47 protein-coding genes (1 of these 47 running past the window's edge) are annotated in these 56,906 nt (G+C 68.2%); 23 read left to right on the forward strand and 24 right to left on the reverse strand.

What is annotated here, in order from left to right; genetic code table 11:
* Positions 1-422: 422 nt before the first annotated feature.
* Positions 423-1,610, forward strand: a complete 1,188-nt coding sequence (locus tag Q0P60_RS14335; RefSeq protein ID WP_294994680.1) for a benzoate/H(+) symporter BenE family transporter — start codon at positions 423-425, stop codon at positions 1,608-1,610.
* Between the two features lie 110 nt (positions 1,611-1,720).
* Here the strand turns inward: Q0P60_RS14335 and Q0P60_RS14340 are convergent, their stop codons facing one another.
* The 5 genes from Q0P60_RS14340 to egtB form a co-directional block, all read right to left on the reverse strand.
* Positions 1,721-2,491, reverse strand: a complete 771-nt coding sequence (locus Q0P60_RS14340) for a GYF domain-containing protein (RefSeq protein ID WP_294994683.1) — start codon at positions 2,489-2,491, stop codon at positions 1,721-1,723.
* Between the two features lie 48 nt (positions 2,492-2,539).
* A complete protein-coding gene (locus tag Q0P60_RS14345; RefSeq protein WP_294994686.1) occupies positions 2,540-3,406 on the reverse strand; it encodes a D-hexose-6-phosphate mutarotase in 867 nt (288 codons plus the stop codon).
* A 61-nt stretch (positions 3,407-3,467) separates the two neighbouring features.
* A complete protein-coding gene (locus Q0P60_RS14350; protein ID WP_294994689.1) occupies positions 3,468-4,715 on the reverse strand; it encodes a lytic murein transglycosylase in 1,248 nt (415 codons plus the stop codon).
* Positions 4,716-4,799: 84 nt separating this feature from the next.
* Positions 4,800-5,774: an L-histidine N(alpha)-methyltransferase gene (gene egtD, locus Q0P60_RS14355; RefSeq protein ID WP_294994693.1), complete on the reverse strand. Its 975-nt coding sequence runs from the start codon at positions 5,772-5,774 to the stop codon at positions 4,800-4,802.
* Positions 5,771-7,048 (reverse strand): ergothioneine biosynthesis protein EgtB, encoded by a 1,278-nt coding sequence (egtB, locus tag Q0P60_RS14360; protein WP_294994696.1) that lies wholly within the window; start codon positions 7,046-7,048, stop codon positions 5,771-5,773. The genes egtD and egtB overlap by 4 nt, the downstream gene beginning before the upstream one ends.
* 150 nt (positions 7,049-7,198) lie before the next feature.
* Between egtB and Q0P60_RS14365 the strand changes: the two genes are divergently transcribed.
* Complete coding sequence (locus Q0P60_RS14365) at positions 7,199-8,479, forward strand: GGDEF domain-containing protein (RefSeq protein WP_294994699.1); 1,281 nt, start codon at positions 7,199-7,201, stop codon at positions 8,477-8,479.
* A gap of 3 nt (positions 8,480-8,482) precedes the next feature.
* On the opposite strand, the gene Q0P60_RS14370 is transcribed toward Q0P60_RS14365, so the two are convergent.
* Entirely contained in the window at positions 8,483-8,875 is a 393-nt protein-coding gene (locus Q0P60_RS14370; protein WP_294994702.1) for a YchJ family protein, read from the reverse strand.
* Positions 8,876-8,977: 102 nt separating this feature from the next.
* On the opposite strand from Q0P60_RS14370, the gene Q0P60_RS14375 reads away from it, so the two are divergent.
* Positions 8,978-9,757: a TSUP family transporter gene (locus Q0P60_RS14375; protein WP_294994705.1), complete on the forward strand. Its 780-nt coding sequence runs from the start codon at positions 8,978-8,980 to the stop codon at positions 9,755-9,757.
* A gap of 103 nt (positions 9,758-9,860) precedes the next feature.
* Here the strand turns inward: Q0P60_RS14375 and Q0P60_RS14380 are convergent, their stop codons facing one another.
* The 4 genes from Q0P60_RS14380 to folE form a co-directional block, all read right to left on the reverse strand.
* Positions 9,861-13,241, reverse strand: coding sequence for an SbcC/MukB-like Walker B domain-containing protein (locus Q0P60_RS14380; protein ID WP_294994708.1), 3,381 nt, complete (start codon positions 13,239-13,241; stop codon positions 9,861-9,863).
* A gap of 16 nt (positions 13,242-13,257) precedes the next feature.
* Entirely contained in the window at positions 13,258-13,959 is a 702-nt protein-coding gene (locus Q0P60_RS14385) for a DUF4194 domain-containing protein (protein WP_294994711.1), read from the reverse strand.
* Positions 13,946-15,415: a DUF3375 domain-containing protein gene (locus Q0P60_RS14390; protein ID WP_294994714.1), complete on the reverse strand. Its 1,470-nt coding sequence runs from the start codon at positions 15,413-15,415 to the stop codon at positions 13,946-13,948. The genes Q0P60_RS14385 and Q0P60_RS14390 overlap by 14 nt, the downstream gene beginning before the upstream one ends.
* A 112-nt stretch (positions 15,416-15,527) precedes the next feature.
* Positions 15,528-16,139: a GTP cyclohydrolase I FolE gene (gene folE / locus Q0P60_RS14395; RefSeq protein ID WP_004141296.1), complete on the reverse strand. Its 612-nt coding sequence runs from the start codon at positions 16,137-16,139 to the stop codon at positions 15,528-15,530.
* A gap of 325 nt (positions 16,140-16,464) precedes the next feature.
* Here folE and Q0P60_RS14400 point away from each other — a divergent pair, with 325 nt between their 5' ends.
* The 6 genes from Q0P60_RS14400 to Q0P60_RS14425 all read left to right on the forward strand — a co-directional run bounded on the left by Q0P60_RS14400 (position 16,465) and on the right by Q0P60_RS14425 (position 22,109).
* On the forward strand, positions 16,465-16,920 hold the full coding sequence (locus Q0P60_RS14400) for a MarR family transcriptional regulator (RefSeq protein ID WP_294994719.1): 456 nt from the start codon (positions 16,465-16,467) through the stop codon (positions 16,918-16,920).
* Between the two features lie 108 nt (positions 16,921-17,028).
* On the forward strand, positions 17,029-17,238 hold the full coding sequence (locus Q0P60_RS14405; protein WP_010487502.1) for a DUF1656 domain-containing protein: 210 nt from the start codon (positions 17,029-17,031) through the stop codon (positions 17,236-17,238).
* A complete protein-coding gene (locus tag Q0P60_RS14410; protein WP_294994724.1) occupies positions 17,235-18,152 on the forward strand; it encodes an HlyD family secretion protein in 918 nt (305 codons plus the stop codon). Before Q0P60_RS14405 ends, Q0P60_RS14410 begins: the two co-directional genes overlap by 4 nt.
* Complete coding sequence (locus Q0P60_RS14415; protein ID WP_294994727.1) at positions 18,149-19,609, forward strand: efflux transporter outer membrane subunit; 1,461 nt, start codon at positions 18,149-18,151, stop codon at positions 19,607-19,609. The genes Q0P60_RS14410 and Q0P60_RS14415 overlap by 4 nt, the downstream gene beginning before the upstream one ends.
* A gap of 3 nt (positions 19,610-19,612) precedes the next feature.
* Positions 19,613-21,652: an FUSC family protein gene (locus tag Q0P60_RS14420; protein WP_294994730.1), complete on the forward strand. Its 2,040-nt coding sequence runs from the start codon at positions 19,613-19,615 to the stop codon at positions 21,650-21,652.
* Between the two features lie 61 nt (positions 21,653-21,713).
* A complete protein-coding gene (locus tag Q0P60_RS14425; protein WP_294994733.1) occupies positions 21,714-22,109 on the forward strand; it encodes a hypothetical protein in 396 nt (131 codons plus the stop codon).
* Positions 22,110-22,172: 63 nt separating this feature from the next.
* Here Q0P60_RS14425 and recD read toward each other — a convergent pair whose 3' ends face one another.
* Genes recD through recC form a run of 3 tightly spaced genes read right to left on the reverse strand, consistent with a single transcriptional unit; the run spans position 22,173 to position 31,071 of the window.
* Entirely contained in the window at positions 22,173-24,053 is a 1,881-nt protein-coding gene (gene recD, locus Q0P60_RS14430; protein WP_294994735.1) for an exodeoxyribonuclease V subunit alpha, read from the reverse strand.
* Complete coding sequence (gene recB / locus Q0P60_RS14435) at positions 24,050-27,727, reverse strand: exodeoxyribonuclease V subunit beta (RefSeq protein ID WP_294994738.1); 3,678 nt, start codon at positions 27,725-27,727, stop codon at positions 24,050-24,052. Before recB ends, recD begins: the two co-directional genes overlap by 4 nt.
* Positions 27,724-31,071 carry an exodeoxyribonuclease V subunit gamma gene (gene recC, locus Q0P60_RS14440; RefSeq protein WP_294994741.1) on the reverse strand — a complete coding sequence of 1,116 codons (3,348 nt, stop codon included), beginning with the start codon at positions 31,069-31,071 and terminating at the stop codon, positions 27,724-27,726. Before recC ends, recB begins: the two co-directional genes overlap by 4 nt.
* A gap of 189 nt (positions 31,072-31,260) precedes the next feature.
* Here recC and Q0P60_RS14445 point away from each other — a divergent pair, with 189 nt between their 5' ends.
* From Q0P60_RS14445 to Q0P60_RS14470, 6 genes are read left to right on the forward strand one after another with little or no spacing between them, the layout of a single operon-like run.
* Positions 31,261-32,049, forward strand: a complete 789-nt coding sequence (locus Q0P60_RS14445; protein ID WP_294994745.1) for an ATP-binding cassette domain-containing protein — start codon at positions 31,261-31,263, stop codon at positions 32,047-32,049.
* Positions 32,049-32,798 carry an MlaE family lipid ABC transporter permease subunit gene (locus tag Q0P60_RS14450; RefSeq protein WP_005414955.1) on the forward strand — a complete coding sequence of 250 codons (750 nt, stop codon included), beginning with the start codon at positions 32,049-32,051 and terminating at the stop codon, positions 32,796-32,798. Before Q0P60_RS14445 ends, Q0P60_RS14450 begins: the two co-directional genes overlap by 1 nt.
* A gap of 59 nt (positions 32,799-32,857) precedes the next feature.
* Complete coding sequence (gene mlaD / locus Q0P60_RS14455; RefSeq protein WP_294994748.1) at positions 32,858-33,382, forward strand: outer membrane lipid asymmetry maintenance protein MlaD; 525 nt, start codon at positions 32,858-32,860, stop codon at positions 33,380-33,382.
* Positions 33,379-34,041: an ABC transporter substrate-binding protein gene (locus Q0P60_RS14460; RefSeq protein ID WP_294994751.1), complete on the forward strand. Its 663-nt coding sequence runs from the start codon at positions 33,379-33,381 to the stop codon at positions 34,039-34,041. Before mlaD ends, Q0P60_RS14460 begins: the two co-directional genes overlap by 4 nt.
* Entirely contained in the window at positions 34,031-34,342 is a 312-nt protein-coding gene (locus Q0P60_RS14465; protein WP_294994753.1) for an STAS domain-containing protein, read from the forward strand. The genes Q0P60_RS14460 and Q0P60_RS14465 overlap by 11 nt, the downstream gene beginning before the upstream one ends.
* 1 nt (position 34,343) lies before the next feature.
* The gene (locus Q0P60_RS14470) at positions 34,344-35,360 is read left to right on the forward strand and encodes a VacJ family lipoprotein (protein WP_294994756.1); all 1,017 of its coding nucleotides are present in this window, start codon (positions 34,344-34,346) and stop codon (positions 35,358-35,360) included.
* 84 nt (positions 35,361-35,444) lie between these two features.
* Here Q0P60_RS14470 and Q0P60_RS14475 read toward each other — a convergent pair whose 3' ends face one another.
* The 3 genes from Q0P60_RS14475 to rmuC form a co-directional block, all read right to left on the reverse strand.
* Positions 35,445-35,990, reverse strand: coding sequence for a glutathione peroxidase (locus tag Q0P60_RS14475; RefSeq protein ID WP_294994759.1), 546 nt, complete (start codon positions 35,988-35,990; stop codon positions 35,445-35,447).
* A gap of 136 nt (positions 35,991-36,126) precedes the next feature.
* Positions 36,127-36,510, reverse strand: coding sequence for a hypothetical protein (locus Q0P60_RS14480; RefSeq protein ID WP_294994762.1), 384 nt, complete (start codon positions 36,508-36,510; stop codon positions 36,127-36,129).
* Between the two features lie 61 nt (positions 36,511-36,571).
* Positions 36,572-38,140, reverse strand: coding sequence for a DNA recombination protein RmuC (gene rmuC / locus Q0P60_RS14485; protein ID WP_294994767.1), 1,569 nt, complete (start codon positions 38,138-38,140; stop codon positions 36,572-36,574).
* Positions 38,141-38,195: 55 nt separating this feature from the next.
* Here rmuC and Q0P60_RS14490 point away from each other — a divergent pair, with 55 nt between their 5' ends.
* The gene (locus Q0P60_RS14490; RefSeq protein WP_294994770.1) at positions 38,196-38,801 is read left to right on the forward strand and encodes a glutathione S-transferase N-terminal domain-containing protein; all 606 of its coding nucleotides are present in this window, start codon (positions 38,196-38,198) and stop codon (positions 38,799-38,801) included.
* Positions 38,802-38,923: 122 nt separating this feature from the next.
* On the opposite strand, the gene Q0P60_RS14495 is transcribed toward Q0P60_RS14490, so the two are convergent.
* Positions 38,924-39,931 (reverse strand): zinc-binding alcohol dehydrogenase family protein, encoded by a 1,008-nt coding sequence (locus tag Q0P60_RS14495; protein WP_294994773.1) that lies wholly within the window; start codon positions 39,929-39,931, stop codon positions 38,924-38,926.
* A gap of 91 nt (positions 39,932-40,022) precedes the next feature.
* Here Q0P60_RS14495 and Q0P60_RS14500 point away from each other — a divergent pair, with 91 nt between their 5' ends.
* The gene (locus Q0P60_RS14500; RefSeq protein WP_294994776.1) at positions 40,023-40,994 is read left to right on the forward strand and encodes a LysR family transcriptional regulator; all 972 of its coding nucleotides are present in this window, start codon (positions 40,023-40,025) and stop codon (positions 40,992-40,994) included.
* Between the two features lie 15 nt (positions 40,995-41,009).
* The gene (gene leuE / locus Q0P60_RS14505; RefSeq protein ID WP_294994779.1) at positions 41,010-41,639 is read left to right on the forward strand and encodes a leucine efflux protein LeuE; all 630 of its coding nucleotides are present in this window, start codon (positions 41,010-41,012) and stop codon (positions 41,637-41,639) included.
* Between the two features lie 124 nt (positions 41,640-41,763).
* Here leuE and Q0P60_RS14510 read toward each other — a convergent pair whose 3' ends face one another.
* Positions 41,764-42,666, reverse strand: a complete 903-nt coding sequence (locus tag Q0P60_RS14510) for a LysR family transcriptional regulator (protein WP_294994782.1) — start codon at positions 42,664-42,666, stop codon at positions 41,764-41,766.
* A 113-nt stretch (positions 42,667-42,779) separates the two neighbouring features.
* Here Q0P60_RS14510 and Q0P60_RS14515 point away from each other — a divergent pair, with 113 nt between their 5' ends.
* From Q0P60_RS14515 to Q0P60_RS14525, 3 genes are all read left to right on the forward strand, one after another.
* The gene (locus tag Q0P60_RS14515) at positions 42,780-43,850 is read left to right on the forward strand and encodes an aldo/keto reductase (protein ID WP_294994785.1); all 1,071 of its coding nucleotides are present in this window, start codon (positions 42,780-42,782) and stop codon (positions 43,848-43,850) included.
* A 53-nt stretch (positions 43,851-43,903) separates the two neighbouring features.
* Positions 43,904-44,323, forward strand: coding sequence for a hypothetical protein (locus tag Q0P60_RS14520; protein WP_294994788.1), 420 nt, complete (start codon positions 43,904-43,906; stop codon positions 44,321-44,323).
* Between the two features lie 166 nt (positions 44,324-44,489).
* Positions 44,490-45,917 (forward strand): amino acid permease, encoded by a 1,428-nt coding sequence (locus Q0P60_RS14525; RefSeq protein ID WP_294994791.1) that lies wholly within the window; start codon positions 44,490-44,492, stop codon positions 45,915-45,917.
* 139 nt (positions 45,918-46,056) lie between these two features.
* On the opposite strand, the gene Q0P60_RS14530 is transcribed toward Q0P60_RS14525, so the two are convergent.
* Entirely contained in the window at positions 46,057-47,298 is a 1,242-nt protein-coding gene (locus Q0P60_RS14530) for a dipeptidase (RefSeq protein WP_294994794.1), read from the reverse strand.
* Between the two features lie 116 nt (positions 47,299-47,414).
* Entirely contained in the window at positions 47,415-48,584 is a 1,170-nt protein-coding gene (locus tag Q0P60_RS14535; protein WP_294994797.1) for a class I SAM-dependent rRNA methyltransferase, read from the reverse strand.
* A gap of 352 nt (positions 48,585-48,936) precedes the next feature.
* Between Q0P60_RS14535 and Q0P60_RS14540 the strand changes: the two genes are divergently transcribed.
* Positions 48,937-49,899 (forward strand): TerC family protein, encoded by a 963-nt coding sequence (locus Q0P60_RS14540; RefSeq protein WP_010487446.1) that lies wholly within the window; start codon positions 48,937-48,939, stop codon positions 49,897-49,899.
* 106 nt (positions 49,900-50,005) lie between these two features.
* A complete protein-coding gene (locus Q0P60_RS14545; protein ID WP_294994802.1) occupies positions 50,006-50,776 on the forward strand; it encodes a rhomboid family intramembrane serine protease in 771 nt (256 codons plus the stop codon).
* A 208-nt stretch (positions 50,777-50,984) separates the two neighbouring features.
* On the opposite strand, the gene Q0P60_RS14550 is transcribed toward Q0P60_RS14545, so the two are convergent.
* The 4 genes from Q0P60_RS14550 to Q0P60_RS14565 form a co-directional block, all read right to left on the reverse strand.
* The gene (locus Q0P60_RS14550; RefSeq protein WP_294994806.1) at positions 50,985-54,158 is read right to left on the reverse strand and encodes an XVIPCD domain-containing protein; all 3,174 of its coding nucleotides are present in this window, start codon (positions 54,156-54,158) and stop codon (positions 50,985-50,987) included.
* A gap of 37 nt (positions 54,159-54,195) precedes the next feature.
* Positions 54,196-54,837: a DUF1629 domain-containing protein gene (locus Q0P60_RS14555; RefSeq protein ID WP_294994809.1), complete on the reverse strand. Its 642-nt coding sequence runs from the start codon at positions 54,835-54,837 to the stop codon at positions 54,196-54,198.
* Between the two features lie 536 nt (positions 54,838-55,373).
* Positions 55,374-56,015 (reverse strand): DUF1629 domain-containing protein, encoded by a 642-nt coding sequence (locus Q0P60_RS14560; protein ID WP_294994812.1) that lies wholly within the window; start codon positions 56,013-56,015, stop codon positions 55,374-55,376.
* Positions 56,016-56,550: 535 nt separating this feature from the next.
* Positions 56,551-56,906, reverse strand: partial view of a DUF1629 domain-containing protein gene (locus Q0P60_RS14565; RefSeq protein WP_294994815.1) — the 3' portion only. The gene runs 286 nt beyond the window's last position; the window shows 356 of its 642 coding nt (coding positions 287-642); its start codon lies beyond the right edge, outside the window — the gene reads right to left on this strand; the stop codon is at positions 56,551-56,553.

Here is a 56,906-nt window from a genome sequence, read left to right on the forward strand (position 1 = left end):
AGCGAGCCGCCCATTATAGCCGGCTTTTTCGCTTCGTCAACACCTTTTTTCAAGGCCGTCTCACCGGGGTGGACGTTGTTGCCGATGCCGCTTCGCCGTTGGACCCGAGGGCCTTTCGTCGTTGCGAGCCGCCTATTATGCCGGACTTTTAGAGTCCGTCAACACCTTCGTTCGATCATCTCGTCCGGCGGTGGTGGCGTCGCTGTTCGCGTGCCGTTTCCGAAGAAGCGATGCGCTGCAGCAAGGGAGCGAATTCTAGAGATCCTGCAGATTTCGTCAAGCCTTTTCTTGCACGGTGATGACAGAACCAACGCTACATCACGCATGACGTACGCTCGAACATCGCTGCGGCGTTGACCGCGCGTTGCGCGGCCAACGCCGCAGGGGCTATCAATGCACGGTTGGGTAACGGAGAGACGGCAATGAGCGTGCAGGTGCGGCGGGCGTGGTGGCGCGATCTTTCGGTACCGGCGATCGTCGCCGGCTTCATTACAGTGCTGGTCGGTTTCGCCAGTTCCGCCGTGATCGTGTTCCAGGCCGCGCAGGCGGTGGGCGCCAACCAGGCACAGATCGCATCATGGATGTGGGCATTGGGCCTGGGCATGGGCGTGACCTGCATCGGGCTGTCGCTGCGCTATCGGGTGCCGGTGGTGACGGCATGGTCGACCCCTGGCGCGGCAATGCTGGTGGTCGGTGCGGGTGGCGCTTCGTTGTCCGAGGCCACCGGTGCCTTCCTGCTGGCTGCACTGCTGGGCCTGCTGGCCGGATTCTCCGGTGTGTTCGCGCGCTTGATGCAACGGGTGCCGATGGCACTGGCCGCCGGCATGCTGGCCGGCGTGCTGCTGCGCTTCGGCCTGGATGTGTTCGTGGCCATGAACACCCAGCTGGTACTGGCGCTGGCAATGTTCGCCACCTGGCTGGCTGGACGCCGCCTGTTCCCGCGCTATGCGGTCATTGCCACCCTGCTGGTCGGCATCGCGGTCGCGGCCAGCCGCGGCCTGCTGCATGCACAGCAGGTGCAGCTGCAACTGGCGGTCCCGCAATGGGTGACGCCGTCCTTGTCCTGGACCGCCGTGGCCGGCATCGCCCTGCCCCTGTTCGTGGTCACCATGGCTTCGCAGAACATTCCCGGCGTCGCGGTCATGCGTGCGTCCGGCTACGAGGCCCCGGTGTCACCCCTGATCGGCTGGATCGGCGTGGTCAACACGCTGTTGGCCCCGTTCGGTGCCTACGCCCTCAACCTGGCGGCCATCACCGCCGCGATCTGCATGGGCCGCGACGCGCATGAAGATCCGGCACGACGCTATACCGCCGCCATGGCCGCCGGCGCCTTCTATATTGTCATCGGGCTGTTTGGCGCCACGGTGGCCGCCTTGTTCGCCGCCTTCCCGAAGGAACTGGTGGCCTGCGTGGCCGGCATCGCGCTGTTCGGCACCATCGGCAACAGCCTGGCCAGCGCACTGGCCGTGGAACGTGACCGCGAAGCCGCGCTGGTCACCTTCCTGGTCACCGCATCCGGGGTGTCACTGGCCGGCATCGGCTCGGCATTCTGGGGACTGGTGGCCGGTGCGCTGTGCCTGCTGGTGCTGCGGGCACGGACACCGGCCTGAGAACAGCCCTCAGCGCTGCAGCGCACCGATGGTATTGAGCACGGCGATTCCCTGCCTGGGATGAATCGGTTGAAGCGGCCAGCAACGGCGGATCCGAAGCTGCGCTGGGCTCAGGCGGATGCCGCCTGCGCCAGGTACATCACCACCACCACGACAATGGCCACCACAGCTGCGCCCAATGCGTTGGTATCGCCGCGCGCCGACAGTTCGCTGAGCAGGCGCGCCTGGTCATCACCGGCCAGCGCGCGTGCACGGGCGATCTCGCGCTGGCAATGCGCCAGGTACCAGCGGTTGGCATACACCGCGGCGGTGACATTCAGTACCAGGGCCATGATCGCGGACACGCCCTCGGGAACATCCAGCAACACTTCGGCGATGCTGAAGAAGAGCAGCGTACCAGCCCAGATCGCCGCGAGCCGGTACATCCTGCGGTAGACCATCCAGATCACGCCGATCAGGAATGCCGGCCAGTGCCAGCTGCCAGTCGCGTCGGCGACGCCATGGTCCAGCCGCCAGCGCTGGCGATAGACCGGGAAGTTGCCCCCCACCACGGCGGCATACAGGGCCATGTCACCTTCCAGCCCCGCGGGGGTCGCGGACACGGACGCCGCGGCCGGCGCACGATAGGGATCGGACGGATTGGCGCTCGCGGCAATGCCGGCCACGGCGGCAGGCACCGCTTCAAGCGCGGGCGGCTCCTGGCTGGCCGACGCCACCGACGGGTCCAGTTCGGCCAACGGCCGCCACGCCGGCATGCCCTCGCACCACAACAGGGTGCGCGCCGTCACCGTGCCGTCCTGCTGCAGGCGGCGCAGGCCGGCCAGATCCACCGGCCCCTGGCTCTGCTTGCTGTTGGCGTACCACCACTGTGCGTCCTGCATGTTCTCCATCCTTGTTGCCTTCATCAAAACGGGATTGCGTGCCGCCCCTTACAGCGGTTCACTGGCCAGCATCTGCGCCAGCTGGTGGCGCGCGCCGGGCGCAAGGGTAATCTGCTCGGGCCCGGCGTTGGCCACTTCCAGGCACACGTAGTCGTGCCAGCCATCACCGACATCGGCCATCTTCGCGGCGGCTTCGGCGCCTGGGTTCCAGGCCACCAGGGTCTGGCTGCCCTCGCTGCGGATCTCGATCCGCCGCTGCAGCACCGGATCACGCAGCACATAGCGGCCCTGCGTACCGGTGTAGATGCGGTCGCTGCGGCCAGGATCGCGCGGGTCACGCAGTGACCACGGCCCCTGCTGCCGGCGCATCTGCGCATCATCCTGGAGCTTGTCCAGGTACAGCAGGCCATCGACACCTTCAACCTCGACGCGGCTGGCATCACCGACCCGGAAGTAGCTGTGCAGGGCCTGGGTGAAGGTGGCCGGCGAGGTTCCGATGTTGTCGGTGGTCAGCTGCTGGTGCAGCTGGCGGCCGACGCGTAGCTGCATCTGCAGGCGCAGGCCGAGGTCGGCAGGCAGCGATGGTGCGAGCTGCAGCTCTACCTCACCCTCGCCATTGCGCAGCACCTGCTGCAGCTCCCAGCGCGCGGTACGCACCCGGCCATGTGCGGGGACATCGGCGGCCTGGCCCTGGCGGCCGAACCACGGCCAGCACACCGGCACGCCACCGCGGATCGGCGTCGGCAGGTCGGCGCGCGTGGGGGACAGCCACAGCAGGTCCGGCTGTCCTTCCGGAATGAACGACAGCAGCTGCCCGCCGAACACGCTGATGACCGCCGTGGCACCAGGGGTGCGCACCTGCCAGGCCTCGAGCCCGTGGAACTGGACGCTGCTGATGTCCGGATTCGTCTGCATGCGATGACGCTCGTTGATGACCGCGGCGATGATGTCGCGGCCAGCGGGCGAACGGCAAGGCCTAGCGGCTGGCCGGCGACGCTGCGGCCGACTCCTGCTGCAACGCGCGCAGGATGCGTTGCCCGGCGCGTCCATCGGCCGGTGTCCAGCCCAGGCGCTGCTGTTCGGCCTGGATGGCGCGACGCGTGGCGGTACCGATCATGCCGTCGGCAGCGCCGATATCGTGGCCACGCGCCAGCAGCAGGGTCTGCAGCTGGCGCCGCTCATCGCGGCCGATGCCGGGGTCGTCGGTCGGCCAGGCGGTGGCCAGGCCGGCGCCGCCGCGCAGCTGGTCGGCCAGCGTGGCGATCGCCAGTGCATAGCTTTCGGCGGCGTTGTAGCTGTAGATCGCATCGTAGTTGCGGAACACCAGCAGCGCCGGCCCCTTGCTGCCAGCCGGCAGCAGCAGGGCAGCACGCGCGTCGGCAGGCAGGTTGGCCGGTGCCAGCGCACTGCCATCCAGCGCGGTCACTCCCTGCGCGCGCCAGTCAGCCAGGGCGCGCCGCTGGGTGCGCCCGGCCTGGCTGGCGTTGAAGCCCGGCGGCACACGCACTTCCATGCCCCACGGCTCACCGCTGCGCCAACCGGCACGCTTGAGGTAGTTGGCGGTGGAGGCCAGCGCATCGGGAATGCTGCCGACCAGGTCACGACGGCCGTCACCATCGCCATCGACGGCGATGCGCGCGTAGGTACTGGGCATGAACTGCGTGTGCCCGAAAGCACCGGCCCAGGAGCCGGTCAGCCCCTGTGCCTGCAGGTCGCCGCGGTCGATCAGCTTGAGCAGGGCCAGCAGTTCACCCCGGAAGAACGGCTGGCGGCGGCCGGCGCAGGACAGCGTGGCCAGCGACTGCAGCAACGGGCGCTTGCCGAACACGCGGCCGTAGTCGCTCTCGACGCCCCAGACCGCGACGATGGTGGCCGGATCGACGCCGTACTGCGCCGATACCCGATCCAGCAGCTCGCGATGCTGCAACAGCAGGGCGCGCCCGTCCTGCACGCGCTGACGGTCGACCAGCGCCGCCAGGTAGTCCCAGATCGGCGTGGTGAATTCGGGTTGTGCGTCGAGCAGGCCGAGCACGCTGGGGTCAGGCGTAAGGCCGGCGGTGACGTCATTGAAGCGGTCGGCACTGATGCCCTGGCTGGCGGCCGTGGCCTGCAGCCCCGCCAGGCAGCGGCTGAAGGCAGGATCGATGCCGGCCGTGGCTGCCTCAGGGGGTGTCGGTGCCGACGCGAGGGCGGCCGCCAGGCCGAGCGTGGTCAGGATGGGCATGGCGTCCTCCGTGTTGCCGTTGCAGGACCATCTTAGAGGCAGCGATGCGACCGAACCTGAAGCGGTCCCGGGCCGCAACCGGACCTAGCCAGCACGCAGCAGGCGCAGGCCGTAGGCCGGGCTGTCGGCATTCCAGCGCTGCATGACCTGCAGGCCGGCCTGCTGCAGCAAGGCTTCGAAGCTGTCATCGGTGTACTTGTGGCTGTACTCCACGCGGATCGGTTCACCCGCAGCGAAGTGCAAGGTCTGGCCCTCCAGATGCACGTCCTGCGCCCACCGGCTGACCAGGTCGGTTTCGATACGCAGCCGCGCGAGGCTGTAACGGGCGCGGTGCTGGAATCCGTCGAGATCGAAGTCACTGCCGATCTCGCGGTTGAGCCGGGCCAGCAGGTTGAGGGTGAACGCCGCGGTGATTCCCTGCGCATCGTTGTAGGCCGCTTCGATCAACGCCGGGTCCTTGTGCAGATCGATGCCGACCAGGGCCAGGCCATCGCGGCCCATGGTCTGGCGCATCGCACGCAGCAGGGCGACGGCGTCCTCGTCGGCGAAGTTGCCGAGGGTGGAGCCCGGGAAGAACAGCAGGCGTCGCGCCGGCTCGCGCTCCGGCGTGGGAAGCATGACGGGCCGGGTGAAATCGGCGCAGACCGGCAGCATCTCGACCTCGGGCAAGGCCGGCGCGAGATGATCGATGCTGGACAGCAGGGCGGCGCGCGAGATTTCGATCGGCGTATAGGCCACCGAGTCCTGCAGGGCGTACAACAGCCGCGCGGTCTTGCGGCCGCTGCCGCTGCCCAGTTCCACCACGTGCAGGCGCGGACCGACGGTGCGCGCGATATCCGGCAGCACGCGCGCCAGCAGCGCCAGCTCGGTGCGCGTGGGGTAGTACTCGGGGGTCTGGGTGATCTGCTCGAACAGGCGCGAGCCGCGCGCATCGTAGAAATACTTGGACGGCAGCTGGCGCGGAGCGCGTGACAACCCCGCCACCACGTCGGCCAGGATCTGGCCACGGCTGGGGGTCAGGTCGGTCAGCGCCTGCAGCGCGTCATGCACAGTGCTCATGTCAGGTCCCTGGCCAGGCGCAGTCCGGAGAACTGCCAGCGCGCCGGCGGCATGAAGAAGTTGCGGTAGCTGGCCCGCACGTGGCCGCGCGGGGTGGCGCAGCTGCCGCCGCGCAGTACCCACTGCCCGCACATGAACTTGCCGTTGTACTCGCCGAGGTTGCCGGCGAACGGGCGGAACCCCGGGTAGGCGCCGTAGGCACTGCGGGTCCATTCCCATACATCGCCGAACAGCTGGCGCAAGCCAGTGCCCTGCCCCGCCTGCGGATGCAGGTGATCGTCATCGGCGAAATGGCCCTGCAGCGGCTGCGAGGCGGCGGCGGCCTCCCATTCGAACTCGCTGGGCAGGCGTGCACCGGCCCAGCGCGCACAGGCATCGGCCTCGTAGTAGCTGAGGTGGCAGACCGGCGCGTGCAGGTCCAGTGCGCGCCACCCGCCGAGGGTGAATTCGCGCTGCAGGGCATCGTCCCAGTACAGCGGGTGCTGCCACCCCTCGGCTTCGCGCAGCGCCCAGCCTTCGCTGAGCCACCAGCGTGGTTCGCGATAGCCGCCGGCCTCGATGAAGGCCAGGTACTCGGCATTGCTCAGCGGCCGCTCGGCCAGTGCATGGGCGGGCAGCAGCACGCGGTGCGCGGGCGATTCATTGTCGTAGGCGAACGCGGCGTGCTGCGGCCAGGCGGCGGCACCCACGGTGACGATGCGCTCGGGCGATTCGATCCAGCCCTGCGCACCGACGGTACGACGGGGAGCCGCGACGGGCAGATCCTCACGGTACGCCGGTTGCAGTGGATTGCACCAGAATGCGTGCTTGATGTCGGTGAGCAGCAGTTCCTGGTGCTGCTGTTCGTGCTGCAGGCCCAGTTGCAGATGCTGCAGCGCCTGCCCGCCGAGGTCGCCTGCGGCGAGCCGGGCCTGCAGCTGGGCGTCCACCTGGTGGCGGTAGTCCTGCACCTGCTGCAACGACGGCCGTGACAGCAGGCCGCGTTGTGGCCGCGCGTGGGCCGGACCGATGCTCTTGTAGTAGCTGTTGAACAGGTAGTCCCAGGCCGGCTTATGCGCCTGCGCGGCGGCGAAGGCACCCAGCACGAAGCGTTCGAAGAACCAGGTGGTATGGGCCAGGTGCCATTTGCTGGGGCTGGCGTCGGCCATGCTCTGCAGCATGGCGTCCTCGGCACTGAGCGGTGCCGCCAGCTGCACGCTACGGGCCCGCACCTGCTCGAACTGGCGGGCGAGATCGTGCTGCGGGGCAGCGATGGCGGCAGGTACGCTGTCCATGCGGGCAGGATCGACGTTGCAGGGTGAGCGCGATGTCATGGTTCGGCGTCACTCCGTTCACATGGATGACGCGCCCGCATTCAAGAAGCGGGCGCCAACGCCGCTAACGGCAATGCTGCGGCCGCGTCGTCACCGCGCTGGAATTTCTGCTTGCCCCTGCATCCGCTCCGCCAGCCTGCGCATTACCTGTTCGTGCTGCCCGCCGTGCTGGTTGCACTGGTGCTGTGGGCGGCGCTGGGCAATGAAGACGTGGCCAGCCCGGCCCAGCGCATCCTGCCCTGGCTGCTGGCCTGCCTCGGTGCCGGCCTGGCCCTGCTCTACCACCAGGTGCGCACGCTGTGCCTGCTGCTGCTGGTGGCGGTGGTGTTCGCCCTGCTGCACCAGGATGTCGGCGGCTACCTGCGCAGCGGCCATGTCACCGCCCTGACCCCGCTGCGCTTCCATGCGGTATCCGCCTGGTTGCCACTGCTGTTCGCCGGCCTGGCGCTGTGGCCGGAGCGTGGCCGCCGCCGCCATGACCTGCTGCTGCGCGGCATCGCCAGCGGCACCGCGCTGGTGATCTTCCTGCTGCTGGCCGCACAGCAACCGCGTGGCATGCACGACCTGTTGTCGAACCGGCACTGGCACTGGATTCCGGCCGACTGGAATGCGCTGGCACAGCTGCCGGCACTGCTGTTCCTGCTGGCCACCGCCGCGCTCGGCTGGCAGGCGTGGCGGCATCCGCGCCCGTTGCACACGGCGATGCTGCTGGCATTGCTGTGCCTGTGGTGGATGCTGCCGCGGGTGTTCCTGCAACCGGTGCTGCTGCCCGCGCTGGCCAGCGCGGCGCTGCTGCTGATGCTGGGCGCGATGCTGCAGGAATCCTTCCACATGGCCTTCCGCGACGAGCTGACCGGCCTGCCCGGGCGCCGCGCATTCAACGAGACCCTGCAACGGGCGCGAGGCACCTACAGCATCGCGATGGTGGACGTGGACCACTTCAAATCGTTCAACGACACCCATGGCCACGACACCGGCGATGACGTGCTGCGCCTGGTGGCCTCGCGGCTGGGTCGGGTGGGCGACGGTGGCCGTGCGTTCCGCTACGGCGGCGAGGAATTCGCGGTGGTGTTCCTGGATCGCCCGGCGGCGGCCTGCGTGGATGCAGTGGAGGCACTGCGGCAGAGCATCGAGGACACCCGCATGCAGCTGCGCGACCGCAGCACGCGCAGCCGTGACGACGAAACCGGCCGCCAGCAGCGTGGACGCGGCGGCAGCGGGCAGACGGTGCAGGTGACGGTGAGCATCGGCCTGGCCGACAGCCGCGTGGATCCACGGCCGGCGGCGGTGGTCAAGGCCGCCGACCAGGCGTTGTACGTGGCCAAGGACGGCGGCCGCAACCAGGTCCGCGCGCATGCCGGCCAGCGCGTGCTGGCCGTCCGCGGTGGCTGACGCTCAGACCGCGTCGAGGTAGTACCAGCGGCCGTCGATGCGCAGGAAGCGGCTGTGCTCGGCCATCTTCACCGCACTGCCGCCACCGATCCGGTAACGGGCGGTGAAGCGCACTTCGGCGCTGTCGGCGCCGGTGACACGGTGTTCGTGCACGGTCAGGCCCAGCCAATGGGTGCGCTGGCCCGGCGCGTCGTCCAGCGTCAACCCGGCCGGGCGCGTATCCGGGTGCCAGGTCTGCAGCAGGTAATCGGCCAGGCCGCGTACGTAGGCGCTGTAGCGCGAGCGCATCAGGCGTTCGGCATCGGGCGCAGCGTCGCCGGCATGGAAGCGACCGCAGCAGGCGGCATAGTCGGCGGCCAGCCCGCAGGGACAGGGATCGGTGGAGGTTCGGCTCATGTCGGCATTGTCGCCGGGTTGCAGGGATTGATCCACGCCGGGCAGGGGCCAGCGGGTGCAGGACAGGCGTATGCTGTCGCGCCCCCCTCCTGATGGATCGCCGTGCTGGACCTGGTTCCCCCTGAGTTGTGGTGGCTGGTGGTGATCGCCTTCATCGCCGGCCTGGTTGATGCCGCCGTGGGGGGCGGTGGCCTGGTGCAGCTGCCCGGACTGTTCACCGTGCTGCCGCAGCAGACGCCGGCGATGCTGTTCGGTACCAACAAGTTCAGTTCGATGTTCGGCACCGGTGCGGCGGCCTGGCGCTATGCGCGCAACGTGCGCTTCCCGTGGAAGCCGGTGCTGTTCGCGGCCGGCACGGCCTTCATCTTCTCCTTCGCCGGTGCCACCGCGGTGAGCCTGCTGCCGAAGGATGCGGTACGCCCGCTGGTGCTGGTGCTGCTGATTGCGATGCTGGCCTACACGCTGTGGAAGAAGGACTTCGGTGCGCTGCACCGGCCACAGGAAATCGGCCGCCGCGAGCTGGTGATCGCGCTGGCGATCGGTGCGGCGATCGGCTTCTACGATGGTTTCTTCGGACCGGGCACGGGCAGCTTCCTGATCTTCCTGTTCGTGCGCTTCTTCGGGCTGGATTTCCTGCGCGCGTCGGCCGCGTCGAAGGTGGTGAACCTGGCCACCAACGTGGCGGCCATCTCATTCTTCGTTCCGACCGGCAACATCCTGTGGCTGTTCGCGCTGCCGATGGCCGCGGCCAACATCCTCGGTTCGGTGGTGGGCACGCGGTTGGCGCTGAAGGGCGGCACGCCGTTCATCCGCAAGCTGTTCGTGGCGCTGGTGGTGGTGCTGATCGCGCGGATGGCGTGGGATACGTTCCGCGGGTCGTGAACGAGCGTTATGACCTGGTAGCCGGCCAGCGGCCGGCTCTACAGGAGAACGATGTTCATGACCTGGTGGTGCCGGCCGCTGGCCGGCATTCCCATCGGCCGGGTCAGGCTTCGGCTTCTTCCGGTTCGTTGGCCTGCTGGCGGCTGCGCTCCGGCAGCTTCAGGCGTTTGCCTTCCTCGTCGTATTCGATCAGCAGCACGCCCGAATCGTGGCGACCGCTGATCTCGACGAAACAGGCACCGCCGATGAACGGCTCCAGCGTCATCACCGACTTCAGCGGGGTGGCAACCACCATCTGGAAACCGAAGTTGTCGAAGATGTTCATCGCCAGCGCGGTGAACTCGTTGTCGGCCTTGTCGAAGGCTTCGTCGAGCACGACCGCGGCGTAGCTGGGCAGCTGGCTGTCGGCGCCACCCAGCTGGTAGCGCAGCGCCGCTGCCAGGCAGGTGGTGGCCAGCTTCTGGCGCTGGCCGCCGGACTTGCCGGCGCCGCTGCGGTAGATCTCGACCTGCTGGCGCGTTTCCGCATCCAGCTCGACGCCGATGAACTCCACATGCATGCGCACGTCCAGCACCAGTTCGCGCCAGCGCTTGTCCTCGCCTTCCTGCGAGCCCAGCCGGTTGACCAGCTGGCGCAGCACGGTGAACTGCGACTCGGCCAGTTCGCGCTGCTCGGTCTGCTGCTGTGACAGCACCTCGCGCAGCTGCTGCTGGAACTCGCCGACTTCCGGCAGGCGACGGTCGCTCAGCTCGATGGTCAGCAGCGTGCCACGGTTGAACGGCACCTGTTCCAGGCTGGCGTTCACTTCATCCAGGCGCTGGCCGATCGACTTGCGCGCTTCGGCGCTGTGGCGCTGCAGGGCCAGCAGGTTGTTCTTGCTCTGGTTCTGCAGCAGATCGAAGAAGCGCTCCTCGTGCTGCGGCAGGCCATCGCGTTCCAGCCGCTCGAGACGGGCCAGGAAGTCCTCGGCCGACGCCACCGACACGGTGAAGTCGCCCGATTCCTCGGGCCACTGCTGGATGAAGCGGCGGAAGCAGCCGACCAGCTGGTTCTCGATGCGGTTGAGGTCCTGCTGCGAGGACGACAGCTGCTCGTTCAGCGCGTTGCTGACCTGGCGCATGTTCGCTTCCAGCGTTTCCAGGCTGAGCGGGCCCTGCTCCTGCAGACGCTCGGCCAGGCCGGCCTCCTGCTCCTGGGCCAGGGTCGGCAGCACCAGTGCACGGCTCTGCTGGCGTGCGCGATCGAGGCGATCGCGCTCCTTGACCAGCTGGCCACGCTCGACGCGGACGTCTTCATAGGTGCGGCGCGACTGCTCGATATCCGCGCGCGCCGCGTCGATCTGCTTGGCCAGCTTGGCGAGGTCGGCATTGCCTTCGCGCAGGTCGCGCAGGGTCGCCTCGATATCGCTCAGACGCTGCTGCGGGGCGGCAACGTCGATTTCGTTCCAGCTGATGCTGGCCAGCTCATGGCAGGCCAGGCGGCGCTCGTTGTCGCGGTCACGCTGGCCGCGCAGGCGCGCGATGTCGGTCTCGCAGCTGGCGATGCGCTTGGCCAGTTCCTGGGCTTCGCGCTCGAAGGCGCCCACCTTGTCGTGGTTGTTGAAGCCGAGGATCCAGCGGCGGCGGTCGCCCACGGCACTGCGGTCGTCCTTCTCGAAGCGGTCGCCCGGATGCTTGACCTGGCCTTCGCGGGTGATGCCGCGATCGACGTTGCGCAGCTGCTTGGCATCCACGCATTCGTAGTCGAAGCGCTTGCCGAGCTCACGCCGCAGCCAGCCTTCGAACACGTGGTCGCGCAGTTCCAGCTTGTGCAGCAGCGACTTCGCCGAGGGCTCGCGGGCGAACGCCTCGTCGTTGCGGCGCACGCGGTAATAGGTGAAGCGCATGCCCAGGTGGGTGCGGTTCACCCACTCGGCAACGTCGTTGTAATGCTTGTCATCGACCAGCAGTGACAGCGCGAAGCCGCCCAGCACGCGCTCGATGGCGCCCTGCCAGCCCTGCTCTTCCGAACGGACCTGGATCAGCTCGCCGACGAACGGCAGCGCTGCTTCGGCGATGCCGGTTTCCTCGGCCAGGCGCGCGCGCAGCTTCTGCATCGGCGCCGGGATGTTGGACGGGGTGCGCTGCATCGCTTCGAGTTCGCCGCGTACTTCACCGAAGCGGCGCTCGTCATCGCGCTTGCCGCCCAGCCGGTCGCTGATCGCATCGTCGAGCGCCGCCGAAGCCCGCTGGCGGTCCTGCAGTTCGTTCTGGGCACGCTCGACCAGCTCGGCGAAACCATGTGCGTCGTCGGGCAGTTCGGCCTGCAGCTGCTGGGCCGCTTCAGCGGCCTGGTCGCGCTTGGCCTGGCGGCGGTCGCGCTCGGCTTCGGCACGGCCCTGCTCGCGTTCCAGCTCCTCGATGCGTTCACCGCCCTGCTGGCGGCGCTGCAGCTCCAGTTCGGCCAGGCGTTCGGTGTGGTTGTCGAGCGCAGCGCGGCGCTGTGCCTCTTCGCCAAGCAGGCCACGGTCGCGCACATCCATCTCGCGCAGGCGCGCTTCGATCAGCGCCTGGCGACGGCTTTCGCGGAAGCTGTCGACGCCGAGCTTCAGCGCTTCGTCGTCGCCGCGCTGGCGGTGCATTTCCTTCAGGTCGCCGTAGTAGGCGCGTGCCGGCAGCAGGGTTTCCACCTGGCGGCGGGCGGTGACCACCGCCTGGTGCGCGCCATCCAGTTCGGCAAAGTCGCTGACCAGGCGCTCGGCGGCGTCGAAGGTCTTCGGCGTGTCGAGCATGAAATCGCGCAGGAAGACGTTGAGGTCGCCCAGGTTCTTCGCCGACTGCGTCTTGTGCAGCAGGCGCAGCGCCATCTCGTTGTCGATGCCGAGCAGGTCGCGGAAGCGCTCGGCGTAGCCGGAGAAGGTGTCGAAGTGGTGCAGGTCGGACAGCTTCTGCTTCAGCTTGCGCAGGTCCAGGTCGAAGCCGCCGAGATCCTTGGCGATATCGAACGGACGCTCGGCGATCATGTAGTGCTTGCGCACATCGCCGGCCGAGGTGCCGTTGCCGGAGATCCACAGCAGGCGCACCAGGCTGACCACGCGGCCATCGCCGGCGCGGTATTCCAGCACCAGTGCGGTCCAGGTCGCGCCCTTGCGCAGGTACTGGGTGGCAATTTCGCCGGTGCCGCTGTCCTGCTGGTCGGCCCATGCGCCACGCACATAGGACACCAGGTTGCGGTCGCGGCCACTGCGCTCGGCTTCACGCGCAGCGGCGTTGAAGTCGACGATGGCCGGCGGGGTCAGCAGCGCGGACATGGCGTCGAGCAGGGTCGACTTGCCCGAGCCGGAGCGGCCGACGAACAGGAAGCCGCGCTCGGCGATCGGCACTTCGGTCAGGCCGTTGAAGGTGCCCCAGTTGTGCACCTGCAGACGGCGCATGCGGAACTGCTGCAGGCGCGGGTCCGGCAGGCCTTCATTGAACAGGGCGGGAGTGTGCTTGGAGATAGCCATGCGATGGTCGGGTCTCTCAGGCCTCGGCGGCCGGGGTTTCGCGCAGCTGGCGGTACACCGCCGAAAGCTGGGACACGTCTTCGGCGGAGAACAGCAGCTTCAGCGCCGGCGAGACTTCGTGGCGGTCTTCCTGGCCGCTGAGGCGGGTCAGGATGTGGTTGTCCTTCATCTTCTGCACCGCCGAGGCGACGCGGCGGTTGAAGCCGGCGCGGTCGGTGGACAGGTTCTTCTCGTAGATGGCCAGGGCTTCGGCCATCTCGGCATCGGCGACCACCGCGCGGTTGCCGCGCGCATCGGCCTCGGCCAGCTGCTGGCGCAGGAACAGCAGCAGCACCGAATCGATGAAGGTCAGCGGCGAGGTACGCAGCAGCACCGGGGCGTCGACATCCTCGGTGTCGGCCTGGCGGGTGAACGCCACGCCGCTGTCACGGTCGAGCACCAGTTCCAGGAACAGGTCGGCCAGCGACGAGCGGATGGCGGCCTCGCTGCGGACCAGCGCCGGCCACAGCTTGGCGTGGCGCAGCTGGTCGATGCTGGGGCCGATCAGCAGCTGGCACAGCGCGCGGCGCGCATCCAGCGGCAGGCGCCCGGTGTCGCCGAGGTAGTACACGTCGTTGCCACGGCGGGGCTGCGCCACGGCCGCTGCCGGCTCGGTTTCGTAGGCGTCTTCCGCCACGTCGGCCTGCGCTGCGTCGATGGGATCTTCATGCCAGCTCATGGCGTCTCTCCTGGGTGAACCAAACCAGCGGGATGCGGGCGCGACGGACCTGGCCGTCGCCACCACGCCATTCGGCAAGCTCCTGCTCGCCGGCGACCACGTTGCCGAAGCGCGTGCCCAGCGACAGGTAGCCGATGACACTGCCCAGGCCCTGCGGCGCTTCGCGCTGCGACAGCGCCTGGGCGATGCTGAGCCGCGGCTGCGCATCGAGCAGGTCGTGCAGGTCGCGGCGCAGGGTACGGAAGTCGATTTCGGACGAAGCGACCAGGTCGCCGACGCTTTCCAGGCTGATCGCGGCCGCGTCGTTGTACTCGACGTTGCCGTCGACCTGGGCACTGCGCGGATCGTGCAGTTTCCACTGCGACCACGAGCGCAGGCGGCTGGTGGTCAGCTGCAGGTCGCGGCCGATGCCGCGCTGTGCAGGGAATTCGTCGCGCAGCGCCAGTGCTTCGGACTGCGCCTGCTTCAACAGCTGGTTGAGGCGACGCTGCTCCAGGTAGCCACGGCTCTGCACGAAGCCGCGCAGGCTGCGCGCGAAGTTCTGCAGCACGTCGTGCACCTGGCCGCCACGCTCGAGCATGGTGCTGGTGAAGCCGCGCAGGAAGTTGCGTTCATTGCGGTCCAGGCGGCGCGCGAAGCCGCGGGCCAGCACCGCTTCCAGCGCGGCGTCCAGCTGCGCGCTCTGTTCGGCGTCATTGAGCAGGCGCCAGAAGGCCTGGAAGCTGCGCCCGGCATCGCTCTCGCCGATCACGTCAACGCCCTCGAACAGCTGCGACAGCACATCGCCGCGCTCGCCCTCGTCGTCAATGATGCGTTCGCGGAAATCACGGTTGAGCTGCTCGAAGTCGTCGCGCACGCGGCGGAAGTCTTCGGTCAGCTCGTCGGCCAGGCCGATGATCTGGCGCGCACGCTCCAGCGCGCGCTTGCCGTCCAGCGCGATCACCCGGCCGGCACCGACGCGGGCGATCTCGGCATCGATGCGGTCGCGTTCGTCGCGCAGCGCCGACAGGCGTGCATCCGGATCGGACTCGGTCTGCGCGGCCAGCTGCGAGAGCTGTTCGATGACCAGCGCCAGGCGGCTCTCGGTGGCGGCCACGCGGGCCTGCTCGAGGCCATCGGCAAAGCGGATCGCCTGCAGCGCCGCGGTCGACAGCTCGTACTGCTCCTGGTCGGCACCCTCGGGCAGGCGCCGTTCCAGCCAGCCCTGGGCCAGCCAGTGCGCGATGTAGGCCTGTGCGGTGCGCGGCAGGTCGCGCGACAGTTCATCGCCGTTGAGCTGGTCCAGCGCGCGTTGCAGGCGCTCGTTGAGCACCGACGAGGGCAACGTGCGCTCGCCGTCCATCAGCAGCCCTTGCAGCAGGCCGATGATTTCCGGGGCGTGATCGGCGGCGAGCAGCTTCCACTGGGGCTGTTCGCGCAGATGGCGGTAACGGGAGATGCGTTCGCGATGCTTCATGCAGCGAAAGGAGTCAGGAGGGCGGGCGGGAACGAGGCGCCACGCACGGCTGCCGCGCGGGCAGCCGTGGGCGTGCCGGCCACAGCGGACCGGCGCGGTGCGGGCAGGCGGCTCAGCGCTTGCCGCCCACTTCGATGAAGCGCAGGAACTCGGCGCGGGTGCGCGCGTCGTCGCGGAAGCTGCCCAGCATCTTGGAGGTGACCATGCTGACGCCGCGCTTGTGGATGCCGCGGGTGGTCATGCACTCGTGGGCGCCTTCGACGACCACGCCGACGCCGATCGGCTGCAGCACATCCTGGATGCACTGGGCGATCTGCGCGGTCATCTTCTCCTGCACCTGGAAACGGCGGGCGTAGGCTTCGACGACACGGGCCAGCTTGCTGATGCCCACCACCTTGCCGGCCGGCAGGTAGCCGACGTGCACGCGGCCGATGATCGGCGCCATGTGGTGCTCGCAGTGGCTTTCGTATTCGATGTCGCGCAGGACGATCAGTTCGTCATAGCCGGCCACTTCCTCGAAGGTCCGCTCCATGTAGGCGCGCGGGTCATCGCGGTAACCGCTGAACCAGTCGCCATAGGCTTCGGCGACACGGCGGGGGGTATCCAGCAGGCCTTCACGGGACGGGTCCTCACCGGCCCAGCGCAGCAGGGTGCGCACGGCATCCTCGGCCTGGTCCTGGGTCACGTCGCCCTGCGGGGCGGCCTTTTCGTTGTTCTTGCTCATTGCGTACAGCGTCCCGAACGGGGGGCGAGCATCGTACCCGACCGGGGGGTGGGTCGTCCTGTGGGGATGGTTCATCGGGGGTGACGCGCGGCGCCGAACTGCTATCGATCTGCAGGGGGGAGAGGGGCCCCCGCTGCGGCCTCAGGTGGGTGCGGACCGTTGGTCCGCACTGCTTCCGCTCCTGCTTCCAAGAGCCAATCCTCCGCGCTCGCGGGGTGATGGGCGGGCCGCGGGGACCGGACAACGCTTTCTTCGGTACGTCGCTTCCCCCATTCAGCAAAAACCATTGATAGGAATGAAATTAGTAGTATCCTATCTATCTCTTATGGACCGACCTCTCGACGAGCGCACCGTGCTGCAGATGCAGCTCAGCTCCGGCCTGCTTTACGCAGGGCGGCAGTGGCAGCGCCTGGCCGACAGCCGCCTGGGCAGCTACGGCATCTCCACCGCCTGCACCATGCCCCTGCTGATGATCGGCCGCTCCGGCGGTGGCATCCGCCAGGTGGCGCTGGCCCAGCAGCTGGGCATGGAAGGGCCATCGCTGGTCCGCCTGCTGGACAAGCTGTGCGCCAGCGACCTGGTCCGCCGCGAGAGCGACGCCAGCGACCGCCGCGCCAACCTGCTGTGGCTGACCGACGAGGGCCATGCCCTGGTCAGCGAGCTGGAAGACCAGTTGATCGGCCTGCGCCAGGACGTGTTCGGCGAGCTGTCCATGGATGAACTGCATGCCGTGCTGAAGGCCTGGCGCCTGCTGGCCGAGGCCGCCGACCGCATCACGTAAGACCGCTGCCGCCGAACACCGCCGCTGCCGTGCACACGCCAGCGGCTTTTGCCCGTTGCCGTTGTTCTGTTGTCCCTCCCCTCCCCCACCTCGCCCCCGCCCCTACCGATGCCCGGTGAATTCAGTCTCCACGGAGTGTTCGTCCCGACCCTGCTCGGGTTGATGCTGCTGGCCTACCTGGTCAACAGCGGCCTGCACGCGCTGCTGCAGCGTGCCGGCGCCTACCGCCATGTATGGCACCCGGCGCTGTTCAACCTGGCTCTGTACGGGATCGTGCTTGGCCTGCTGTTCCACCTCCTGCGTTGGATGCAATCGTGAACAAGATCGTGAAGAAGACCCTGCCGGTGCTGCTCACCTGCGCCGCCGTGATCGTCGCCCTGCTGGTGCTGCGCCAGCTGTGGGTCTATTACATGGATGAGCCGTGGACCCGCGACGCGCATGTCGGCGCCGACGTGGTGCAGGTGGCCCCGGACGTGTCCGGGCTGGTGGAAACGGTGAACGTGGCCGACAACCAGGCGGTGAACAAGGGCGACCTGCTGTTCGTGGTCGACCGTGCGCGCTACCGCATCGCACTGGAGCAGGCGCGTGCCAGCCTGGCCGAACGCCAGGCCTCGGTGGCGCAGCTGCGCCGCGAGATCGGCCGCGACCACAGCCTGCAGGACCTGGTGGCGGCCGAGGACGCCGAAGTACGCCGCGCCAAGCTGCAGGCCGCGCAGGCCGCACTGGCGACCGCACAGGCCGCGGTTGACCTGGCCGAGCTCAACCTGGGCCGCACCGAAGTGCGTGCACCGGCCGCTGGCCGGGTCAACGACCGCACCATGCGGGTGGGCGACTACGTGGCCGCCGGCAAGCCGGTGCTGGCGCTGCTGGATACCGGTTCGTTCCGCATCGACGGCTACTTCGAGGAAACCCGCCTGCGCGGCGTGGCCCCGGGGCAGCGCGTGGACATCCGCCTGATGGGGGAATCGACGCCGCTGCGCGGCCACGTCGAGAGCATCGCCGCCGGTATCGAGGACCGCTATCGCAGCAATGGCAGCACCCTGCTGCCGAACGTGACCCCGGCCTTCGACTGGGTCCGGCTGGCGCAGCGCATCCCGGTGCGCATCGCCATCGACGAGGTGCCCAAGGGCGTGCAGCTGATCGCCGGCCGCACCGCCACGGTGACCGTCGATACCGGCCATGCACCTCATGCTGACAAGGCCGGCGGCACGCCGACACAGGCGGGCCTGTGAATACCGCGCTGCCCCGCCTCGGCCTGATCCTTGCGCTGGCCAGCCTGGCGGCCTGCAGGACCGTTGGCCCGGACTACGCCCTGCCCGAAGGCTCGGCCTTCAAGCGCCCGCAGGCCAACGCGGCCTTCATCGAGACCGGCAACCCGCAGATCGCGGCCAACCAGGAACTGCCGGCACGCTGGTGGTCGCTGTACAACGACCCGGTGCTCGATGGCCTGATCACCCAGGCGCTGCGCGACAACGTGGAACTGAAGGCCGCCGATGCGCACCTGCGCCGCGCCGCTGCCGTGTACGAGCAGGCGCTGGATGCCGGTGGCTTCGAGTACGAGGCCGAGGCCGGCGCCAGCCGCGCCCAGCTGTCAGCCGAATCGTTCCTGCAGGAACACGAACTGCCGGTCATCAACCTGGCCGACGGCAAGTTCGCGGTCAGTTACCAGTTCGACCTGTTCGGCAAGCTCAAGCGCGGTGCCGAAGCGGCCCGCGCCGACGAGCAGTCGGTGGCCGCAGCGCGCGACCTGGCCCAGGTCAGCGTGGTGGCCCAGGTGGCCGACAGCTATCTGGAAATCTGCCACGCCAACCACGAACTGCATGTGGCCGAGCATTCCCTGCAGCTGCAGCAACGCAGCCGCAGCGTCACCGAGCGGCTGATCGCGGCCGGCCGCGGCACGCCGCCGGAACTGGCCCGCGCCAACGCGCAGGTCGCGCTGCTGGAGGCCGCGTTGCCGCCGCTGCGCGCACAGCGCTCGGCCGCGGCCTATTCGCTGGCCGCACTGCTCGGCCAGACCCCCGGTCAGCTGCCGGCCGGGGTGATCGACTGCGCGCACGCCCCCAGCCTGGCACAGCCGCTGCCAGTGGGTGATGGCCGCGCCCTGCTGCAGCGCCGCCCGGACGTACGCCAGGCCGAGCGCAAGCTGGCCTCCGCCACCGCGCGGATCGGCGTCGCCACGGCCGAGCTGTACCCGGACATCCGCCTGGGTGCTTCGCTCGGTGCCGCCGGCCTGCTGGAGGATTTCGGCCAGCCGATGACCCAGCAGTGGTCGATCGGCCCGTTGATCTCGTGGACGCTGCCGTCGTCGGGTACGCACGCGCGCATCCACGCCGCCGAAGCCGGAGCCGATGCCGCGCTGGCCGAGTTCGACCACACCGTGCTGCAGGCATTGCGCGAGACCCAGACCGCCCTGGACCGCTACGCGCAGGACCTGCGCCGCCTGCAGTCGCTGCGCATCGCGCAGGAACAGGCCGCACTGGCCGCCGCGCAGAACCGCCGGCTGTACCAGGGGGGCCGCACGCCGTACCTGTCGAGCCTGGATGCCGACCGCAGCCTGGCCAGCAGCGATGCGACCCTGGCCGCCGCCGAGGCGCAGGTCTCGCGCGACCAGATCCACCTGTTCCTGGTGCTGGGTGGCGGCTGGCAGGCCAGCATCACCCCGGCCAGTGCAACCACCGCAGCGAAGTAACCCATGAACGCGCTGACCGACCGCCAGGCGTGGCTGTTCTCGATCAAGACCTACCTGGCCGCGGTGGCCGCGCTGTACATCGCGATGGCCGGCAACCTGTCGCGCCCCTACTGGGCGATGGGCACGGTGTACATCGTCAGCCAGCCGCTGCTGGGCCCGACCCGTGCCAAGGGCGTGTACCGCATCGTCGGCACCCTGGTGGCCGGCCTGGCCACCCTGCTGGTGCTGCCGGCGCTGGTGGAAACGCCGCTGGTGCTGAGCGCGGCGATGTCGATCTGGCTGGCCGGCTGCCTGTTCATGGCCTTGCTCAACCGCGGCCCGCGCGGCTATGCGTTCCTGCTGGCCGGCTACACCACCGCCTTCATCGGCTTCCCGGCGGTGACCTCGCCGGAAACCATCTTCGACACGGTGGTGGCGCGCAGCGAGGAGATCATCCTCGGCACGGTGGTGGCGGTGCTGTTCGCCTCGCTGCTGTTCCCGGCCTCGGTACGGCCGATGCTGCGCGCACGCATCGGCAACTGGATGGAAGACGCCGCGCAGTGGTGCCGGCAGATTCTTGAGCGCGGCCGCGCACACGCGCCGCGCAACCGGCTGGCGGCCGACCTGGTGCAGTTCGAGGCGTTGATCGAGTTCCTGCGCCGCGATGATCCGCGCCATGCCGGTTCGGCGGTGTCGATGGAGCGCCTGCGCGAGCGCATGCTGCTGCTGTTGCCGGTGCTGTCCTCGATCGCCGACCGCCTGAGCGCGCTGCGCAGCGATGGCCAGGCCCTGCCGGAAGGCCTGCCGGCGCTGGTCGATGACATCCACGACTGGCTGGACGGGCCGACCAATGCCAGCGAGTACGCCCGCCTGCGCGCACGCATCAGTGCGCTGAAGCCGCAGGTGGACCGCGACCTGCAGCACCTGCAGCTGGCCAGCCTGCTGCTGCGCCTGGAGGAGCTGGTGGACCTGTGGCAGGACTGCCGCACCCTGCAGCACGCGATCGACCACGGCACCGCACCGCTGGACCGCGCCCACTACCGCATCCGTACCGAGCGGGTGGCCGCCGACAAGCACGTCGACTACGGCATGGCGCTGTTCTCCGCGCTCAGTGCCGGCGTGGCACTGATGAGCTACTGCGTGCTGTGGATCGCGCTGGGCTGGGAAGGCGGCGGCAACGGCGCGATGATGGCCGCGGTGACGGCCGCGTTCTTCGCTGCGCAGGATGACCCCGCACCCAGCATGGTGTCGTTCCTGGTGTGGGCGATGGTCGCCTCGGTGGTGGCCGGCGTGTACCTGTTCGGCGTGTTCCCCGCCGTGCACGACTTCGGCCTGCTGGCACTGGTGCTGGCGGTGGTGTTCCTGCCGCTGGGGCTGATGCTGCACCACCCCAAGAGCGCGCTGTTCGCGCTGCCGCTGACGGTCAACCTGGCCGCGCTGCTGAGCCTGCAGAATACCTACAGCGCCAACATCCAGACCTTCCTCAACTCGTCGATCGCGATGTTCATCGGGATTGGCTTTGCGGTGGTGATGACCCGCCTGTTCCGCTCGGTGGGTGCCGAATGGACCGCACGCCGGCTGGTCCGGCAGGGCTGGACCACCCTGGCCGAAGCCGCCGAAGGCCGCGGCCAGCAGGACCGCCAGCGCTTCGCCGCGCGCATGCTCGACCTGCTGGGCCTGCTCGCCCCGCGCCTGGCGGCGACGCCGGAAGGCAGCGACATCGCCTCGGTGGACATGCTCAACGAGGCCCGCATCGGCCTGAACATCCTGCAGCTGCGCCGCGCCCGGCTGGAACTGCCCGAGCGCAGCCGCGAGGCGGTCGAGCACATCCTGCAGGAGATCGCCGTGCACTACCGCCGGCAGATCGCCGTGCGCAAACCGATTGTGGCGGCCGAGGCGCTGCGCGAGCGGTTGGACACCTCGCTCGGCCGGGTTGGCAGCGTCGCCGCCTGCAAGGCCCGCGACGAAGCGCTGATGGGCCTGATCGGCCTGCGCTTCGCACTGTTCCCGGAGGCGAAGGCGCTGGCGCCGGGATGGGCGGACGCCGACGCTGCATCGGCCTGATAATGCGCGCTGGCACCGGGTGTTGCCCGGCAGCCTTTCGCCACGGCAGCAGGACGGTTCAATGAGTTACGACATGATGGTGTTCGAGGCCAGCGCGGCCCCGCGCGAGGTCGCGGCGTTCATCGCCTGGTTCGAGAAGCAGACGCAGTGGAACGAACGTCACGAGTACGACGACCCGGCAGTCAGCAGCCCGGCGCTGCAGGCCTGGTTCACTGAGATGGCGCGGGAATTCCCGCCGCTGAACGGCCCGCTGAGCAACGACGATGACGACCGTGCCGAGGTGACCGAGTACAGCATCGGCCGCCAGGTGATCTACGGCGCGTTCGCGTACTCGGTGGCCGAGCGTGCGCACGGGCGGGTACAGGACCTGGCCGAGAAGCACGGCGTGGGCTTCTTCGATGTCAGTGCGGACGAAGCGGCGATCGTGTTCCCGGATGGCCTGGTGCTGATCGCGTAGATGCATGGCCCGGGGTCAGATCCGTTTTCCCGGGGAAAACGGATCTGACCCCGGATCTGGCGATCAGAACAACGTGCCCTGCAGCGTGGGCTGTTCGCTGCGTGGCGGCGGTTCGGCCAGCGCTTCGGCACCCAGCCGCCAGGCCAGGCCCCCCAGGCGGCTGGCGTGGCGCTTCAGTGCCGACTGCAGCACCTCGGCACTGCCGGCCACGTGCAGGACCTGGCGGGCGCGGGTCAGCCCGGTATAGACCAGCTCGCGCGACAGCACGCGGCTGTCCTGCCGCGGCAGCTGCAACCACACTTCGTCGAACTCCGAGCCCTGCGCCTTGTGCACCGTCATCGCGAAGGCGCTTTCATGCGCCGGCAATGCGGCCGGGTGGAAGGCGCGCGGTTGATCGACGCTGTCGCCGGCGAACCAGGCCACCATCGCACCGCTGCCATCACGCAGGCAGATACCGATATCGCCATTGAACAGGCGGTGCCGGTAGCTGTTTTCGGTGATCAGCAACAGGCGCCCCTGGAAGTAGCCCGGCGTGGTACCGGCCAGCAGCTGTTCGATGCGGCTGTTGAGGCCGCGCGCACCCTGCGGGCCTTCACGCAGCGCGGTCAGCACGCGCAGGCGACCAGCCTGCTGCAACGCCTGCACCGGGTCGGCGGCGTCGGCCAGCGCGCGCCAGTGATCGAGCAGGTGCTCGCGCTGGCCACGCAGGGGATCGGCCTCGCCCTCGTGGAACTGCACGCCGGCCAGTCCGCCCGCACGCAGCAGCCGCAGTGCGCTGGCACTGTCACCCTCGCGCACGGCATGCGCCAGCGGTGCCAGGTCCAGTGCCGCGCTCTGCCGGTAACCGCGCTGCAGCTGCACGCGACGGCCGGCGAAGGCACGCGCTGTGGCCTGCGGCTGCAACGTGGCCGCAGCCAGCAGCCCTTGCAGGGCGTGGGCATCGTCGGCGCGGGTGCCGATGCCATCGCCGCTGGCACGCAGGATCGCGCTGAGCACGTCGCCGGCCTCAACCGAGGGCAGCTGGTCGGGGTCGCCGAGCAGGATCAGGCGGGTGCCACTGGCGATCGCATCGACCAGCTTGGCCATCATCGGCAGATCGATCATCGAGGCTTCGTCGACCACCACTACATCCACCGGCAGCGGGTTGTCGGCGTGATGGCGGAAGCGCGGTGAATCGGGAATCACCCCGAGCAGGCGATGCAGGGTGGTGCCGGTGGCAGGCAATGCGGCGCACAGCGCCGGGTCCAGGCCCTCCTGCTGCAGGCGCTGCACGGCCAGGCGCAGGCTCTCGGCCATGCGCTCGGCGGCACGCCCGGTGGGTGCGGCCAGCGCCACCCTGGGCAGCGGCTGGCGGGCCTGCAGGGCCTGCGCGGCGAGCAGCAGCAACAGGCGTGCGATGGTGGTGGTCTTGCCGGTACCGGGGCCGCCGGTGACCAGCGCCAACGGATGGCGCAGCGTCACGCCGGCCGCACGTGCCTGGTGGTCCTCGCTGTCGCGGGCCTGCGGGAACAGGCGCGAGAACAGCGGCGCCAGCGCGGCCAAGTCCGGCGGCGGCAGCGGATGCCGGCCGATGCGTTGCAGGCCGGCCGCCAGCTGGCGTTCGTACTCGCGATAGCGCCGCAGGTAGAGCAGGCCGTTCTCCAGCACCAGCGGCGCATCGGCAGCAACCGCCTCCGGCTGCTCCGGCGTGGCCACCCAGGGCGACGCGCGCAGCTGTTGCAGCCACTGCTGCGGGTCAGGCAGCAGCGGTTCCCCTTCCAGCAGGCGTTGCGGCTGCGCCGGATCGAAACCGGCATGGCCCTGCGACACCGCCAGCGATGCCAGGGCGGCGGCCAACGCCACGTTGTCCGGAGTATCCTCGCGCAGCCGCTGCAGGCTGGTGGCCAGGGCGTGGTCGAGGGTGCGCAGCTGGCCCTTCTGGTACAGCTCCTTCAGCAGGCTCATGCGCTGGCTCCACGGGCACGCGCGGCCAGTTCGGCCTGGGCCTGTTCGCCACCGGCGAACAAGGCATCCAGCGCATCCACCAGCGCCAACGGGAAACGATCCACATGCACGCCGTTGCCGGCCGCATCCAGGCCGCGGCAGAACAGGTAGCGGATCCCGCCCATGTCGCGCTCGTAGTCGTAGCCCGCGCCAAGGCGGAAGCGCAGCCAGCGATGCAGGGCCACGGTGTAGATCAGCGCCTGCAGGTCGTACTCGCTGTGGCGCATGGCAACGGCCAGCAGGTCCGGGCTGTAGCCGGGCAGGCGGTTGGATTTGTAGTCGAGCACGTACCAACGGCCATCGCGCACGTAGGTCAGGTCGATCATGCCGGTCATCAGCCCTTCCAGCCGGCGCCGCTGGCCGAAGCCGCGGCGCGCACTGGACACGCCATGGGCGTGCAGGACCTGCAGCAGCGCCGGCACGGCGGTCGCCTCGATGGCGAAGTGGAAGTCGATTTCGGCGCGGCGCTCGCCTTCAGCCAGGCTGTGCAGCGCACCGCCTTCGGGCAGCGGCACGGTCAGCGTATGGCCGACCAGCGGCACCAGCACGGCCACCCCCTCGTCCAGGTCGGCGTCGGCATAGCCTTCGTCGTGCAGGGCCTTGCGCAGCACCTGGGCCTGCCCGTCCGGCGCCTGCTGGCCCGGCTGCCAGTCGGCCCAGGCGGCGAAGTCGACGTTCTCCATCGCTTCGTGCAGCACGTTGCCGAATCGGCTGCCCATGAAGCGCGGATCGATCGGTGCAGCGTCTTCGGCAGCCGCGGGCTCCGGCAGCGCCGGTTCCAGCGGCAGCTCGGGGCCGGCAGGTTCGTCGGCGGCCGGCGCCGGAAGTTCGGTGGCGGCCGCTTCGATATCGCTGCCGGCGCCGGCGTCGGCATGCGCCAGCTGGGTGAAGCTGTACACCCACCAGTCGTGCGGCACGCGCCGGGTCAGCGCGCGCACCGCCGGCAGCTCGCCTTCCACTTCCGCGGCAAGCGGCGGCAGCTCGGCACCGGCCTCGCCGTCGTCGACGTGTACATCAGCGTGCGTACGCAGCGCCTGCAGGTCGCCCAGCAGGGGCGCCAAGCGGGTGCGGCCGAGCCCGGCGAGATCGCCAACGGCGATCCACAGCGCGTGCTCGGCACGGGTGAGGCCGACATACAGCAGGCGCGCATCCTCGGCGCGCTGCTCGCGGTCGCGCTGGCTGCTGGCACTTTCCCAGGCCTCGTCGCGGTCCAGCTTCCAGTGCAGCTGGCGCTGCCCACCGACGTGCACGGTGCAGTGCGATGCGGTGTTCGGTGCGCCGCCGTCGATGCCGATGAAGGGCAGGAACACCAGCGGGTACTCCAGGCCCTTGCTCTTGTGCAGGGTGATGATCTGCACGCGGCGCGCATCCGATTCCAGGCGCAGCAGCTGCTGCTCGTCGTCCTGGTCGGCGCTGGCCATCTGCCCCTGCAGCCAGTCCAGCAGGCCATGCATGCCCAGCGCCTGCGCCGAGGCCTCCTGCAGCAGTTCGCCCAGCTGCAGGTAATTGGTCAGCCGGCGCTCGCCGTCGATCAGCGCGAGCAGGCGCTCACCCTGTTCGGCACAGACGTCGGCGATGACCGCGAACGGGCCGCCGCGTTGCCAGCGCTCGCGCCAGTGCAGCAGCTGCGTCTGGAAACCGCGCTGCAGATCTCCTTCATGCTCCATCGCCGCGATCGCACTCGCGCGCTGGCCGAGCAGCACGCTGGCCAGCGCGGCACGCAGGCGGCCCTCGTCGGCCGGCTGCAGCAGCGCCAGCAACAACGCACGCAGGTCGCGCGCCTCGCTGGTGGCGAACAGGCTCTGCTTGCCGGCCGCCACCGCCGGAATGCCGACCGCCGCCAGCGCGCGCTGCACCAGGGTGGCCTCACGGTGCGAGCGCACCAGTACCGCGATGTCACCCGGCTGCAGCGGCCGCCCGCGCAGCACGGCACGACCGGCGCGTGCATCCACCAGGGTCTGGTGGATCGCGGCCACGCAGGCCCGGGTCGCGGCCTCGCGCGAGGCATCGGCGCCCATCGCCTTGTCGCCGCCACTGCGCAGCACGCGCAGGGTCAGCGCCGCGGCCGCCTGGCCGTCGCGCAGGTAGTCGTCATCCCTGCGCACGCCGCCGGGACGCACCGGCTCGAACTGGATGTCGCGTTCGAGGAACGCCTCCTCGCCGCCGTTGTCGTACAGCGCCTGCAGCGCACGCAGCACTGCCGGGCGTGAACGGAAGTTCTGGTCCAGCGCCGGTGCCTGCTGCGCCGCCTGCTTGGCCTTCAGGTAGGTGTGGATGTCGCCACCGCGGAAACCGTAGATCGCCTGCTTGGGGTCACCAATCAGGAACAGGGCCGGTGCCAGGCCCAGCTCGCGCACCTCCGGCGAATCACCGAAGACGGTGTTGAAGATGCCCCATTGGCGGTCGTCGGTGTCCTGGAACTCGTCGACCAGCGCGATGCGGTACTGCGCGCGCAGCTGCTTGACCAGCAGCTGCCGCTGCGCCCCCTCCAGGGCCAACGCCACGCCATCGATCAGGTCGTCGTAGGTCTGTACCCGGCGCGTGCGTTTCAGCGCCTGCAGGCGCTGGCGGGCCTCCTCGCGCAGGGCGTGCAGGAAGTTCAGCGCGGTGCCGCGCAGCCAGGCCTCGCGCTCGGCCAGCAGCGTGACATAGCGCGCCAACGGTGCCTGCAATGGCGAAGACGGTGTGCGATCGGGGAATTTCTTGTTGGTCTTGTCGGCCAGCACCTCCGGCAGCAGCGCCGGCAGGCGCTCGCTGGCCAGCAACTCGCGCGGATCGGCGCGCCCGGCCCAGGCCAGCAGTTGCCGGCCCAGCGGATGCAGCCAGCCCAGCTTGTAGGACACCCCGTTGATCCACTTGTTGTCGACCGCATCGCAGAGGTCGATGAAGAACTGCTCGCCATGCTCGCGCACGCTTGCCGACAGTGCTTCCGCCGCGCTCTGCAACGCCGGGTGCGGATCGGCCAGCGCCACCGGCTGCGGCAATGGATGCAGCGGGGGTGCGGCCAGCAGCGCGCGCAGGTCGGCGGCCAGTGCATCCGGGCTGGACCACAGCCAGGTGAGCGGCTCCAGCGTGGCCGGGTCATTGGCGTGCACGCGCCACAGGTCGGCCGCCAGTTCCTCCAGCAGTTCGCGGTCGCTGGCCAGCAGCTCCGGCGGATCGAAGGTATGGCCGCTTTCCAGCGCGTGTTCGCGCAGTACGCGGGTGCAGAATCCATGGATGGTGAAGATCGCGGCCAGGTCGATCTCGTCGGCGGCCACCTGCAGCCGGCGCTTCAGTGCCGCCGCGCTCTCGTTGCCCGCCTGCAGGTGGCGCTGCAGCACCTCGCGGGTCAGCCGTAGATCCGGCGCTTCATCCTCGCCCGGTTCCAGATCGACCAGGCGCGCGGCCAGCGCCAGCCGCTCGCGGATGCGCTTGCGCAGCTCCTGGGTGGCGGCATCGGTAAAGGTCACCGCCAGGATCTGGCCGATGCGCAGGCCCTGCTCCACCACCAGCCGGGTGAACAGCGTAGCCAGGGTGAAGGTCTTGCCGGTGCCGGCGCTGGCCTCGATCAGGCGGATGCCGTCCAGCGGCAGGGCCAGGTAGGGATCGCCGGCCATGCGCTGGATTCCCTCGTCTGCGATGGCGGTGTTCATGCGCTGCCCTCCTGCACGGCTTCGGCGCCCAGGCTGCGGCCTTCGCGCACGGCGCTGAAGACCACCTGGCTGTTGCGCAGCAGGTCGGCATAGCTGGCGTCGGTGGCGAACGGGTCGGCACCGCGCAGCAGCAGCTGCCAGGCGTCACTGCTGGCTTCACCCCAGCTGCGATCGCTGCCATGCCATTGCTTCCAGCCTTCGCTGCGCTGCTTGTCGCCGGTCGTGCTGTACAGCACCCAGCCGGTATACGGGGCAAAACGCAGCGGTTCGCGCAGGCCGCGCTGGCGCAGCTGCAGCAGCGCGCGCAGCGCGGCGCGTGCGCTGGCAGCGCTCAACGCAGGCAGCACATGCGGGCCGGGCCCGGCATCACCACCATCGTGGAACTGCACCAGCGGCAGCGCGTCGCCGGCGGCGTTGGCCAATAGCCAATCCAGGCCCTGGCGGATCACCGCATTGCCATTGAGGGTGCCGGCACGCAGGCGCACCAGCCCTTCGGGATGCCGGTCGGCCACCCGGCCATGCAGGCGCACACCGTCGATCTCCACCTCATAGCGGCGGCTTTCCAGCGGTTCGCCCTGCATCCAGGCCAGCAGCGCGCTGGCATAGGGACGCGTCTTCAGCTGTTCGGCTTCGAACTGGCGCTGGCCCAGCGCGCCGGACGGCAGCAGGCCACGGGCGCGCAGGCGCGGGTACAGCGGTTCGGTATCGCCGGTGAGCGTGGCGCGTACGACAGCCGCCTGCACACTGCGCTTTTCCGGGCCGCGCGACGACAGCACCAGCGGCTCCAGGTCGTCGGCCTCCTCCACTTCATCGGCCAGGCGCAGGCCCAGCGACTGCGCCAGGAACTGCCCGGCCGGGTCACACAGGAAACGGCGCAGCGTATCGAGTGCGAGCTCATCCTCCACCACGTCGTCGCGCGGTGGCGGCAACGGTGCATCGAACCAGGGCAGCAGACCGCCGCGCTGGCCGGTAAGGCGGCCCGCCGCCGGATGCCACTGCCGGCGATAGCTGAAACGGCGCGGATCGCCATCGCCGAACGCTGCCGGCGAGAACGGCTGCAGCGCGTGGCGCACGATGAACCCTGCGCTGGCGGCAGCGGGATCGCGGTGGTACACGGCGGCGGCATCGATCAGTTCGCTGACCAGTACCGACGGCTCGCGCACGCTGCCATCGCGCGGATCGGCACCGAGGTAGCTGAGATAGAACACATCCTGCGCGGCGGCGAACAGCTGCAGGAACAGGAAGCGGTCGTCCTCGCGGGTGGAGCGGTCGCCCGGACGGCGGCGCGGGGTGTCCAGCTCGGCGGTGAGCTGGTTGAGGCCGGCGGCCGGGTCGCGCCGCGGGAAATCACCATCATTGAGGCCGAGCACGCAGATCACCCGGAACGGCAGCAGGCGCATCGGCACCATGCGGCCGAAGCTGATGCCACCGGTCAGCAGCGGTGCGCGGGTGTCGGCTTCGCCCAGCGCGCCGGCGAAGTGCGCGCGCACCACCTCGGGCGGCACGCCCTGCTCGAAGCCGGCCTTGCCGGCATCTTCGGCGAACTGGTTGAGCAGCTTGCGCAGGCGCTCCAGTGCGCGCTGGCTGTTGGGCGAGCTGGGTGCGGTCGGCAGCAGCGCTTCCAGCAGCGACAGCAGGCGCTGGCGCCACTGTGCGGGAGTCAGCAGCTCGCCGAGGCGGCGCTGGTAGATGGCCAGCACGCGCAGCAGGCGCAGCAGCCGGTCCAGCGCGTCCAGCGCGCCCCCTTCCAGTTCGATCCACGGTGCCACGCCGGCCAGGTCGGCCTCGCTGCCGGTGGCGTGGCCGAGCACCAGCCGGTCCAGCGCGAACTGCCAGGTGTAGGCATCGTCGGCCGGTGCCTGGTGCTGGTCGCGGTGCCTGGCATCCAGCCCCCAGCGCGCACCGGCCTGCTGCAGCCAGCCATGCAGGCGGTCGAAATCCACTGCTTCCAGGCCCGCCGCTTCGGCCAGCGGGGCACTGGCCAGCAGGTCCAGCACTTCGTTCAGGCCGAAGCGCGAGACCGGCAGGCCCAGCAGGTGCACGAACACATCGGCCAGCGGCTCTCCCGCCAGCGGGCTGCTGTCGGCCAGTGCATACGGAATGTGCTCCTCGTCGCCGCCACGGCCACCGAACACCGCTTCCAGGTACGGCACGTAGGGATCGATGTCCGGTGCCAGCACGGCGATCTCGCGTGCCTGCAGCGGCGGGTCGAAGCGCGGGTCCTGCAGCAGGCTGCGCAGCTGGTCGTGCAGCACCTGCAGCTCACGCAGGCGGGTATGGCAGGCATGCACCTGCAGGCTCGGGTCGCCGCCGTGCAGGCCGTCGCGCAGCTCGCCGGAAGGCAGCGCGCGGCGGTGGAACAGGTCGCGCTGCAGCCGATGCAGCAGGCTGTCGGACAGGCCGCCTTCGGCCATCGTCGGCCGGGTGTCCTGTTCCGGATCGGAGTACGCGGCGATCTCGCCGGCCGGGTGCACCACTTCGTAGCTGCCCAGCACCGCCATGAAGTCGCGGCCGGCCGCGCCCCAGGCTTCCAGCAGGCGGTTCTCGCCGGCCGCTTCACCGAATGGATCGGGGGCGCCACTGCGCAGGCGCTCGGCCAGGGTCTGCAGGTCGCCCCAGTACGACTGCACCGGGGTGGGCATGTAGAAGTGCAGCTCGCCCACCCGCGCCTGGGTGGCCATCACCCGCAGCACGTCGGGCGAGATGTTGAGCGTTGCGAACGCGGACATGCGCAGCGGCAAGCCCTGCGGCAACGGCTGGCCAGCGCCTTCGAAGCGGTCCAGGTACTCCTGGATGCGACGCGCACGGTAGTCGTGGCCGTGGGTGACGGCGCGCCACAGGATCGCCTGCGGATCGGCCGGATCGGCGCCGGCCGCCCAGCGCAGCAACCAGTCACGGCGCCAGGCCTGGTACTTCTCGAACACCGAGGCCAGCTCGCCGGCCAACGCCCAGGGCTTCAGGGCGTCGGCACCGGCAAGGTAGGACTGCAGCGCACGCATCGGCGGCTGCGCCAGCAGGGCCGGATCGCGCAGTGCCTGGTACAGCTTCCAGTGCAGGCCGGCGGCATCCAGGTCGTCCTGCTCGCCGCTGACGTTGGCCTTCAGCGCGCGCGCCACGAACTCGCCCGGGGTGAGGAATTCCAGGTTGGCGGCGACACCGAATTCGGCCGCCAGTGTCGCTTGCAGCCAACGCCGCATCGCCACCTGCGGGATCAGCACCACCTCCGGTGCCAACAGCGGCTGGCCGGCGACGGGCGCGCGCACGTTGCGTGCCAGCAGCGCGGCCAGCACGTCCAGGGAGTTGGAATGGTAGAGGCGGAAATCGCTGCCTGGGTCACTCATCATGCACAGTGTGCAGCAGCGCAGGCAGTATTCAATGGCCGGACCATTACCGGTACGGATTGTTCCGGGCAACCGGCCGATTGTCCCGGCCTGGCCCGGTTCCCGCCGTGCCACAATACTGCACCGTCCAGTCTGCTTATGTTCAGCCGACGGGCCCGATCCTTCGATGTCTAAAAAACGTTAATGGTGCCCATGTCGGCTTCCACTTCCAGTCTGGTGCAGTTGTCCAACGTCCGCATCGACCGGAGCGGGCGCACGATCCTGCGCGATGTGTCGCTGCAGGTGCCCAAGGGCAGCATCACCGCCGTGCTCGGTCCCTCCGGCAGCGGCAAATCGACCCTGCTGGCGGCGCTGACCGGCGAACTGCGCCCGGTCGCCGGCGAAGTCACCCTGTTCGGCAAGCCGATTCCGCATGACAGCGGCGCGCTGCTGGAGATGCGCAAGAGCGTGGGCGTACTGCTGCAGGGCAATGGCCTGCTGACCGACCTCACCGTGGCCGAGAACGTCGCGCTGCCGCTGCGTACGCATACCCGCCTGCCGACCGCCGTGCTGCGCCGGCTGGTGGAGATGAAGCTGCATGCGGTGGGCCTGCTGGCCGCCGCCGACGCCTGGCCGCGCGAGCTGTCCGGCGGCATGGCACGGCGCGTGGCGCTGGCCCGCGCGCTGGCCCTGGACCCGCCGTTGATGATCTACGACGAGCCGCTGACCGGGCTGGACCCGATCGCCTCGGGCGTGATCATGAGCCTGATCCAGCGCCTCAACCACAGCCTGGGCCTGACCAGCATCATCGTCAGCCACCACGTGCACGAGACCCTGCCGATCTGCGACCAGGTGATCGCGATCGCCAATGGCGGCATCGTGTTCCAGGGCTCGCCCGAAGCGCTGCAGTCCAGCCAGGACCCGCTGCTGCGGCAGTTCCTGCACGGCCAGCCCGATGGCCCCATCCCGTTCGATGCCGCGCCGCGCGCGAGGGTCGCCTGATGCCGTTCGTCCAAGCCACCCGTTCGCTGGGCCGCGCCGGCCTGTTCTCGCTGACCGTGCTGCGCGGTTCGCTGCCGACCCGTGATTTCCTCGCCGAGCTGACCCGCGAGATCTACAAGATCGGTGCGCGCTCGCTGCCGATCATCGCCGTCGGTGGTGCCTTCGTCGGCCTGGTACTGACCCTGCAGGGCTACCGCACGCTGACCACCTTCGGTGCGGCCGACGCGTTGTCGACCCTGCTCGGGCTGTCGCTGTACCGCGAGCTGGCACCGGTGCTGACCGCGCTGCTGTTCATCGGCCGCGCCGGCAGCTCGATCGCCGCCGAGCTGGGCCTGATGCGCGCCACCGACCAGATCAAGGCGCTGGAATTGATGGCGATCGACCCGGTGGCCAAGGCGGTGGCGCCGCGCTTCTGGGCGGCGGTGCTGACCGTGCCACTGCTGACCGGCATCTTCTGCTCGCTGGCGATCAGCGCCAGCTACTTCGAAGCGGTGCATGTGCTGGGCCTGGACAACGGCGTGTTCTGGTCGGCGCTGCGCAACAGCGTGGACTTCTGGGATGACTTCGGCGTGGCGATGCTGAAGTCGGCGATCTTCGGCGGCACCGCCGCGCTGGTTGCCGCCTACGTTGGCTTCCATGCCGAGCCGACCATCGAGGGCACCTCGGTGGCGACCACCCGTGCGGTGGTCAACGCCTCGCTGCTGGTGCTGATGTTCAACTTCGTGCTGTCGGCAATGTTGTTCACCTAACCCCTCCACCGGCGGTGCGCAGGCGCGCGCGGCCACAACGACTCGATCAGGTAATCCACATGGCCATCCGCGGTCCCAGACTCGAATTCTCCGTCGGCGCATTCCTGCTGCTGGCCCTGGCGTCGCTGCTGGTGCTGGCCGTGGCCTCGACCAACCAGCGCTGGAGCTGGGGCAGCCAAGGCTACGAGCTGAAGGCGCGCTTCTCCCAGGTCGGCCAGCTGCGCAAGCAGGCGCCGGTGAAGATCGGCGGCGTCACCGTCGGCCAGGTCGCCTCGATCGACCTGGACCCGGTGAAGTTCGAGTCCATCGTCACCCTGCGCATGGACAGCAAGGTCAAGGACCTGCCGGCGGATACCTCGGCCGGCATCTTCACCAGTGGTTTGCTCGGCGAGAGCTATATCGGTCTGCAGCCGGGTGGTGATCCGGACGTGCTGAAGGCCGGCGACGAGATCGTCTTCACCCAGCCGGCCGTGGACCTGATCCAGCTGGTCGGCAAGTACATGTTCAGTGGCGGCGCCGGTGGTGGCGCAGGCCAGAAGCCCAACGATGGCGCGCAGGCGCCTGCAACGGAACCGCAACCATGAAGATGAAACTGATCCCGGCCCTGCTCGCCTCGGCACTGCTTGCAGCCACTCCGTTCCTGGCCCAGGCCCAGGCCGCCGCTCCGGCCGCTGCCGCGACCCAGGGCCAGGCCGGCAAGGTGGTGATCGATGCCAGCACGCGGATCCTCACCACCCTGCAGCAGCGCAAGGGCGAGTTCGGCAGCAACCCGACCAGCCTGCGCAACTACATCGACAGTGAACTGAACCGTACCTTCGACCGCGATTACGCGGCCCGCCTGGTGCTGGGCCCGCACGCCCGCGGCGCTTCGGATGCCGACATCAAGCTGTTCGCCGATGCCATGGCCGACAGCCTGATGCAGCGCTACGGCTCGACCCTGCTCAACATCCAGGGCAAGCCGAGCTTCCGCCTGAAGGGCGAAAGCCCGCTGCCGGGCAACCGCGGCGTGCGCGTGAGCACCGAGCTGGTGCGCGCCGGCAGCGAGCCGACCCCGGTCGAGTACTGGATGCGCAACGTCAACGGCCAGTGGAAGATCTTCGACGTCAACATCGAAGGCATCTCCTACGTGCAGACCTTCCGCAACCAGTTCGACACCCCGCTGCGCCAGAAGGGCATCAAGCAGGTGGCCAGCGAGCTGCACAGCGGCAGCATGCAGGCCGGGCCCGCGGGCAATGGCAAGTAACGCACTGGCACTGCTGGAAGGCGACACCCTGCGCCTGCGCGGGGTGCTCGACCGTGCCGCGGTGATCGCGCTGTGGCCGCAGCTGCAGGCCCTGCCGGCGCAGCTGTCACGGCTGGAGCTGGGCGAGGTCGAACGCGTGGACAGCGCCGGCCTGGCCCTGCTGGCCGAGCTGGCGGCGCGTGCGCGCAAGGCCGGTCACCCGCTGGCGATTTCCGGCGCCCCGGCAGGCTACAACGAACTGAGCGCGGCCTACCGGCTGTCGCCCGACCTGGATTTCAACGCAACTTCTGCTGCGAGCTGACATGAACGTCGTACGCACTCTCCCCCTGATTGTCCTGGCCACCGCCTTGACCGCCTGTGCCGGCAAGCCCGCGCGCAGCGATGCACCGGCAACCAGCACCGTGGTCCCGGCCACTGCTGCTGCCGAAGCCCCTACGACGGTTGCCGACAGCGGCACGGCCGATGCGGCCGTGGCCGCTCCGGTGGCGCAGGCGCCGGTTGCCGCGGCACCGTCGCCGGCCACGCCGGCCGTACCCACCGATGCCGATGCGGCGAAGACCGCAGCGGCCACCGCAGCCGGCGGCGACGATGACTTCGACGCCCTCTACGGTGGTCCTGGCAACACCAGCAATACCGCGGCCTACGATCCGTGGGAACCGTTCAACCGCAAGGTGCACAGCTTCAACAACGCGGTCGACCGCGGCATCGCCCGTCCGCTGGCGACGGCCTATACCCACGTGGTGCCGCGCTTCGCCCGTACCGGCGTCAGCAACTTCTTCAGCAACCTGCGCGCTCCGGTGACCATCACCAACCAGCTGCTGCAGGGCCGTGGTGCCGACGCCTGGGACAGCCTGGGCCGCTTCCTGATGAACAGCACGCTGGGTGTCGGCGGCCTGTTCGATCCGGCCAGCAAGGCGATGGTGCCGCGTCGCAATGAAGATTTCGGCCAGACCCTGGGTGTCTGGGGCTGGCGTCGTTCGCGTTACGTGGAGCTGCCGTTCTTCGGCCCGCGTACCGTGCGCGATGTGTTCGGCCTGGCCGGGGACATCCCGCTGTCGCCGATCCGCCGCATCGAGGACGACAAGGTCCGCATCGGCCTGCAGGGCCTGCAGCTGGTCGATACCCGCGCGCAGCTGCTGGCGATCGACGATCTTCGCGACACTGCCGTGGACGAGTACTCGCTGGTGCGCGACGCGTGGATGCAGCGCCGCAACTACCAGATCGAGAACGATCTGCGCAGCAAGCGCGATCGTGGCCACGACGATGCCAATTCGCCGATCCCGGTCGATGCGATGCCGATGCCGCAGTGGAGCCACTGAGCCCGCTCATCGGCGCATGAAAAACCCCGCCTCGGCGGGGTTTTTCTTTTCCGGCGGGTGCCAACCTGGGCTGGCACGCTTTCCTCAGGCCGCCAGTGCGGCCTCGATGGCTTCGCGCAGGCGCGCATCGTCGGCAGCCACGTCCGGGGCGAAACGGGCGATGACCTTGCCGTCGCGGCCGACCAGGAACTTCTCGAAGTTCCACAGCACCGCCGGTGCCGGATGGATCGGGATCTCCTTGCTGGACAGGCGCTCGCGCAGCGGGCCTTCGCCGATCGACTGCGGCTGCGCGGCGGTCAGCTGCTGGTACAGCGGGTGGGTGTCATCACCGGCCACGCTGATCTTGGAGAACATCGGGAAGCTGACATCGTAGGTGAGCTGGCAGAACTGCTGGATCTCCGCCTCGCTGCCCGGCTCCTGGCCGAGGAAGTTGTTGGCGGGGAAGCCCAGCACTTCCAGGCCCTGCGCCTGCTTTTCCGCATACAGCGCCTGCAGGCCTTCGTACTGCGGGGTCAGGCCGCACTTGGAAGCGACGTTGACCAGCAGCAGCACCTTGCCCTGGTAGTCGGCAAGCGAGGACGGCTGGCCGTCGATGGTGGTGAGGGAAATATCCTGGATCGAGGTACTCACGCGGGGCTCCGGCTACAGCGGGGAATGGCCCACCAGCATAGCGCCGTGCGATGCCGCTGACGCCGGCCACGGACCGGCAATGCGGTGATCGTTTCCGGCGATTCATGCGGCTGCCGGCCAGCGGCCGGCACTACCATCAGTCCACGCAGATCGTGCCCTGCGCCTTGCCGTCATCAATGCGCTGGCGGCAGCCGAAGGTCTGGCTGGCATCGCGCTGGCAGGTGCCGGTGGCGGCGCTGCCGGCCGTCACCTCGCCCGTGGCCAGGCACTGGCCGCTGCAGTCGCTCTTGCGGCTGCAGCTCCTGCCGGCGTCGGCATAGGGAATCACGCACTGCTCGCGCTGCAGCCGGCCGAGCCGCTGCAGGGTGCCGCCAGCCGCCTGGCAGTCGACGTCGCGGGCTTCGCGATAGGCCTCGCTGGCTTCGGGTGTTGGCGTTGCCGTATCGGCGATCGGAGGCGCGCTGCTGCATGCCCCCAGCAACGCAACCAGGACAACAACGGCACAGGAGCGCAAGCGCATCTCGATACCCGCCACGGACACAGGGCGCCCAGCATAACCAGGCACAGGTGCACAGCAAGTGTCAGCCCGCATTGCCGTCCTCATCGTCCTCCGATGCGCCCAGCTGCTGCATCGGGTCGGGCGTCAGCTCCGGCGGCAGCGCGCGCTTGGCCTTGCTGCCCAGTTCGGCAAGCCGGCGGGCGCGGCTGATGGCCGACTGCGGCGAGTCGATCAGGCGGTTGCGCGCATCGGCATAGACCTTGGCGGCATCGTCCAGCTTGGTGCCCACGGCATTGAAGTCCTTCAGGAACCCGGTCAATGCGTCCAGCACCAGACCGCCGGCCTCACTGATCTTCAGCGCCTGCTTCTGCACCTTGTCGCGCGTCCACAGCCGCTCGGCGACGCGCAGCAACGCCATCAGGGTGTTAGGCGAGGCGAACACCACGCGGTTGTCGAAGGCGAACGCCTGCAGGCTGCCGTCCGCGCCCAGTGCGGCCGACAAGGCCCCCTCGATGGGAACGAAGGCAATGGTGATGTCCAGCGTCTCGCTGCCCAGTGCCTTGGGATAGTTCTTCTCGCCCAGATCCTTCACATGCTGGCGCAGCGCAACCGCGTGCCGGCGCAGCGCGTCTTCGGACTGCTCCGGGGTGGCGGCATTCATGGCTTCCTGCCAGGCGATCAGGTTCACCTTGCTGTCGATCACCACGCTGCGTTCGTCAGGGAACTGGACCACCACGTCCGGCCGCAGGCGCGCACCATCGTCATCCACGGCATGCTTCTGCCGCTGGTAGTGCACGCCCTCTTCCAGGCCCGATCCGCGCAGTACGTTGTCGAGCATCAGTTCACCCCAGTCGCCGCGGACCTTGGCATTGCCCTTCAGCGCATTGGTCAGCGCCGATGCCTGCGCGGCCATGTCCTGGTTGAGCGTCTTCAGTTCGCCCACCGCACCCAGCAGGCTGGCGCGCTGGCGCGCTTCCTCGCCATACAGGGTATCGACGCGAGTGCGGAAATCACCCAGCTTGTCGGCGAATGGCTTGAGCAGCCCCTCGATATCCGCGCGCGACTGCACCGTCGCCTGCCGCACGTTCTTCTCGAACTGCTGTCCGCGTTCGTCGAACACCTTGCCCGCCAGTTCCGCGAAGGCGCCGGACAGCTTTTCCTTGGCGGTATCGAGATAGCTGCGCAGTTCGGCACTGGCCCGTTCGGAGTGCTGCAGATTGGCCACCGCGCGGGCATGTTCGCCGTGCAGCTGCTGGTAGCGCTGCTGCGCCTGCTGCAGCTCGCTGCTGATGTCCGCAGCGGCAGCGCGCGCCTGCGCCAGGGCCGCTTCACGTTCGGCCAGCTGTGCTTCGCGACTGGCCGACAGTGCCGCTTCGCGCTCCACCCGGGCGGTCAGCGTGGTGACCGCCTGTGCGTGCTGCTGGCTTCGGCCTCGCTCGTTTTCCAGTTCCGCGCCCAGCGCATCAAGGCGGCCGCGCAGCTGGCCGGCATCGACCAGAGCGAGGCGATGCTGTTCGCGTTCGCTGTCCAGCTGCCGCTGCAGATCGCTGGATGCTGCGTTGCCAGGAGTACGACGCCACAGCAGCAACAGTGCGATCAGGGTCGCCAGCAGCAGGACCACCGCCAGGATCATCAGGACTTCGATATTCATGGCATCAGTTTAGCCCCGCTGCGCTAGTCTGGGTCAGTCCGCCCCGGGAGCCCCCATGCTCGCTCTTTACGGAAAGCCCACCTCCATCAACGTACGCAAGGTGTTGTGGCTGTGCGCCGGCCTCGACCTGCCACTTCACCACGAACCGGAACCACCGGCGGACCTGCTGGCCACATTGAACCCGAACCGGCAGGTGCCGGTCCTGTGCGATGGCGAATTCGTGCTGTGGGAGTCCAACAGCATCTGCCGCTACCTGGCCCTACGCGCTGGCCGTGACGACCTGCTGCCCGGTACAGCGGAGGGCCGCGCCCGGGTCGAGCAGTGGATGGACTGGCAGGCCAGCGACCTCAACAGCGCCTGGCGACACGTGTTCATGGCGCGCGTACGCCAGCATCCGGACTACCCGGACGATGGCCGCGCCGAGACCAGCCTGGCGCAGTGGAACCGCTTGATGGGCGTGCTCGACACACAGTTGGCCGGTAGCCATTCGCATGTGGCGGGCAACGCTTTCACTCTGGCCGACATCGTGCTCGGGCTATCGACCCAACGCTGGCGCAGCACGCCCGGCAACAAGCCCGCACTGCCCCACCTTGCGGCGTGGTTCGAGCGCCTGCGGCAGCAGCCGGGTTTCACCACCCACGTCGACAACGGCGTGGCATGAGGAGTGGATCCCGCCCATTGTGGGTAGGTGTCACCCTTGGCTGACACGGCAGATCCGCGCAATGCATGGATGAAGCGCTGCAGAGCCGAGCCCATGCTCGGCGCTAAAGAATGTGCTTCGTGTTACCAGCCTTCCAGCACGATCTTGCCCTTGGCGCGGTGGCTCTCCAGCAGCGCGTGCGCGCGCCGCAGGTTGGCCGCGTCGATGCGGCCGAAGTGCTCGCCCAGCGTGGTCTGCAGCACGCCGCTGTCGATCAGCTCGGCAACCCGGTTCAACAGATCGTGCTGGCGCTGCATGTCGGCGGTGCGGTACAGCGGCCGGGTGAACATCGATTCCCAGTGCAGCGACAGCGCCTTGCGCTTGAGTGCCATCACGTCCAGCTGGCCCGGGTCGTCGATCAACCCCAGCTGGCCCTGCGGTGCCAGCAGTTCCACGATCTGCGTGTAGTGCTGGTCGGTGTGGGTCAGGCTGGCCACGTGCTGCACCTCGCTGATGCCGAGCCGCGCCAGGCCCTCGGCCAGCGGCAGGCGGTGGTCGATCACGTGGTGTGCGCCCATGGCGTACACCCAGTCCTGGGTCTCCGGACGCGACGCGGTACCGATCACCGTCAGCCGGGTCAGCGTGCGCGCCAGCTGCACCAGGATCGAGCCGACACCGCCGGCGGCGCCGATCACCAGCAGGGTCTGGCCCTCGCCACCGCCCTCGGCGATGCGCAGGCGGTCGAACAGCAGTTCCCAGGCGGTGATCGCGGTCAACGGCAGCGCGGCGGCGGCGGCATCATCCAGGCGGGCTGGCTTGCGGCCGACGCTGCGTTCGTCGACCAGCTGGTACTCGGCATTGCTGCCCGGGCGGTCGATGACGCCGGCGTAATACACCGCGTCGCCGGGCCGGAACAGGCTCACCTCGCTGCCGACCGCGTCGACGATGCCGACCGCATCCCAGCCCAGCACGCGCGGACCCTCGGTGGCCATGTTGCGGCGGACCTTGGTGTCGACCGGATTGACCGCAACCGCGCGTACCGCCACCCGCAGGTCGCGCGGGCCTGGCTGCGGCAGCTCCAGTTCGATGTCGATCAGGGCCTGCGCATCGTCGATCGGCAGGCCGGCGTGGGTGTAGGCAATGGCGCGCATGGCAGCGGTCCAGTGGGGAAGAAGGCGACAGGGTGCGCCGCGCATCGCCGCGCAGAAAGGCGCAGAATCGGGCAGCACTTTCACTCCGGCAATGAAAATGATCCGCTTCGACGACCTGCAGCTGTTCGTCCGCACTGCCGCGCTGGGCAGCTTCTCGCAGGCCGCGCGCGAGGCCGACCTGCTGCCCGGCCAGGTCGCTGCGGCGGTGGCTCGGCTGGAGCGCGAGCTGGACCTGCGACTGTTCGTGCGCACCACCCGCAGCCTGCGCCTGACCGGCGAAGGCGCGCTGTACCTGCCGTATGCACAGGAGGTACTGGCCACGCTGCGCGAAGGCCAGGCGCGCGTGCAGGGCGAGGACACCGAACTGCACGGCACCCTGCAGCTGTCGGCGCCGTCGGACTTCGGCCGCAACCTGCTGCTGCCGTGGCTGAGCGCCTTCCGCGCCGCCCATCCCCGGCTGCGCCTGCACCTGCACCTGTCCGACGAGGTCGCCGATGTGTTCCGCGACCCGGTCGACGTGGCGATCCGCATCGGCCACTTCGACGACGCCAACTACGTCGCCCTGCCCCTGCTGGAAGGCAACCGGCGGGTGCTGGCGGCATCGCCGGACTACCTGCGCCGGCGCGGCACGCCCACCCGGCTGGACGCGCTGCGCGAGCACGATTGCCTGGTCTACCAGCTCGGTGGCCGCGCCTACGACCGCTGGTCCTTCGAGATCGAAGGACGCCGCGTGGTGATTCCGGTACGCGGTCCGCTGGTCTGCGACGATGCCGATGTGGTGCGACGCTGGGCGGTGGCCGGCGAGGGCATCACCTACAAGTCCTGGCTGGACCTGCGCGAGGACGTGCAGGCCGGGCGCCTGCAGCTGCTGCTCGATGGCGCCGGCAGCAGTATTCCGCTGCAGCTGGTGTGCCCGCACCGCAAGCAGTTCTCGCCGGCGGTGCGGCAACTGCACGCGCAGCTGCGCCAGCACCTGCAACCGCTGCTGTCTGGCATGCCCGATGGCCTCGGCCGCCCCCTGTCACCAAGCGCGGCGCTGGCCGACAATGGCGGCCCCCCGTAACAAGAGAACGCCGCCATGCCGTGGATGGGCATCCAGGACCTGTGGACGTTTCTGGTCGCCGTGCTGGTGTTTCTCGCCCTGCCCGGCCCCGGCACCTTCACCCTGTTGACCGCCACCGGCCGTGGCGGCGTGCGCGGCGGCTATACCGCGCTGGCCGGCCTGCTGGTCGGCGACCAGATCCTGATGTGGCTGGCCCTGGCCGGTGTGGCGGCGCTGCTCAAGGCCAACCCGCTGGTGTTCCACGCCGTGCAGTACCTGGGTGCGGCGTACCTGGTGTGGGTCGGCATCAGCCTGCTGCGCACGCCCAAGCACGACGGCGGTGACGCCGGCCCGATCCGCATGCAGCCGGGCCGCTACTTCCAGCAGGCGATCCTGGTCAGCCTGCTCAATCCGAAGGCGATCCTGTTCTACATGGCGTTCCTGCCGTTGTTCATCGATCCCAAGGCGCACCAGGGCATCGCTACCTTCGCCGCGCTGGCCGGCATCATCCTGGTGGTCAGCATCGCCTACTGCTCGCTGCTGATCGGCGCCGGCAACCTGGCCCGCCGCAGGCTGATCCAGCATCCGCGCATCAGCGATGCGCTGCGCCGCGTGGCCGGCCTGTTCCTGGTCGGTTTCGGCATCCGGCTCGGGCTCAACGGCTGATACCGCAACCGAGCAGGCTCGACGCTACGTCTGCCACCCCAGGTTGGCCTCTACCAGAGCGCGGGATCCGGTAGTCGCCGACCTGGGTCGGCGCTGGCGCCCTCGGCGTTGATGAGGTTGGCCTCTACCCGCCGTGCATTTCCGCGCGCAGGTGATCGATGAACACCCGCAGCTTCGGCGCCATGTGTTCGCGCGCCGGGTAATACAGGTGGAAGCCGGGGAACGGCGGTTGCCAGTCCTGCAGCACGGCCTGCAGGCGCCCGTCGGCGAGATCATCGGCCACCAGTGAGGCGAACCCCTGGGCCATGCCGAGACCGGCCAGGACCGCGGCATAGGCCAGCTCGGCATCGTTGAACACCAGGCGGCCGGTCACTTCCACCTCCAGGTCGTGGCCGTCACGGCTGAACTCCCACGGCATCAGCCGGCCATTGGCCCGGCGATGGACGATGCACGGATGGCCCTGCAGATCGTGTGGACTGGCCGGAATGCCGTGCTGCGCGAAGTAGCCGGGCGTGGCCACCACCACCTGCCGCTCCGGCGGCCCGATCGGCACCGCGATCATGCCGCGTGCCAGCGACTCGCCCAGGCGGATGCCGGCGTCGAAGCCCTCGGCGACCAGGTCGGTCAGCGCCGGTTCCACGCACAGTTCCACTTCCACCTGCGGGTAGCGTGCCAGGAACGACGGCAGGGCCGGCAGCACGCGACGGTCGGCAACGATGCGTGGCAGGGTGATGCGCAGCTTGCCGGCGGGCACCGCACGCGCGCTGTCGAGATCGGCGAACGCCGATTCGATCTGTGCCAGTCCGCCGCGCACGCGCTCAAGGAAGCGCGCGCCGTGCTCGGTCAGCCCGACCCGGCGGGTGGTCCGCTGCAGCAGCCGCACGCCCATCCGCGCTTCCAGCGCGCGCACGCTCTGCGACAGCGCCGAAGTGGACACGCCCAGCGCATCGGCGGCGCGGGTAAAGCTGGCATGGTCGGCAACGTGGACGAAGGCGACCACCGCCGAGAGGGGAGCGGAGGGATCCATTGTGAAGCCATTCTTCATGGTGAGTCCGGTTCCATCCAGTTTATCCACAGGATCGGGCGGCGGATGCTGTGCCTCCCGGCGGCTCGCCCGCCTCCCTGTGATGGACACCTGCCATGTCGCTGGACCACTACCGCCTGCTGGGCCGCTCCGGCCTGCGAATCAGCCCGATGGCCCTGGGCACGATGACCTTCGGTGCCGACTGGGGCTGGGGCGCGGACGAAGCCGAGGCCCGCCGCATCTTCGACAGCTACGTCGAACGTGGCGGCAACTTCATCGATACCGCGAACAACTACACCAACGGCAGCGCCGAGACCCTGCTCGGCCGCTTCGCCCAGGGGCAGCGCGACCGGCTGGTGATCGCCAGCAAGTACACCCTGGCCACCGTCCCCGGCGACCCCAACAACGCCGGCAACCATCGCAAGAGCATGCTGCGCTCGGTGGAAGACAGCCTGCGTCGGCTGGGGACCGATTACCTGGACCTGCTGTACCTGCACGCCTGGGATGACACCACCGGCGTGGACGAGGTGATGCGCGGTTTCGACGACCTGGTCCGCAGCGGCAAGGTGCTGTACGCCGGCATCTCCGATACGCCGGCCTGGCAGATCGCGCGCATGCAGACCCTGGCCGACCTGCGCGGCTGGTCGCCGCTGGTGGCGCTGCAGATCGAGTACAGCCTGATCCAGCGCAGCGTCGAACAGGAGCTGTTGCCGATGGCCGATGCGCTTGGCCTGGGCGTGGTGGCGTGGTCGCCGCTGGGCAGCGGCGTGCTGACCGGCAAATACAGCGTGGCCGACCTGGCCAGCGCCGATGAACTGCAGGCCACGCCCGGGGGATCACGCCGCAGCGTGGCCCTGATCAACGGCGCGTTGACGCCGCGTTCGCTGCAGATTGCCGATGAAGTACGGAAGATCGCGGCTGACCTATCGCATTCTCCGGCACAGGTGGCGCTCGCCTGGCTGTTGCAGCGACCGGCGGCGGGTGCGCTGCCGATCGTCGGCGCCCGCACCCTGGAGCAGTTCGAGCACAACCTGGCCGCACTGGAGCTGGTGCTGCCGGCCGAGGCATTGGCCCGCCTCGATGCGATCAGCGCAGTGGCGCCGGCCTTCCCGCACGATTTCCTGCAGATGCCGTTGCCGCGGATGCTGATGAGCGGCGGCACCTGTCTGCGGCCGCGCGGAAGCTGAGGCCGTGGCGGGCGGGCTATGCTGGCCCTCCCTTCTCGAATGGATGCGCGTGGATGGTCCGGTTGGCTCGCTGCACCCTGCTCTTGCTGCTGCTGGCCGGCACTGCGTCTGCCAGCACCGCGCAGGACCATCGCTGCCTGAGCGGCGGTCACAATGACAGCATCCATCTGGAATGGCGCTGGCTGGAGGACGGCCAGGCCGACGTGCACTACGCCGGCCATCGCGAGCGCCTGCCATTGCGCCGGGTTTCGCTGGAAACCACGGTGCTGGCCGAGGATCGCCCCTACCAGTTCGACAGCGTCTGGGAAGAACGCATCGACGGCCGCCTCAACGGGCGCTACCGGCTGAGCACGCAGGGCGCGCTGGTACTGGATCTGAGCTACGAACGTGCCCGCGATGGCCGCCGCACCACGTTCCACGATGACAGCGACGCCTGGCAGGAAGACGGCTGCCACTGGCCCAGCGTTCCCTGAAGCGGGCCCGGCACCGCCGGCCAGTCTCACTTTATGCCGATTCCGGCAGCCTGGTCGCGGTGCAGCGCGCGCCGCGCCAGGCATGACCCCCGTCAGTGGTAATGCTGCGCTGCGTTCGGTCACACTCGGGAACTTGTCGTTCTTAGTCACCCCTTCCGAGGCCTGCATGTCCCTGTTACGGCGCAAGTCCCTAGATTCCGTCACCGTCCACGAAGCCGGCAGGCGCCTGATCCCGACGCTCAGCTGGCCGCACCTGATCGCACTGGGTATCGGTGCCATCGTCGGTACCGGCATCTACACCCTGATCGGCGTCGGCGCCAACCTGGCCGGCCCGGCCGTGCTGATCTCGTTCGCCATCGCCGGCGCGGTCTGCGCCTGCGCGGCACTGTCCTACGCCGAACTGTCGACGATGATGCCGGCCGCCGGCAGCGCCTATACCTACAGCTACAGTGCGCTGGGCGAGGTGTTCGCCTGGGTGGTGGGCTGGAGCCTGATCCTGGAGTACTCGCTGGTGGTGAGTACGGTGGCGGTCGGCTGGTCCGGCTACTTCGTCGGCTTCCTCGAATGGGTCCACACCCAGTTCGGCTGGAACGTGCACCTGCCCGCATGGCTTGCCGCCGGCCCGCACGTGGAAGGCGGCATGATCAACCTGCCGGCGATCGTCATCACCTGGCTGGTGGCCGGCATGCTGATGGCCGGCACCAAGGAAAGCGCCACCCTCAACGCCATCCTGGTGGTGTTCAAGCTGATTGCGCTGGCCATCTTCGTGGCGGTGGCGCTGCCGGCCTTCGACAGCGCCAACCTGCAGCCGTTCATGCCCTATGGCTTCGCCAAGTCGATCGGCCCCGATGGGGTCGAACACGGCGTGATGGCAGCCGCGGCGATCATCTTCTTCGCCTTCTACGGTTTCGATGCGATCTCCACCGCTGCCGAGGAAACCAAGAATCCGGGCCGTGACCTGTCGATCGGCATCATCGGTTCGATGATCGGCTGCACCATCGTCTACGTGCTGGTGGCGCTGGCCGCGGTCGGTGCGATGAGCTACGCGGTGTTCGGCCACAGCGCCGAGCCGCTGGCGCTGATCATGCGCCAGCTCGGCCACCCGACCGCCGCCATGGTGATCGGCGTGATCGCCATCATCGCGCTGCCGACCGTGCTGCTGGCCTTCCTGTACGGCCAGAGCCGCATCTTCTTCGTGATGAGCCGCGATGGCCTGCTGCCGCGTGGACTGTCGAAGGTCAACGCCCGAACCGGCACGCCGGTGGCGACCACCCTGTTCACTGCGGTGGTGGTATCGGCACTGGCCGGCGTGGCGCGCCTGGACGAGATTGCAGCGCTGGCCAATGCCGGCACCCTGGCGGCGTTCACCGCCGTCGGCATCTGCCTGGTGGTACTGCGCCTGCGCGAGCCGGACCGCGCGCGCACCTTCCGCACGCCGCTGGCCTTCGTGGTCGGCCCGCTGGCCGCACTGGGCTGCATCTACCTGTTCATCAGCCTGCCGCACACCACCCAGCTGTACTTCCTGGTGTGGAACGTGGTCGGTCTGGTGCTGTACTTCCTGTACAGCCGCCAGCACGCGCTGATCGCGAAATAAACGGATAACCGGTAGTGCCGGCCGCTGGCCGGCAACCCGCATCCTCCTGGATCGCGCAATGCCGGCCAGCGGCCGGCACTACCGTATCAATCGGAGGCGTCAGGTAGCCGGCCGCTGGCCGGCACCACCGCAGGGTGGTTCAACCGCCCTGCTTTGCCGCGTAGTCCTGCGCCTGGCGCATCACCCGCAGCAGGTTGCCGCCCCAGATGCCCGCGATCTGCTGCTCGGTGTAGCCCTTGCGCAGCAGCCAGGCGGTGATCTTCGGCAGCTGGCTGACGTCAGGCAGGTCGCTCAGGCCGCCACCGCCGTCCCAGTCCAGGCCGATGCCCACGTGTTCGGGGCCGACCACCTTGAGGATGTGCTCGAAGTGGGCGAAGAAATCGTCCAGGCTGGCATGCCGCACCGGGTGCTCGTGATCCAGCGCCTGCTCGGCCTTCAGCAGCGCCACGCCCTGCTCGATGCCCATTGCTTCCCAGCCGCCCAGCTGCTTGCTCAGCGCCTCTTCGGCCTGCTTGCGCTCGGGCGTCTTCGCGGTGTCGATCAGGTAGCCGCCATAGGCGTTGACCTGGATCACGCCACCGGCCTTGGCCAGCCTGCGCAGGCGCGCATCATCGAGGTTGCGCGGGTGGTCGTAGACCGCCTTGGCCGAGCTGTGCGAGAGCACGAACGGCACCGGCATCATCGCCAGCAGGTCGTCGAACACCGCGTCCGACGCATGCGACTGGTCGATCACGATGCCCAGCTTCACGGCCTGCCGCACCAGCGCCTTGCCGGCCGGGCTCAGCCCCTGCCATTCGGCGCCCTTGGGATCGGTGGCCGAATCGGCGAACTCGTTGTTGGCGAAATGCACGGTGCTGAGCAGGCGCAGGCCGGCACGGTGGTAGAACGAGAGCAGGCTGGGATCGGCGACCAGCGGGCTGGCGTTTTCCATGCTGATGTAGACCACGCGCTTGCCGGCCGCCTTGATCCGCGCCGCGTCGTCGGCGGTCAGCGCCAAGCCGAAGCGCTCGGGATTGGCCGCCAGCATCTCGCGGATTTCCAGCAGCCGCTGCAGGCCGTGATCACGCTCGGCCAGGTGCGCGGCCGCGCTGCGGTCGCCCTGGTCGGTGTAGATCGCCCAGAAGCCGCCGTCCAGCGCGCCTTCGACCATGCGCGGGTAATCCACCTGCGAGAGCGCGTTGCGGTCGTGCCGCTGCTCGATATCGAAGCCACTGCGGCCGAAGTTGGCCGGCGTATCCAGGTGGCTGTCGAGCGTGACCAGGCGCTGCTGCAGCGCCTTGGCACGGGCCAGTTCCTGCGCGCTGAACTCGATGGCATGGGCAGACAACGGCGCACACAGCGCCAGGGCAAGCACGACGGACAGGCGACGCAACGAAGGCATGGGCTCTCACCGGCAGTGGGAAGAGCCCGACCATAGCGCTTTTGTAGAGCCGAGCCCATGCTCGGCTTTCGCACACATCAGCCGAGCGTGGGCTCGGCTCTACAGCGATCGGCAGGTCAGTCGACCACGCGGCAGAACACGGCCTTCAGGTAACGCGATTCCTGCACGTGGGCCATGAACGGATGATCCGGGCCGGCACCGGCGACCTTCAGGATCTGGATCGTGCGGCCAGAGAAATACGCCGCGCGGCGCAGCATGTCGAGGAACTGGTCCTCGGCCACCAGACCGGTGCAGGAGAAGGTGGCGAACAGGCCACCGGGCTTCACCACGCCCAGCGCCAGCTTGTTCATGTCCAGGTACTTCTTCAGCGCGGTGATGACCTGGTCGCGGTCACGGGTCATCTTGGCCGGGTCCAGGATCACCACGTCATACTGCTCGCCGCGGTTGGCGGCATCGCGCAGCCACGGGAAGATGTCGGACTGGACGAACTTCGGACGCACGTTGTTCAGGCGCGAATTGCCCTTGGCGATCTGGATGACGTCTTCATCGATGTCGATGCCGACCACTTCCGAAGCGCCGCGTGCCGCTGCATACACAGCGAAGCCACCGGTATTGCAGCACAGGTCGAGCACGCTCTTGCCTTCCACCTGCTGGCTCAGCCACTCGCGGTTCTCGCGCTGGTCCGCGAAGAAACCGGTCTTGTGGGCACCGGCCGGGTCGGCGCGGAACTTGATGCCGTATTCGGTGATCACCGCCGCTTCGGTGGTGGTGTTGCCGTGGAAGTCGAAGCTCTCCTGCTTCTGCACGTGCTCGTCGGCGAAGCTGTGGAAACGGCAGCCCGGGAACTGTTCGCGCAGTGCGTCGTAGATCCATTCGCGGTGGCGGAACATGCCGGCGGCGAAGAACTCGACCACCACCAGGTCACCGTAGCGGTCGACCACCAGGCCGGACAGGCCGTCGCCCTCGCTGTGCACCACGCGCCAGGCGTCGGACACCGCATCGAGCTTCAGCACCTCACGGCGCAGCGACACCGCCTGGGCGATCTTGCGCGAGAACCAGCCGGCATCCACCGGCACGTTCTGATCGGTTTCAAGGATGCGCACGGCAATGCGCGAGTGCCCGTTGTAGAACCCGCGGCCGATGAACTCCCCGTCCACGCCGACCACATCGACGATGGAGCCGGGCTTGGGCCGGACGGTCGGCTTCTCGACCAGTTTCTGGAAGATCCACGGGTGGCTGGAACGCCACGCATTCTTGAGGCGGACAACGGGAAGGGGGGTATTCATCCACCTATTGTAAACCGGGCGCCGGGGTCAGATCCCCGCAACGGCTCTGAGCGGCACCGGGGTCAGATCCCCGCAGGGGCTCTGACCCCTTAGCCCGGCCCTGGCCACCGGTCATTTGACGGCAGCCCGGCGAGGCCGCAGAATCGGCGGCAGAAGGGGAGTAGCTCCCAGACGTTGTCGCCGTCATTTCGAGCCCGCAGGCTCCGGTGCAACGGCAGTTCCAGCCGACTGGAACTGCGAGCGAGACCTTCGCCGTACTGGCGAAGCTCTGTCCCTGGATCCCCCTCCCGATCCTCCGTTGCAGATCCTCGCCCGTCCGGCCTGGCATTCATCTTTCCAACGGACATTCCCAATGCAGACGATCGGTAACGTGTGGTTGTGGGGCGGCTTCGCAGCGGTGGTGGTCATCGCCCTGCTGGTCGACCTCGTGTTGATGCGCCATGGTGGACCGCACAAGGTCACCTTCAAGGAGGCCCTGTGGTGGTCCATCGGCTGGGTCGCGCTGGCCCTGCTGTTCAACGCGGGCCTCTGGTACTACCTGAATGAGACCGCCGGCCAGGTCGTGGCCAACAAGGTCGGCCTCGAATTCCTGACCGGCTACCTGGTCGAGAAGGCACTGGCGGTCGACAACATCTTCGTCTTCCTGATGATCATGAGCTACTTCGCGGTGCCGGAGGAGCAGCGCCAGAAGGTGCTGATCATCGGCATCCTGGGTGCGATCGTGCTGCGTACGATCATGATCTTCGCCGGTAGCGTGCTGATCAGCCAGTTCCATTGGCTGCTCTATGTGTTCGGCGCCTTCCTGCTGTTCACCGGCTGGAAGATGTGGTTCGCCGCCGGCCAGGAGCCGGATCTGGAAACCAACCCGGCCCTGCGCTGGATGCGCAAGCACCTGCGCCTGCTGCCGGACTACGCCGGCAATGCGCTGAGCGTGAAGCGCGATGGCGTGCGCTGGTTCACCCCGCTGTTCGCGGTGCTGATCCTGATTGCGGTCACCGACGTGATCTTCGCCGTGGACAGCATCCCGGCGATCTTCGCGATCACCACCGACCCGTTCATCGTGCTCACCTCCAACGTGTTCGCGGTGCTGGGCCTGCGCGCGATGTTCTTCCTGCTGGCCGGCATGGCCGACCGCTTCCACCTGCTGCCGTACGGGCTGGCGCTGGTGCTGGGCTTCATCGGCATCAAGATGATGATCATCGACCTGTTCAAGATCCCGACCCCGGTCTCGCTGGGCGTGGTCGCGGTGATCATTGCCGCCACCGTGGTGCTGAGCCTGAAGTACCCGCCGAAGGAAGGCGAAGGCCAGGCCTGAGCCTGACCGCTGGATGGCGCGGCCGGCGGGATTGTCCCGCCGGCCGTACCCCACTCTCCCGCAGCGGTGGCCTTGGTTTCGCGCCAGTCACCGCCATTGCTGAGGTATGAACAACAACGCGCCCCTGCCCGCCGGCGATGCGCCGGCCCCCCGCAACGACCGCTCGCGCATCGTGCGGGCGTTCAATGCCAGCCTGGCCGCCGTGCTGGTGCTGGTGGCCGTGTTCGCGCTGCAGGGCACGTTCGACTGGCGGCCCTGGGCCGTCGCGCCACTGGAAGCCAAGGGGCTGCTCGGGCTGATCGGCGGCCCATTGCTGCATGCGTCGGTCGAGCACATCGCCGCCAACAGCATCGCGATCCTGATCCTCGGCACCCTGGCCGGCAGCGTCTACCCGAAAGCGACCGTGCGCGCCCTGCCGCTGCTGTGGCTGGGTTCGGGCCTGGGTGCGTGGATGCTCGGCAATCCCGGCAGCGTGCACCTCGGCGCCAGTGGCGTCACCCACGGCCTGATGTTCCTGCTGGCCAGCCTTGGCCTGCTGCGCCGCGACCGTGCGGCGATCGCCACCGGCCTGATCGGCATGCTGTTCTACGGCGGCATGCTGATGACCATCCTGCCGCACGCCGACGGCGTGTCCTGGCAGTCGCACATGGGCGGCGCGTTCGCCGGCATCATCGCCGCGCTGCTGTTCCGCAACGCCGACCCGCTGCCGCCGCGCCAGCGCTACAGCTGGGAAGACGAAGAAGACGAGGCCGAGGCATTGGCCGACGACGAGCTGGAGCCGCCGCCGCCGCAACGCGTGCCGGTGCTGTGGCAGCCGCGCGAAGGCCAGGACTACGTGGTGATCCCGTTCCGGCGACCGGACGAGCCGCGCGGCTGAGGATGCCGCGGGTGCCGGCCAGCGGCCGGCACTACCGGGTCGGTTGGTCCCATCCACCGCCGCGGGCGGGCGACCCTCTCTCAGCTGCGTGGCTGATAGAGGGTAGTGCCGGCCGCTGGCCGGCAACCTCATGAACCTTCGGTGGAACGTTGATAGAACCGCTTGCGCGGCCCTATCCCGTGCCCCCTGTTTCAGACGCATGCGACTGCTACATGCCCCTGCTGGCCACGCGAATCTGGACATCGTGCTGCACCCGCTGATCGTCCAGTTGCTGCTCAAGCTGGTTGGCCAGGGCGCGCTGATTCGCTTGCTGGCTCACCACATCGAACTGCTGCATTGATGCTTCAACCAAGGTTTGTGCGGCTTGCTCGGTGGGCATCGCCGCACGCCGGTGCGCGGGGTTGCTCGGTTCGCCTTGAACAACGAACAGGGTATGCCCGGCCGGTCTGTTAGCCGTGGCATTGCTCAACAGTACGTGGTCCACCCGATCCAGATCATTGTCCTTGGCCAGCACCAGCAGGCTGGCGGTCATCCGCTCGCTGACCGCATCGAAGCTACGGCCATGTTTGGCGTCCAGCGCGGCCACCCCAACCCGCACCTGCTGATAGAGGGCGTGATCGGGATGACCGGGCTGCGTTGGCGATGACGGAGGGGCCTGTTCAAGCAGTTCCTCCACACGCTGATGCACCTGTCGATGCACGGCTTGGTCTGGATGCGTAGGAACGGCAGCGGGTATCGATGGTGCTGTCTCCAGCAGGGCAGGAATATCGCTGGAAGGCTGGGGTGTCTGCACCCATCCCGACTGGAGCGGTTCTGGACGCTCAACTTGAGCCCCAGCCACGCCCATCGGCTGTGTTTGGCTGGGTGCTGACGGGGTGTGGATCGCAGAGACAGTTGCTGCTGCGCGCGCCTCCCGCTCGGCCGACGCATCGACCGATGGAGGCGATGACGATGCGACAGGCTCCGGTCTCGGCTCCTCGCCGTGCACCGGCTTCCGAGGCGGCTCCGCAGGCTCAGGTACCATCGGCGCGGCTGTCACGGCTGTGCGGTGTTCCTGGACCTGCACCGTCACGTTGGGCGTGCGTGATCCCTGATCTTCGCCATGTGCATCGATCATCACTTGCGGCGTAAGACGCTCTTCAACAGGTTCGTCCGGTACCTGAGCCACCGTCGATGCCGCCACTTGCTGCGTCTGCGGTCCCGAAACGCCCAGGCGATTGGCTTCCTGCAAGGATTGTTGATAGGCATCACGCTCCCGTGGCGAGAGCGCAGCAATGCGCAGCTCCGGCGAGTCGGGAATCGGAGCTGGGTCCTGTCGCTGTGCCCGGATCTCATTCCACGCCTGCCGCAGCTCATCGGTCGTGGTGGTCGCCACCGGCTGCGCTATGCCATCCGGACCCACCTGATAATGGATGATCGGGCTGTCCGCACCCAGCGTACCGGTTGCCCCCGGGCGAAGCTCCTGCAGGGTTGCTCCGGTAATGCCATGCGCTTCCCGGGTGCGCGCGGTGGCCAGCACGATGGCCTGCTGCCATTCGGGGTTCAGCTGGGTCCCCACCGTCTGATAGCGATGGAGCAGTTCGTTCCGTTCAGCCTGCGACTGCGTCGGCGCCGGTCGGGCTTCGATTTCGGCCAAGGCTTGTGCGGAACGCTGCAGAGACGGCTGTCGGATCTGCTGCGTCAACTCCAGTTCCAGCGCCAGGTTGCCACTGGCTGTCCGGCCTGCGTGAGTCCACTGGCCCGCGTCATCACGCAGGTAGAGCTGATTGTCCGAGCCGCGCACAGCGTTGGGCTTGGCCCTGGCCGACTCGACAGCAGCGGGCACCGCGATGAAATCCTGTGAACGCTGGGCCGCGTAGCTCTCCAGATAGGCCGCTGCAAGGGCTTCCTGACCCTGTGCAATGTTGCGCTCAATCCGCGACAGCGCCTCCTGGTTGAGTTCGCGGGCGCGCTCCGGGGTGGCTACCTGGGTGGCATAAATGCCTTGGTCATTGACACCGGCCAGTCCTGCTTTGACCTGTCGTTGCCATTGCTCTGTCTGCGGATCACGACGCCAGTTCTGGTTATCCAGCCCGTGCTGGTCGCTTGGCCGTGCCGGGATACTGAACGGGTCCAACGGTGCGGGCGCCTTGCCCAGTGCCTGTTCAACCGCCGCGCGGCTGGCATAGGCACCCAGCTCGCGGGCCTTCTCGTAGCCGGCCCCAACAGGGCTCGTAGTGGGGTTATCCACGCCATCGGGTGTGCGGTCGATGGGCGCTTGGCGCTGCCAGTTGCGCCCGCTGAACTGCCATTCCACCCCTGACGTGTCGATCTGGTGATAGATCGCGCGGTTGTCCAACAGGTCTGCGCCCTTCTCGAACGCCTTGCTCATCAACAGCGCATCGGCCACCACCAGCGCCGCTGGCGCAAAGCTGGAGGTGCCCACCAGGTAGGCGCTGGTCGTTCCACCCAGCCAGCCGCCTGCATTGCGGGCCAGTGCATGGTTGACCTCCGATTGTGCAGCGGCGGCATTGCCCTGCTCCAACAATTCGGCGGCGCGGCGCGTGGTGATGACAGCATCGGCGCCAGAGGCCAACAGACCGCCCGAACGCACCAGTGTACTGGCCGAGGCATCGCCCAACAGGATGCCCATCGTGGCAAATCCCTGCTGCTCTCGGGGTACGCGGATACGGTACGCCGCTTCCTCGCCCAGGGAGCGCTCTACAACCACAATGGCCGCTGGCGACATGGTCACGCGGCCCTCGTGGTGAGCATTGGCGATGGCCAAGGACAACCCGCTGCGCTGCAACTCAATGTTCCCGCCCCGCGTCAGCGGCCGGGCGTCGATGTGGATCTGGTGGAGCGCGGTGACAATGCGTGCTTCGGAATGCACCGTGGCGCCCCAGCCGTGGTCCACGCCGGTGAAGCCCTTCAGGCGCTCAATCTGTTGAGTGTGAGCTTGGTAATAGGCCGGGGCGTTGCGGAAGAAGTCCTGAACTTTCTGGCTGGTCAACGCGGGGGAGCTGCCGACTGGCGTGTTGGTGTTCAAGTCGCCGTTGATGAGCCCGACTTTGACGGTGTCGCGTAACCGTTCGATACGCTGAGCCATTCGATCCAATGCATCAGGATCGCCCAGCAATGCCGCCTTGCCGTCCCGGGTTACTTGAAGGTCATTTAAGTGGCCGAGTATCCCCTTCTGGTACTCGGCCAGTGGGCCGCCACTGTGTGGCGTGATCCCCATCGCCTGCGCAAACTGTGGACTTGCCGGCAGGAATAGCCTGTTTTCGGGAGCATGGATATCGAGCTTTCCGACCCGTTGAAGTTCGTATAGCAGTTCACTTCTTTTCAGCGTCTGCTGCTCGATGCTGTGGTGCTCCTGGAAATGCGTCCGGTAACTGGACATGGATCAAACTCCTTCCTTGTCGCTCCCTGATCTGCCGTCAGCGATTCACAACGTCGTAGAACCAGACGCCGTTGGTGCGCTTGGCGGTGACGATACCTGCTGCGGCCACGGCATCCTTGAACACACGGTCACAGAACACCTCGCCGCTAAATGCCAGCCTGAAGACATGCGCCGAGCCTAGTACGTCACGCTTGAAGGCCAAACGCGTCCCACCTGCCAGGCTGTAGTGTTTGCCTGCCTCGTAGTCGTCACTGATGATGATGTTGAGAGTTGAAGCTTCTTCATCCAATGCATCCAGTGTCCTAGTTACATCGCAGAGGAAATAGGTTGGTCCTCTGGAGCCATCAGCCAGACGGTAGTCGGTATCGACAAAAACAAAGGCGTCCGGGTCCACTGCCTCCATCACCTGGCGGAGCCGTTCCGACACCAGCCAGTAGCCACTCATCCCCCCTTCCAGGTCTTCCGGCAGTACGCCTTCGCGCGGGTAGTAGACCAGGCGCGGAACTTCCCGCAGTGGAGGGAAGCCGCCTTCCTCCGGCTTCAAGATCAGCCGAGGAGGAGTAAGGAGTGCTTGTCGGTTCTCAAAGACGACGCCGTGACCCTTTCCACCCCGGCCAACGTCGGGCCTGAGCTGAAAGAACTCTCCCGCCTTGGGTTGATTGGTCATTGCTGGTTCCATCGTGTCCTGACCTGTCCATATGCCTGCGGCTTTTCCGCACGCGAACAGTAACCCGTGATCATGGGTGGCCCGTCAAGCCGGGCCGGCGCCGACAGGGAGCCGGGTGCTTCAGTTGCGCCAAGCACCTGTCCGCGCCCGCAGAAGTCAGGACGCTCTGAAGTGCCGCAATCCCTTGTTACCAGCAACGATGGCATGTTGGAAAAGCAGCCCAGGCAACTGGAGACCCGTTGTCCTCTTGGGCATGCCGAGTGCATTGAGCGGCAAGGGATTTCATCGGCAGCGCTACCTGCCAGGCAGAAGCAGGGGGCATTGCCAGATCCGTGTCGCCGCCCCTCAATCCATCGCCTTCCTGAAACACTGCAAGCAGGGAAGGATTTATTCCTGGACGCTCTTGGAGGACCTTTTCATCCCTACCGGGTTGCCGCCGAACGGGTGTCCTTTTGCCAGCTCGATGAGGTCGGTCGCGACATCCTTGCCGCAGGGAGCCTCAGGCAAATCCGCGGCCTTCTCCTTCCTTGTCGCCCCCTGATCTGCCGTCAGCGATTCACAACGTCGTAGAACCAAACGCCGTTGGTGCGGTTTGCGGTGACAATGCCTGCTGCGACCACGGCATCCTTGAACACACGGTCACAGAACACACCGCCGTGGAAGGGCAATCTGAAGACGTGTGCCGAGCCCAGCACATCACGCCTGAACGCCAAGCGCAGCTCACCCGTCATGTCGTAGTACTTGCCTGCCTCGTAGTCGTCACTGATGATGATGTTGAGAGTTGAAGCTTCTTCATCCAATGCATCCAGTGTCCTAGTTACATCGCAGAGGAAATAGGTTGGTCCTCTGGAGCCATCAGCCAGACGGTAGTCGGTATCGACAAAAACAAAGGCGTCCGGGTCCACTGCCTCCATCACCTGGCGGAGCCGTTCCGACACCAGCCAGTAGCCACTCATCCCCCCTTCCAGGTCTTCCGGCAGTACGCCTTCGCGCGGGTAGTAGACCAGGCGCGGAACTTCCCGCAGTGGAGGGAAGCCGCCTTCCTCCGGCTTCAAGATCAGCCGAGGAGGAGTAAGGAGTGCTTGTCGGTTCTCAAAGACGACGCCGTGACCCTTTCCACCCCGGCCAACGTCGGGCCTGAGCTGAAAGAACTCTCCCGCCTTGGGTTGATTGGTCATTGCTGGTTCCATCGTGTCCTGACCTGTCCATATGCCTGCGGCTTTTCCGCACGCGAACAGTAACCCGTGATCATGGGTGGCCCGTCAAGCCGGGCCGGCGCCGACAGGGAGCCGGGTGCTTCAGTTGCGCCAAGCACCTGTCCGCGCCCGCAGAAGTCAGGACGCTCTGAAGTGCCGCAATCCCTTGTTACCAGCAACGATGGCATGTTGGAAAAGCAGCCCAGGCAACTGGAGACCCGTTGTCCTCTTGGGCATGCCGAGTGCATTGAGCGGCAAGGGATTTCATCGGCAGCGCTACCTGCCAGGCAGAAGCAGGCGCGTTACCAGATCAGTGTTGCTGCCCCGCAATCCATCGCCTTCCTGAAACACTGCAAGCAGGGAAGGATTTCTTCCTGGGCGCTCTTGGACGACCTTTTCACCCCTACCAGGTTGCCGCCGAACGGGTGTCCATTTGCCAGCTCAATGAGGTCGGTCGCGACATCCTTGCCGCAGGGAGCCTCAGGCAAATCCGCGGCCTTCTCCTTCCTTGTCGCTCCCTGATCTGCCGTCAGCGATTCACAACGTCGTAGAACCAGACGCCGTTGGTGCGCTTGGCGGTGACGATACCTGCTGCTGCAACGGCATCCTTGAACACTCGGTCACAGAACACGCCGCCGTGAAATGCCAGCCTGAAGACATGTGATGAGCCCAGTACGCTTGACTTGAATGCCAAACGTGTCCCGCCCGCCAAGCTGTAGTGTTTTCCTCCCTCGTAATCGTCACTGATTACTATGTTCAGCATGGAAGCCTCCTCATCCAATGCATCCAACGTTCGGATCACGTCGCAGAGGACGTAGGTTGGTCCTCTGGAGCCATCAGCCAGACGGTAGTCGGTATCGACAAAAACAAAGGCGTCCGGGTCCA

Source organism: uncultured Stenotrophomonas sp. (genome assembly GCF_945952405.1).
Taxonomy (GTDB): Bacteria; Pseudomonadota; Gammaproteobacteria; order Xanthomonadales; family Xanthomonadaceae; genus Stenotrophomonas.

Coding starts and splice junctions, on each gene's coding strand:
- Q0P60_RS14450 (WP_005414955.1), top strand. CDS start 32,049: ATGCCGTTCGTCCAAGCCACCCGTTCGCTGGGCCGCGCCGGCCTGTTC.
- Q0P60_RS14535 (WP_294994797.1), bottom strand. CDS start 48,584: ATGAATACCCCCCTTCCCGTTGTCCGCCTCAAGAATGCGTGGCGTTCC.
- Q0P60_RS14490 (WP_294994770.1), top strand. CDS start 38,196: ATGCTCGCTCTTTACGGAAAGCCCACCTCCATCAACGTACGCAAGGTG.
- Q0P60_RS14405 (WP_010487502.1), top strand. CDS start 17,029: ATGCCCGGTGAATTCAGTCTCCACGGAGTGTTCGTCCCGACCCTGCTC.
- rmuC (WP_294994767.1), bottom strand. CDS start 38,140: ATGAATATCGAAGTCCTGATGATCCTGGCGGTGGTCCTGCTGCTGGCG.
- Q0P60_RS14555 (WP_294994809.1), bottom strand. CDS start 54,837: ATGGAACCAGCAATGACCAATCAACCCAAGGCGGGAGAGTTCTTTCAG.
- leuE (WP_294994779.1), top strand. CDS start 41,010: ATGCCGTGGATGGGCATCCAGGACCTGTGGACGTTTCTGGTCGCCGTG.
- Q0P60_RS14420 (WP_294994730.1), top strand. CDS start 19,613: ATGAACGCGCTGACCGACCGCCAGGCGTGGCTGTTCTCGATCAAGACC.
- Q0P60_RS14460 (WP_294994751.1), top strand. CDS start 33,379: ATGAAGATGAAACTGATCCCGGCCCTGCTCGCCTCGGCACTGCTTGCA.
- Q0P60_RS14335 (WP_294994680.1), top strand. CDS start 423: ATGAGCGTGCAGGTGCGGCGGGCGTGGTGGCGCGATCTTTCGGTACCG.
- Q0P60_RS14500 (WP_294994776.1), top strand. CDS start 40,023: ATGAAAATGATCCGCTTCGACGACCTGCAGCTGTTCGTCCGCACTGCC.
- Q0P60_RS14350 (WP_294994689.1), bottom strand. CDS start 4,715: ATGCCCATCCTGACCACGCTCGGCCTGGCGGCCGCCCTCGCGTCGGCA.
- Q0P60_RS14525 (WP_294994791.1), top strand. CDS start 44,490: ATGTCCCTGTTACGGCGCAAGTCCCTAGATTCCGTCACCGTCCACGAA.
- Q0P60_RS14495 (WP_294994773.1), bottom strand. CDS start 39,931: ATGCGCGCCATTGCCTACACCCACGCCGGCCTGCCGATCGACGATGCG.
- Q0P60_RS14400 (WP_294994719.1), top strand. CDS start 16,465: ATGGACCGACCTCTCGACGAGCGCACCGTGCTGCAGATGCAGCTCAGC.
- Q0P60_RS14540 (WP_010487446.1), top strand. CDS start 48,937: ATGCAGACGATCGGTAACGTGTGGTTGTGGGGCGGCTTCGCAGCGGTG.
- Q0P60_RS14445 (WP_294994745.1), top strand. CDS start 31,261: ATGTCGGCTTCCACTTCCAGTCTGGTGCAGTTGTCCAACGTCCGCATC.
- Q0P60_RS14520 (WP_294994788.1), top strand. CDS start 43,904: ATGGTCCGGTTGGCTCGCTGCACCCTGCTCTTGCTGCTGCTGGCCGGC.
- Q0P60_RS14425 (WP_294994733.1), top strand. CDS start 21,714: ATGAGTTACGACATGATGGTGTTCGAGGCCAGCGCGGCCCCGCGCGAG.
- Q0P60_RS14380 (WP_294994708.1), bottom strand. CDS start 13,241: ATGGCTATCTCCAAGCACACTCCCGCCCTGTTCAATGAAGGCCTGCCG.
- Q0P60_RS14515 (WP_294994785.1), top strand. CDS start 42,780: ATGTCGCTGGACCACTACCGCCTGCTGGGCCGCTCCGGCCTGCGAATC.
- egtB (WP_294994696.1), bottom strand. CDS start 7,048: ATGGACAGCGTACCTGCCGCCATCGCTGCCCCGCAGCACGATCTCGCC.
- folE (WP_004141296.1), bottom strand. CDS start 16,139: ATGAGCAAGAACAACGAAAAGGCCGCCCCGCAGGGCGACGTGACCCAG.
- recB (WP_294994738.1), bottom strand. CDS start 27,727: ATGAACACCGCCATCGCAGACGAGGGAATCCAGCGCATGGCCGGCGAT.
- Q0P60_RS14550 (WP_294994806.1), bottom strand. CDS start 54,158: ATGTCCAGTTACCGGACGCATTTCCAGGAGCACCACAGCATCGAGCAG.
- Q0P60_RS14530 (WP_294994794.1), bottom strand. CDS start 47,298: ATGCCTTCGTTGCGTCGCCTGTCCGTCGTGCTTGCCCTGGCGCTGTGT.
- recC (WP_294994741.1), bottom strand. CDS start 31,071: ATGATGAGTGACCCAGGCAGCGATTTCCGCCTCTACCATTCCAACTCC.
- Q0P60_RS14465 (WP_294994753.1), top strand. CDS start 34,031: ATGGCAAGTAACGCACTGGCACTGCTGGAAGGCGACACCCTGCGCCTG.
- Q0P60_RS14510 (WP_294994782.1), bottom strand. CDS start 42,666: ATGGATCCCTCCGCTCCCCTCTCGGCGGTGGTCGCCTTCGTCCACGTT.
- mlaD (WP_294994748.1), top strand. CDS start 32,858: ATGGCCATCCGCGGTCCCAGACTCGAATTCTCCGTCGGCGCATTCCTG.
- Q0P60_RS14560 (WP_294994812.1), bottom strand. CDS start 56,015: ATGGAACCAGCAATGACCAATCAACCCAAGGCGGGAGAGTTCTTTCAG.
- Q0P60_RS14340 (WP_294994683.1), bottom strand. CDS start 2,491: ATGCAGGACGCACAGTGGTGGTACGCCAACAGCAAGCAGAGCCAGGGG.
- Q0P60_RS14390 (WP_294994714.1), bottom strand. CDS start 15,415: ATGAAGCATCGCGAACGCATCTCCCGTTACCGCCATCTGCGCGAACAG.
- Q0P60_RS14345 (WP_294994686.1), bottom strand. CDS start 3,406: ATGCAGACGAATCCGGACATCAGCAGCGTCCAGTTCCACGGGCTCGAG.
- Q0P60_RS14480 (WP_294994762.1), bottom strand. CDS start 36,510: ATGCGCTTGCGCTCCTGTGCCGTTGTTGTCCTGGTTGCGTTGCTGGGG.
- Q0P60_RS14470 (WP_294994756.1), top strand. CDS start 34,344: ATGAACGTCGTACGCACTCTCCCCCTGATTGTCCTGGCCACCGCCTTG.
- Q0P60_RS14545 (WP_294994802.1), top strand. CDS start 50,006: ATGAACAACAACGCGCCCCTGCCCGCCGGCGATGCGCCGGCCCCCCGC.
- Q0P60_RS14385 (WP_294994711.1), bottom strand. CDS start 13,959: ATGAGCTGGCATGAAGATCCCATCGACGCAGCGCAGGCCGACGTGGCG.
- egtD (WP_294994693.1), bottom strand. CDS start 5,774: ATGAGCACTGTGCATGACGCGCTGCAGGCGCTGACCGACCTGACCCCC.
- Q0P60_RS14370 (WP_294994702.1), bottom strand. CDS start 8,875: ATGAGCCGAACCTCCACCGATCCCTGTCCCTGCGGGCTGGCCGCCGAC.
- recD (WP_294994735.1), bottom strand. CDS start 24,053: ATGAGCCTGCTGAAGGAGCTGTACCAGAAGGGCCAGCTGCGCACCCTC.